This window comes from Sphingopyxis sp. L1A2A (assembly GCF_005502465.1).
Classification (GTDB): Bacteria; Pseudomonadota; Alphaproteobacteria; order Sphingomonadales; family Sphingomonadaceae; genus Sphingopyxis.
Genome location: NZ_SCOT01000003.1, coordinates 172295 through 229410, shown reverse-complemented (window position 1 = coordinate 229410; position 57116 = coordinate 172295). Strand labels below are relative to the sequence as shown.

Here is a 57116-nt window from a genome sequence, read left to right as displayed (position 1 = left end):
CCGCGTCGAGGAAGTCTATCAGTCGGCGAAGATCATCAAGCAGTGCCTGCGCGACATGCCGACCGGCCCGATCGCCAGCCTCGACCGCAAGGTCGTCCCGCCGAAGCGCGGCGAGATGAAGCAGTCGATGGAATCGCTGATCCATCACTTCAAGCTCTATACCGAGGGCTTCCACGTCCCCGCGGGCGAAGTCTATGTCGCGACCGAAAGCCCGAAGGGCGAGTTCGGCGTCTATCTGGTCAGCGACGGCACCAACAAGCCGTACCGCTGCAAGATTCGTCCGACGGCGTTCAGCCACCTTCAGGCGATGGACATGATGTCGAAGGGCCACATGCTCGCCGACACCACTGCAATTATCGGCGCCATTGACGTCGTTTTCGGAGAGTGTGACCGATAATGGCCGACGCACCCCAAATCCCCGACGAAGCCGAAACCCGCGCGCGCTGGGGCGCGTTCGCCTGGAGCGCCGAAAATGCCGAAAAGGCAAAGACCGTCATCGCGCGCTATCCCGCAGGGCGCCAGCGTTCGGCGGTGATGCCGCTGCTCGACCTTGCGCAGCGGCAGGTCGGTGCCGAGACGCAGACGCAGGGCTGGCTGCCCGTGCCGGTGATCGAATATGTCGCGGCGCAGCTCGATATGCCGTTCATGCGCGCCTATGAGGTCGCGTCCTTTTACACCATGTATAATCTGGCGCCGGTCGGCCGCTATCATGTCCAGGTGTGCGGCACGACGCCGTGCCTGCTGCGCGGGTCGGACGATGTCATGGCCGCGTGCAAGAATCGCGGCATGACCAAGGGCAAGACGACCCCCGACGGGCTGTTCACGCTGACCGAGGTCGAGTGCATGGGCACCTGCACCAACGCGCCGATGGTCCAGATCAACGACGATAATTACGAAGACCTTGATTTCGACCGCATGGCCGCGATCCTCGACGCGCTCGCCGCGGGCGAGACGCCGAAGGCGGGGACGCAGATTGCGGGTCGGCATACGAGCGAGCCCGAAGGCGGGCCGACGACGTTGAAAGAGATGGTCAAGGTCAACCATGACTATCGGAAGGAGTGGTGAGCATGCCGCCATTCACCGTCATCGCGAGAAGCGCAGCGACGCGGCGATCTCCAGCTATCGTCTTTGGCGCTGCGTCTGACCTGTGCGCTGGAGATTGCTTCGCTGCGCTCGCAATGACGAAATTGGGGGAAGGCGCATGAGCCTCCACGACAAGGATCGCATCTTCACCAACCTCTACGGCTTCCAGCCGTGGAACCTCAAATCGGCGCAGATGCGCGGGGATTGGGACAATACCAGGGATCTGATGAAGCGCGGCCAGGACGCGATCATCGAAGAGATCAAGGCGTCGGGCCTGCGCGGCCGCGGCGGCGCGGGCTTCCCGACGGGCCTGAAATGGTCGTTCATGCCCAAGGAGCCGCGCGCCGATCGCCCGAGCTTCCTCGTCATCAACGCCGACGAATCCGAACCGGGTTCGTGCAAGGACCGCGAGATCATTCGCCACGATCCGCACAAGCTGATCGAAGGCGCGCTGATCGCGGGCTTCGCGATGCGCGCGCGTGCCGCTTACATCTACATCCGCGGCGAGTTCATCCGCGAGGCGGAGACTTTGTTCGCGGCGGTGCAGGAGGCGTATGACGCCGGCCTGCTCGGTAAGAATGCGGCGAAGTCGGGTTACGACTTCGACGTCTTCGTCCACCGCGGCGCCGGCGCCTATATCTGCGGCGAAGAAACCGCGATGATCGAGAGCCTGGAGGGCAAGAAGGGCCAGCCTCGGCTGAAGCCGCCGTTCCCGGCGGGCGCGGGGCTTTATGGTTGCCCGACGACGGTCAACAATGTCGAAAGCATCGCGGTCGTCCCGACGATCCTGCGCCGCGGCGCGCCCTGGTTCTCCTCCTTCGGGCGCGAGAATAACAAGGGCACCAAGCTTTTCCAGATTTCGGGCCACGTCAACACGCCGTGCGTCGTCGAGGAAGAGATGAGCATCCCCTTCCGCGAACTGATCGACCGGCATTGCGGCGGCATCCGCGGCGGCTGGGACAATTTGCTCGCGGTGATCCCCGGCGGCTCGTCGGTGCCGCTGGTTCCGGCGGCCGAGATCATGGACGCGCCGATGGACTTCGACGGGCTGAAAGCCGTCGGGTCGGGGCTTGGCACCGCGGCTGCGATCGTCATGGATAAATCGACCGACGTCGTTCAGGCGATCAGCCGCATCAGTTACTTCTACAAGCATGAAAGCTGCGGCCAGTGCACCCCGTGCCGCGAAGGCACCGGCTGGATGTGGCGCGTGATGGAACGGCTGCGCACCGGCGACGCCGACATCAGCGAGATCGACACGCTGTACGATGTCACCAAGCAGATCGAAGGCCACACCATCTGCGCGCTCGGCGATGCCGCGGCGTGGCCGATCCAGGGGCTGATCAAGCATTTCCGCCCCGAAATCGAACGCCGCATCCGCGACAATGGCGGCGTGCTGGAGGCGGCGGAGTGATTCTCAGATCAATGATCTTGATTGTGGTCCCGATTGGCGCGCTTGCAACCGTGGCGGCTGCCCACGCGCAAAATACAGGCACCCGTATCGGGCCGTCGCCGGCGCAGATTCCGGATCATGTTGGGATGAGCAAGGACGATCGCAGCCGTCTCGCCATGTATCGGTATGCCGAATGCGTGGTTGATAGATGGCGCGCGCGGGTCGACGCCTATCTCGTTACATTCCCGGGCTCCACGCAAGCTCGCGAGATGGCGAACAAATTATCTGTGGATGAGTGCCTTTCGACCGGCGAGATGCAGTTTAGCGAGTCGTTGTTTCGGGGCGGGATTTACGACGTTTTGTATCGAAAGAGGTTCCAGAAGGTGGGGGCGCTGGATTTTAGCGCGGTCCCGGCGATCGACTATGCGGTGGGGAGTGAGGCTGATGCATATAGCCCCGCAGGGCCGAAGATTACTCTTCGCAAACTGGCGGATTGCACCGTTCGGAAATCGCCAGAAGCCTCCCGCACGCTAGTGCTCAGCATGGTCGCGAGCAATGGCGAAGACGCCGCCTTCGATAAGATCGTGCCATCAATGTCGTCCTGCATCGTGCAAGGGTCCACGGTGACCTTTTCTAAAGCCATATTCCGCGGCGTAATCGGCGAGGCGCTTTATCGTCTGTCGGCCAACGCCAGTCAGCCCGCTGCGGCAGTCGAGGATTGATCATGCCTAAAGTAACCGTAGATGGCGTAGAAATCGACGTTCCGCAGGGCGCGACCGTTCTGCAGGCGTGCGAGCTGGCGGGGAAGGAAATTCCGCGTTTCTGCTATCATGAACGCCTGAGCATCGCCGGCAATTGCCGCATGTGCCTGGTCGAAGTCGCGCCCGGGCCGCCGAAGCCGCAGGCGTCGTGCGCGCTGCCGACCGCCGAGGGGCAGATCATCAAGACCGACAGCCCGATGGTGAAGAAAGCGCGCGAAGGGGTGATGGAGTTCCTGCTCATCAACCACCCGCTCGACTGCCCGATCTGCGATCAGGGCGGCGAGTGCGACTTGCAGGACCAGAGCATCGCCTATGGCCGCGGCGCGACACGCTATGACGAAAACAAGCGCGCGGTGACCGAGAAATATATGGGCCCGATCGTCAAGACCGTGATGACCCGCTGCATCCAATGCACGCGCTGTGTCCGCTTTGCCGAGGAAGTCGCCGGGGTCGAAGATATCGGCGCGATCGGGCGCGGCGAGAATATGCAGATCACCTCGTATCTGGAGCGCGCGGTGGCGAGCGAGCTGTCGGGCAATGTCGTCGACCTCTGCCCCGTCGGGGCGCTGACCAGCAAACCCTATGCGTTCGAAGCGCGGCCGTGGGAGCTGACCAAGACGCTGGGCATCGACATGATGGACGCGGTCGGCACCAATGTCCGGATCGACGCGCGCGGGCGTCAGGTTCTCCGCGTGCTGCCGCGGATCAACGACGATGTGAACGAGGAATGGGCGAGCGACAAGACGCGCCACCATGTCGACGGCCTGACCCGCCGCCGCCTCGACCGGCCTTTTGTGCGCCGCGACGGCCAGCTGGTCGAAGCTAGCTGGGCTGAGGCGTTCGACGCGATCAAGGCCGTGAAGGCGGGCAAGTCGGTCGCGGCGATCGCGGGCGACATGGCCGACTGCGAGACGATGTTTGCTGCCAAGGCACTGGTCAATGCGCTCGGCTCGACTTTGCTTGAGGGACGCCAGACCGGGCTCGACTATGATGTCACCAGCCTGTCGGCGGTCAATTTCAACACGACCATCGCCGAGGCCGAAAATGCCGACGTGATTCTGCTCGTCGGCACGAACCTGCGCTGGGAAGCGCCGCTGATCAACACGCGCATCCGCAAAGCGGTGTGGAAAAAGGGTGCGAAGGTCTTTGCGATCGGTCCCGAGAAGGACCAGACGTACAAGGTGTCATGGCTCGGCGACGACGCCTCGCTCGTCGCCAAGCTACCCGCCGCGGCGCTCGACGCGCTCAAGGGTGCCGAACGCCCGCTGATCATCGTTGGCGGTGGTGGCCTTGCGGTTCCCGGTGTCCATGGTGCGGCGCTGGCGCTCGCCAAATCGGTGAACGCGGTCAAGGATGGCTGGAACGGCTTTTCGGTCGTTCATATGGCGGCGAGCCGCATGGGCGGGCTGATGCTCGGCTATGCACAGCCCGGCGGCATCAAGGACATTGTCGCGGCCAAGCCCAAGCTGGCCTTCTTCCTCGGTGCCGACGAGGTCGACTTCACCGGTTTTTCCAAGACGCTGAAGGTCTATGTCGGCCACCATGGCGACAAGGGGGCACACGCCGCCGACGTCATCCTGCCCGCGGCCGCATGGCCCGAAAAGGACTTCACCACCGTCAACACCGAGGGCCGCGTCCAGCGCAGCGAAAAGGCGGTGTTCGCACCGGGCGACGCGCGCGAGGATTGGAGCATTTTCCGCGCCCTCGCCGATACGCTCGGCGTGTCGCTTGGCTTCGACAGCTTCGCTGCGTGCCGCGCCGCGATGGTCGCGGCGGTGCCCGCGCTTGGGGTCGAAGGTCTTGCCGACTACGGCTGGTCGGCTCCCAAGCTGCCCGCCAAGCCCGAAGCGCGCGCGATCCCGTCGCCGATCAAGGATTTCTACCTCACCAACGCCATCTGCCGCGCGTCGCCGACGATGCAGCGCTGCTCGGACGAAATCCTCCATGGCGGTGACTATGCGGAGGCCGCGGAATGACCCCGGTACATGCAATCGCCAGCGTCATGCTGGCCGGGATGAGCTTTGCGGTGTGGCGCGGCTTTAATCCGCGCAACAAGTCCGAGAAGCCCGGGCCGCACAATGGCTGGCGGAACCAGGACGGGGCAGGGAAATGACCGAGACCTTCATCTCCTGGGGCATGGACCCGACTTGGGCGTGGGGTGTCGCGACGATCGCGGGCATCCTGCTGATCGCGCTGCCGCTGATGCTCAGCGTCGCGATGATCATTTATGCCGACCGCAAGATCTGGGCGGCGATCGCGCTGCGCCGCGGTCCGAACGTCGTCGGCCCCTTCGGCCTGCTGCAGAGTTTTGCCGACGGGCTGAAAGTGTTCCTGCAGGAAACGATCATCCCGACCGGCGCGAACCGCGGGCTGTTCCTGATCGCGCCGATCATCACCTTCACCGTCGCATTGATGGCGTGGGCGGTGATCCCGTTCAATTCGGGCGCGGTGCTCGCCGACATCAATGTCGGATTGCTCTACATCCTCGCGATCTCGTCGCTCGGCGTCTATGGCGTGATCCTGTCGGGCTGGGCGTCGAACTCGAAATATCCCTTCTTTTCGGCGATGCGCGCCTCGGCGCAGATGATCAGCTATGAAGTCTCGATCGGGTTCATCCTGATCGGTGTCGTGCTCTTTGCCGACAGCTTCAACATGAACGAGATCGTCAAGGCGCAGCAGGGCCATGGGCTCGGCTTCGTCAACGCGTTCGGCTTTAACCTGCTGCTCTTTCCGCTCGCGGTGATGTTCCTGATCTCGTCGCTTGCCGAAACCGCGCGCGCGCCGTTCGATCTGACCGAAGCAGAATCGGAGCTCGTCGCGGGGTATCAGACCGAATATTCGTCGATGGCCTTCGCGCTGTTCTGGCTCGGCGAATATGCCAATGTGCTGCTGATGTGCACGCTCAACGCGGTGCTGTTCTGGGGCGGCTGGCTGCCGCCGCTGAATATCGACCTGATCCCGTGGTTCGACATTCCGGGCTGGGTGTGGCTGTTCGGCAAGATCCTGTTCTTCTTCTTCGTGTTCAGCTGGGTCAAGGCGACCGTGCCGCGGTACCGCTATGACCAGCTGATGCGGCTGGGCTGGAAGGTGTTCCTGCCGATCTCGCTGATCTGGATCTTCCTGATCTCCGGCTATCTGATGCTGACGAGGTATTCATGACCACCATCGCCCATCTCATCAAATCCTTCACGCTGTGGGAGTTCGTCAAAGCCCATTGGCTGACGCTCAAATATTTCTTCAAGCCCAAGGCGACGATCAACTATCCGTTCGAGAAGAACCCGCTGTCGCCGCGTTTCCGCGGCGAGCATGCGCTGCGCCGGTATCCGAACGGCGAGGAACGCTGTATCGCGTGCAAGCTGTGCGAGGCGGTGTGCCCGGCGCAGGCGATCACGATCGAGGCCGAGCCGCGCGAGGACGGCTCGCGCCGCACGACGCGTTACGACATCGACATGACCAAGTGCATTTACTGTGGCTTCTGTCAGGAAGCGTGCCCGGTCGATGCGGTGGTCGAGGGGCCGAACTTTGAATATGCGACCGAAACGCGCGAAGAACTATTGTATGACAAGGCCAAGCTGCTCGCCAATGGCGACAAATGGGAACGCGCGATCGCGGCAAATCTTGCCGCCGACGCGCCCTATCGATAAGGGCGCGCGCATATGATCCAACTCACCGCCTTTTACCTGTTCGCGACCGTCGTCATTGCGTCGGCCGCGATGGTGATTTTCGCGCGCAACCCGGTCCACAGCGTCATGTGGCTGATCCTCGCCTTCTTCAACGCGGCGGGGCTGATGCTGCTCGCGGGGGCCGAGTTCATCGCGATGCTGCTCGTCATCGTTTATGTCGGTGCGGTCGCGGTGCTGTTCCTGTTCGTCGTGATGATGCTCAACATCGATTTCGCCGAGCTGCGCGCCGGTTTCGTGCGCTATCTGCCGCTCGGTGCGCTCGTCGCGATTATCCTGGCGGCTGAACTGATCTTCGCGGTCGGTGCGTGGAGCGCGGGCGGGGTCGACTTGGCCGCGCGCGCCGCGCCGGTCGTCAGCGACAAGAGCAATATCCAGCAGATCGGCGAACTGCTCTACACGCGCTACATCTTCCTGTTCGAAGCGGCGGGGATCGTGTTGCTGGTGGCGATGATCGGCGCGATCGTGCTGACACATCGCCAGCGCGGCGGGGTGCGCACCCAGAATATCTCGTTGCAGAACCAGCGCCGGCCGCAGGATGCGACGCGGCTTGTCGATCCGGGCGTCGGGCAGGGGATGGAATTGTGATTTCGCTGCTCACCCCCAACCCGTTCGCATCGAGCGCAGTCGAGATGCCCATCGTTCGGTCAGGCCTTCACGGTGTCTCGACTTCGCTCGACACGAACGGAAATGGAGTTCAGGCATGATTTCGGTCGGCCATTATCTCGCCGTTTCGGCGGTGCTGTTCACGCTCGGTGTGCTCGGCATCTTCATCAACCGCAAGAATATCATCGTCATCCTGATGGCGATCGAGCTGATTTTGCTGGCGGTGAACATCAACCTCGTCGCGTTCAGCGCGGCGCTTGGTGATCTTGTCGGGCAGGTGTTTGCGATGTTCGTGCTGACGGTGGCGGCGGGCGAAGCCGCGATCGGGCTCGCCATTCTTGTGATTTATTTCCGCGGCCGCGGCACCATTGCGGTCGATGACGCCAACCGGATGAAGGGGTAAGCCGGTGATTCAGGCGATCGTTTTCCTGCCGCTGCTCGCGGCGCTTGTCGCAGGGCTGGGCCAGCGGGCCATCGGCCCCTTTGCGGCCAAGCTCATCACCACCGGCGCGCTGTTCACCAGCTGTGCGCTGAGCTGGCCGATCTTTCTGTCGTTCGTGACCGGCAGCGGCGAAGCGGGCGTGACGCCGGTGCTGCATTGGGTGTCGTCGGGGGCGCTCCAGTTCAACTGGGAACTGCGCGTCGATGCGCTGACCGCGGTGATGCTCGTCGTGATTACGACGGTGTCGGCGCTCGTCCACCTCTATAGCTGGGGCTATATGGAGGAAGACCCGGATCAGCCGCGTTTCTTTGCCTATCTCTCGCTCTTCACCTTCGCGATGCTGATGCTCGTGACCGCGAACAATTTGGTCCAGATGTTCTTCGGCTGGGAAGGCGTCGGTCTCGCGTCGTACCTGCTCATCGGCTTCTGGTACAAAAAGCCGAGCGCCAACGCCGCGGCGATCAAGGCGTTCGTCGTCAACCGCGTCGGCGACCTTGGCTTCATGCTCGGCATCTTCGGCACCTTCCTGGTGTTCGGCACCGTCTCGATTCCCGAGATACTCGCCGCCGCACCGGGCATGGCGGGTTCGACGATCAGCTTCATGGGGATGCGTCTCGACACGATGACGATCCTCTGCCTGCTGCTGTTCATCGGCGCGATGGGCAAGTCGGCGCAGCTGGGCCTGCACACTTGGCTTCCCGACGCTATGGAAGGCCCGACCCCGGTGTCGGCGTTGATCCACGCTGCGACGATGGTCACCGCGGGCGTCTTCATGGTGTGCCGCCTGTCGCCGATGTTTGAAACCAGCGACGTCGCGCAGGGCGTCGTGATGTTCGTCGGCGCTGCGACCTGCTTCTTCGCCGCGACCGTCGCGACGACACAGTGGGACATCAAGCGCGTCATCGCTTACTCGACCTGTTCGCAGCTCGGTTACATGTTCTTCGCTGCGGGCGCGGGCGCTTATGGCGCCGCGATGTTCCACCTGTTCACGCACGCTTTCTTCAAGGCGCTGCTGTTCCTCGGCGCCGGCTCGGTCATCCATGCGATGCATCACGAGCAGGACATGCGTTATTATGGCGGCTTAAGGAAACAGATCCCGATCACCTATTGGGCGATGATGCTCGGCACGCTGGCGATCACCGGCGTCGGTATCGCGGGCGTCGCGGGTTTTGCCGGCTTCTATTCAAAGGACGGCATCCTAGAGGCCGCTTTCGCGAGCGGCGGCGGCGGCGTGGTGGCTTTCTGGGTAGGCATTTTTGTCGCCTTCCTCACCAGCTTCTATTCGTGGCGCCTTGTCTTCCTGACCTTCCACGGCAAGGCGCGCTGGGAACAGAGCGAGCATATCCAGCACGCTGTTCATGGCGAGCATGAAGATCCCTCGGACGAGCATTCGGCCGACGATCATGCGCATGTGCACCACCACGACACGCACGGCGATGGCACCGCGGGCTATAAGCCGCACGAAAGCCCGGTCACGATGCTGATCCCGCTGATCCTGCTGTCGGTCGGCGCGGTGTTCGCGGGTATCGCCTTCCACCACCCGTTCATCTACCCCGAAGAGGGGCTGGCGTTCTGGAACGGCAGTATCGCGTTCGACGAACATCTGATGCACGCCGCGCATGAAGTGCCGTTGTGGGTGAAATGGACGCCGTTCACGGTGATGGCGATCGGGCTGTTCCTGGCGTGGAACAGCTATATCCGCAACACGACGCTGCCGGCGCGCTTCGTGGCGCAGTTCAAGCTGCTCCACCAGTTCCTGTTCAACAAATGGTATTTCGACGAGCTGTACAACATCCTCTTCGTCAAACCGGCGTTCGCGATCGGCCGCTTCTTCTGGAAGCGCGGTGATGAGCAGACCATCGACCGTTTCGGTCCCGATGGCATGGCGGCGCTCGTTCAGGGGGGCACGCGGCTCGCGGTGCGGCTGCAATCGGGTTATGTTTATGGATATGCGTTTGTGATGCTGCTCGGGCTTGTCGGCCTCGCCAGCTGGGCCATGGTGAAGTTCCTGTGAGCGGCTTTCCGATCCTTCCGCTGATGCTGGCGGTCCCCGCGGTCGCCGCCATCGCCTGCCTGTTCGTGGGCGACAAGATGGCACGCTGGGTCGCGCTCGGCGCGACGCTGGTCACCTTCGTCCTTGGCTGTGTGATGTGGGCGCAGTTCGACATCGGCGGGCCGCAGTGGCAGTTCACCGAACGCGCCGACCTGTTCGGGCGGTTCAGCTGGGCGCTCGGCATCGACGGCATGGCGCTGATGCTGATCATGCTCAGCGTGTTCCTGATGCCGCTCTGCATCCTGGCCAGCTGGGACGCGATCAAGCAGCGCGTCGGGCTCTACATGGCAATGTTCCTGATCATGGAAACGATCATGATCGGCGTGTTCTGCGCGCAGGATCTGCTGCTGTTCTACATCTTCTTTGAAGCCGGATTGATCCCGATGTACTTCATCATCGGCATCTGGGGCGGCGCGAACCGCAAATATGCGGCGTATAAATTCTTCCTCTACACGCTGCTCGGGTCGGTGCTGATGCTGGTCGCGATGATCGCGATGATCGCCGAAGCGGGGACCACCGACATCCCGACGCTGCTCAACTACGACTTCCCGGTCGAAATGCAGACGTGGCTGTGGCTCGCCTTTTTTGCCAGCCTTGCGGTCAAGATGCCGATGTGGCCGGTCCACACCTGGCTTCCCGACGCGCACGTGCAGGCGCCGACCGCAGGGTCGATGATCCTGGCGGGCGTGCTGCTGAAGCTCGGCGCTTATGGCTTCATCCGCTTCATGATGCCGATGTTCCCCGACGCGTCAGCGCAGCTGATGTGGATCGTGTTCGGCCTGTCGATGATCGCGGTGGTCTACACCAGCCTTGTCGCACTGGCGCAGAGCGACATGAAGAAGCTGATCGCTTACTCGTCAGTCGCGCATATGGCGATCGTCACCGCGGGCCTCTTCGCGTTCAACCAGCAGGGCATCGAGGGCGCGTTGATCATCATGCTCAGCCATGGGGTCGTGTCGGCCGCACTCTTCTTCTGCGTTGGCGTGATCTATGACCGGCTCCACACGCGCGAGATCGACCGCTACGGCGGGCTGGCGGTCAACATGCCGGCCTATGCTTTGTTCTTCATGCTGTTCACTATGGCGTCGATCGGTTTGCCGGGGACCAGCGGTTTCGTCGGCGAATTCCTGAGCCTGGCGGGCATTTATGAAGCGTCGAGCTGGGTTGCTTTCGTGTGCACCACCGGGATCATCCTGGGTGCCGCGTACATGCTCTACCTCTACCGCCGCGTCGTGTTCGGCGAACTGACCAAGGACGATGTAAAGGCGATGCCCGACCTCAACGCGCGCGAATGGACGATCATGGTGCCGCTGGCCGCCGTGGCGTTGTGGATGGGCGTTTATCCCGAAAGTTTCCTTGCCCCGATGCGCGGCGATGTGACGACGGTTGTCGCGCGGCTGGCGCCGGCCAAGCCCGCGGGCGATGCCCATCTCGCCGCCGGCAAACCAAAGGCGGCCAAGGCCCATGGTGAAACCGCCCATGGATCGAGCCATGCGGGAGGCGTCCAATGACCGCCGATCTCGCGCTCATCTGGCCCGAACTGATCCTGACGATCGGTGGGCTCATCACGCTGATGCTCGGCACTTTCATGGGCGACCGGCAAGTCGGCCTTTACCAGCTCAGCGCGCTGCTGACGCTGGCCGCGGCCGCGGCATCCGTCGTCGCGTTGTTCGGTATCGAAACGACGGTTTTTTCCGGCACATTGTCGGTCGATAGTTTCGGCGGCTTTGCCAAGCTGCTGATCTATGCCGCCAGCTTTATCTGCATCATCATCGCGCCGCGCTTTTTCAACGGCGGCATGCGCGCCGAATATCCGGTGCTGATCCTGTTTGCCGCGCTCGGCATGGGCATCATGGCGTCGTCGCGCGATCTGATGACACTGTATGTCGGGCTCGAACTCAACAGCCTGGCAGCCTATGTCCTCGCCAGCTTCATGCGGACCGACGAACGCTCGACCGAAGCGGGGCTCAAATATTTCGTCCTCGGCGCGCTTGCGTCGGGCATGCTGCTTTACGGCATCTCGCTGCTCTACGGCTTTACCGGCACCACCGATTTTGCCGGGATCGCAAAGGTAATGGGCGGCGAGCTCAATATCGGGCTGATTTTCGGCATCGTGTTCGTGCTCGCGGGGCTTGGTTTCAAGATCAGCGCGGTGCCGTTCCACATGTGGACCCCCGACGTTTATGAAGGCGCGCCGACCCCGGTGACGACCTTCTTTGCCAGCGCGCCGAAAGTGGCGGCGATGGCGCTGATGACGCGCGTCGTCATCGACGCGATGGGGCCCGCGGTCGGCGCGTGGCAACAGATCATCATTTTCCTCGCGCTCGCCTCGATCATCCTCGGCGCGGTCGGCGCGATCGGGCAGAAGAATATCAAGCGCCTGCTCGCTTATTCGTCGATCAACAATGTCGGCTTCATGCTCGTCGGCCTTGCAGCGGGAACGCAGCAAGGGGTCGAGGGGGTTTTGACCTATCTGCTCGTCTATGTCGTCACCACGCTCGGCGCCTTCCTGGTGGTGCTGCAATTGCGCGATGCTGATGGCAACCAGATCGAGAGCATCCCGGCGCTTGCGGGGCTGTCGCAGCGCCGCCCGGGCCTAGCCGCGGCGATGGCGGTGTTCCTGTTCAGCCTGGCGGGCATCCCGCCGCTGTTCGGATTCTGGCCGAAATATCTGGTGTTCGAGGCCGCAGTGAACGCCAATTTGGTGCCGCTGGCGGTCGCCGGGATCGTCGCGTCGGTGATCGGGGCTTTCTATTATATCGCGATCATCAAGACGATGTATTTCGACGATAAATCGGACACCGAAATCCCCGCCGGCGGCGGTGCGATTGTCGAGGATGCGGTGATCACGGCCAGCGCGCTGTGGCTGTCGGTCATCGGCTATCTGTTCATTCCGGTGCTGGCGGTGGTTTCGGCCAGCGCCGCCGCGGTGCTGTTCTGATCCCGCCGATCGAGCGGATAGCGCAGACAGGTTCGACCAACGCCGACCTGCTGGCGCGGCTGGCCAGCGGTGAGCATGTCGGTGAAGGCCATTGGCTGATCGCTGACCGCCAGACCGCCGGGCGCGGCCGTCTGGGGCGCGGCTGGAACGACGGGCAGGGCAATTTCATGGGCTCGACCGTCGTTCACCTGACAATTGGCGACCCGTCACCGGCGACGCTGGCGCTGGTCGCCGGGGTGGCGCTGGCCAAGACCGTCGCCGCGCTCGCACCGCACATCGACGCGCAGCTGAAATGGCCGAACGACCTGTTGGTGGGCGGCGCGAAATGCGCGGGCATCTTGATGGAGCGCACCGGCAATTCGGTGGTGATCGGCATCGGCGTCAATCTGGTCGCCGCACCTGATCTGCCCGATCGACCGACCGCAACGCTGATGGACAAAGGTGTCGCGCTCGACCGCGATCATTTCGCCGGGGCGCTGGGCATCGCGATGATCGACGCGCTGTGGACGTGGCGGCAGGAAGGCGTGGCGAGCATCGTGCGCGCCTGGCTGCCGCTGGCGCATCCGCTCGGCACGCCGCTGCATGTGTCCGAACAGGCCATCGACGGGACATTCGATGGCCTGGCCGAGGACGGTGCGCTGCGCTTGCGCCTGGGTGGCGGCGAGACCATGCTGGTACACGCCGGCGATGTCGAATTGCGCCGCCCGGTCGAAGAGGGGAGATAGAAGTGCTGCTCGCGATCGATGTCGGCAACACCAATGCCAAATTCGCGCTGTTCCGCGGCGCCGAACTGCTCGCGCGCTGGCGGATCGCGACCGACGACCGCCGTACCGCCGACGAATATATGGTGTGGCTCGATCAGTTGCTGCGCATCGAGGGGCATGACCGCGCGCAGGTCGATGCCGTGATCATCTCGACCGTGGTGCCGCGCGCGCTCCACAATCTCCAGCTCCTCGCGGTTAAATATTTCGGCGTCGACGCGCTGGTCGCCGGGCGCGAGCCGGTGACGTGGGGCATCGCGCTCAAGGTCGACGAGCCGCGCTCGGTGGGCGCCGACCGCGCGGTCAACGCGATCGCGGCGCAGGCGGTCGAGCCCGGCAAGGACAAGCTGGTCATCAGTTTCGGCACCGCGACGACGCTCGACCATATCGGACCCGACGGCGCCTATCTGGGCGGCATCATCGCGCCCGGGGTGAACCTGTCGCTCGAGGCGCTGGTCGCCGCCGCCGCCAAACTCCCGCGCATCGCAATCGAAGCCCCGGCAACTGGAAGCGTGATCGGGCGGACCACCGAAAGCCAGATGCTGATCGGCGTCTATTGGGGTTATGTATCCATGATGGAGGGCCTAATAGGGCGTATGAAATCCGAAATCGCCAAACCGCTCACCGTCATCGCGACCGGCGGCCTCGCCACGCTGTTCCAGGAACAGGCGCACCTGTTCGATCGGATCGAACCCGATCTGACGCTGAACGGCCTGATGCACCTCTATGCGCAGCGGGGCGCCGCGGCATGACCGTTCCTGGCAAAGAGCTGTTGTTCCTCGCGCTCGGCGGGTCGGGCGAGATCGGCATGAATGCCAATCTCTATGGCTGTGACGGCAAATGGATCATGCTCGACCTGGGGGTGACGTTCGGCACCCATGACTATCCCGGCATCGATATCATCATGCCCGACCTGGAATTTATCGAGGATCGCAAAAAGGATCTGCTCGGCATTGTCCTGACCCATGGGCATGAGGATCATATCGGCGCCTTGCCCTATCTCGCCGCCGACCTGGGCGTACCGCTTTACGCCAACCGCTTCACCGCCGGGCTGATCGCCAACAAGCTGGCGGAAGAAGGGCTGGAGAAAGACGTCAAGATCAAGACTGTCGACATCGACGCGCATTTCCGGCTCGGCCCCTTCGGCATCCGCCTGATGCCGCTCGCGCACTCGATCCTCGAGATGAGCGCGGCGGTGATCGACACGCCTTATGGCCGCGTGTTCCACACCGGTGACTGGAAGCTCGATGCCGATCCGGTGCTCGGTACGCCGTCGAGCGCTGCGGCACTGACCGCGATCGGCGACGAGGGTGTCGATTTCCTTGTCGGCGATTCGACGAATGCGTTCAATCCTGAGGCATCGGGCAGCGAGGGCGATCTGTATGACGGGCTGCTCACCGCGGTCGGCAATGCCAAGGGACGCGTCATCGTCACGACCTTTGCCTCGAACGCGGCGCGCCTCAAGACGTTGGGCCGCGTCGCTACCGCAACCGGGCGCACCCTGTGTGTTGCCGGACGCTCGCTTGACCGCATTTTGGGCGTGGCGCGCTCGGTCGGCTATCTGAAAGACTTTCCACCGACGGTCGATTTCGACGAGGCCATGCGCCTGCCGCGCGACAAGGTGATGGTGATTGCCACCGGCGGGCAAGGCGAACCGCGCGCCGCGCTGGCGCGCATGGCGGCGGACAGTCACCAGATCAAACTCGCGCCCGGTGACACGGTCGTCTTTTCGTCGAAGCAGATCCCGGGCAACGAAGTCGCGATCGGGCGGATCATGAACCAGCTTGCCGCCAAGGACATCCTGACCGTTACAGAAAAGCAGGCGCATATCCATGTCAGCGGCCACCCGGGGCAGCCCGAACTGGCGGCGCTCTATGGCTGGCTGCGTCCCAAGCTGGTGGTGCCGGTGCACGGCGAGATCCGGCACATGCACGAACAGGCGCGCTTTGCGCTGGAAAGGGGTGTCCCCGACGCGCTGATCCAGGAAAATGGCGACCTGGTCCGCCTCGCCCCCGGTCCCGCCAAAATCCTCGAGCGCGTCCGCGCCGGGCGGCTGATTCTCGACGGCGATGTGATCCTGCCTGCCGATGGCGAGACGATCAACGAACGCCGCAAGCTGGCGCTGCACGGGCATATCACCGTCGCGGTCATCTTTACCGGCAAACGTTTTACCGAGGTGGCGGTCAGCTATCGCGGCGTCCCGGTCGAGGATGAGCGCGAGGCGTTTGTCGACGAGATGCGCGAAGCGGCCGAGAAAGCCGCGCTGGTCCCCGCCAAGGAACAAGAAAGAATGCGCGAGGCGATCCGGCTGAGTGTGCGCCGCGTCGCGACCGACTGGACCGGCAAAAAGCCCGTCGTCGATGTCATGCTCGTGCAGCTCTGAACGGACCGACGACAATGAAATGGACTTCGGCGCTCGCCATCTTTTCGCTGTTCCTGGCGCTCAGCGCTTTTTTCGTGCTGCCCTTCCATGGTCGAAAGGCGAGCGACGATGAGGCGCCGCTGGTCAGGGGGCAGGATCGCGGCGCACCCGCGGTGTTTCGGCCTGCGCGCATTCTGTTGCAGATGACGATCGTCGCGACGATCGGGTTCGTCATCTACTACGTCGCTTATGTGAACGGCTGGGTCGATCCGGACGTGCTGAGCGGGCGGGCCTGAACCCGACGGCTCGATTACCGATCTGACTCGCCTGCTTTGGGGTGGATTGCGGCCATTCGCCCTCCTCGTCATTCCCGCGAAAGCGGGAACCCAGCGCGCAACGCTGGCTCGCTGGGTTCCCGCTTTCGCGGGAATGACGAAGGGAAGAGAGAGCGTCTACAATCTTGCGAAAGCCGCCGCGTCGCTACGCTCCTCGCAATAACGAGGGTTAGTTCCGTAGCCGGTCGATCGCCTGTGCCAGCGCGACGTACAGTTTGCCGATATCCGACGACAGCAGCGTAACGCTGATTGCCGACCCGTCGCGGGCGCCGATCAACAACCGCAGCATCGCCTCGAAATCGTGGATGAACTGGTTCACCGACGCATGGAAGCCATCGTCGTTCTGGTAGAGACGCAGGATTTCCTTGGCCTCGCCGCTCTCGATCAGCTTGACCGCGCGGCGCGCGAACACGCCGCGATCGCCCTTCAGATAGGCATCCCAAGCGGTGTCGCTGACTTCGCTCGACAAGATCTTGGTGACGTCGATCGCGGTCGATTTCAGCGCCTCGGTCAGCAAGCCGACCTGCTTCGCGAGCGAATCGCGGCCCGACGCAGCGATGGCCTGCTCCGCCTCGGCGACGCGCTGTTCGACGCTGGCGCTGGTGTCCATGATCGTGATCAACTGACGCATCAGGCGATCGGCGGCGCCATTTGCGGCGGCCACCGCGCGCGCCGATGCCTCTTCGATCGCGGTCAGCTGCGCCATGATTTCGTTCTTGAAGGCGGCGTCGATCGCCTCGGTCGCGGTCGCCTGCATCGCCTCGCGCGCGCCCGATACCAGTTTTTCGAGCGTCTGACGCGCTTCCTCGGCCGCCGAATCGGCGGTGGCGCGCACTTCGCCCAGCGTCGCGATCATTCGCGCCCCGCCTTGTTCGGCAAATTCGTCGGCGCCGTCGCGCAGCTTGGCCAGCGCGGCTTCGGCATCGGCCAGCGATCCATTGATGCGATCAGCCAATTGCTGCTGGCTGGTCGCGTGTCCCGCCATCTGGTCTTCGTTCGCCTTGAGCGTCGCCTGCACCGCATTGACGTGCGACATCGTCGACTGCGCCACCAGTTCGGACGCCTCCAGCATCGGGCGCAGCTGCGCCAGCGCAGTCTGCGTCGTCTTGCCGTGCAATGTCATGCGGTCGAGCGCGTGAGGCAGCGTTTCGTCGAGTTCGCGCGTCACCGCGTCGAGCGCGAGGAGCAGCGATTCGGCGTGGCTGATCAGTTGGTGCGCCGATGCGTTGCCGCTCTGCACTTCCTGCAAGAAGGCGCCGAGCTGCGCCTTGGTGTCATCGATCGCGCGGCCAATCACGCCGCTGCTGGCGCTGACGCTGACGTCGAGCACCTCAAGCTGCTGCGCAACATCCGCAACATGCGCGGTGATCCGGCTCGCCAGCGCATCGCTGGCGTCGGCGTGGGCCGACAGCTGCGCGCCCATTGCCTCGCCAGCGTCACGCGCCGCGGCAAGTTTACTATCCATCTGAGCCGCAGCACTATCGACGCCGTCGCGGAACAGGCGCCAGCTTTCGTCCATCTGACCGGTCACCGCGGTGACGGTCGATGTCATGTCGTCGCGCGCCGCGGCGCCGACACGGACCATCCGCGCGAGTGCGGCATCATGGGCGTCGCTGACCTGGGTCGAAGCCGCAAGCAGCCCCGATTCGGCTTCTTTCACCTGTTCCTGCAACGCCACGATCGCTTCCAGCATGGTCGCGGTCGATGCCTCGCCGGTCTGCGCCGCCTTTGCCGCTTCCTCGCCGAGCGCCGCCAGCTTGGCCTCCAGGCTGGCGCCCTGCTGATGCGCGACAAGCCCGGCCTCGCGGAAATTGACGGCCAGCCGCTGTGCAACATCGTCGATCCGCGGCAGGCCGGCGAGCAGCCCGTCCATCCGCTGCAACGCGACATCGCCCGATCGTGCGAGCTGGTCATGCGCATTGGCGATCACCGACGCGTTGCTGGCGAGCTTGTCGCTGCTTTCGCCCAGCCGCGTTACGGTATCGAGCCCCAGCTGCTGGACGATTTTCGCCTGTTCACCGAGCTGTTTTTGCGCGTCGGCCAGATGCAGCCCGAGCGAGTGCATCGATTGATTGAGCGCAATATTCTCTTCGCGCAGCGCGCTGGCAACGCGCGCGAAACGCGCCTGTTCGGACCGACTCGAGCGCAGCAGCGCCATCCACAAAACGGCAAGCAGGGTCAGCGGCATCGTGATCGTCGCGATGAGCGCGGACCAGTCATTCAGCGCCGGACCGCGCGTCAAACCATCGGTGGCGACCGCAAGCGCGAAGCCCGTCCAGCCGATCCCCAGCAGGATCAGCAGGACCGGGGCGACGCGGTCGCGCCATGCCGACGACGTGACCGAATCATCGGCAATTCCATCGGCGTCCGGGGCGTCGGTCAGCGACGACATGTCGAGCCAGTCCCGTTCGGCAGGTGCCTCCGCTTTGGGCGGGCGCGCGGTCTCGGGCGGCGCGGCGTCTGCCGGCGCGGCGGTGTCCGCTTCCTGAATTGTCGCGGAATCCCGCCACAATCCGACGATTTTCTTGTCCCCCGTCATCCGGCCATCTTAGCATCAAATGACCGTCTTGAAACGGAAACTTAACCACAAGCTGCCAACCCTGTGGAATGTCCTTTGATAGTGGCCCTCTTGACCGTTACCTCAGCGCCGCGATCGGCGACGATCCGGCGATCGCGATGGACCTGCGCGGCGCCTTTACCGGCGGCGCACGCGACTTGGCAGACCTGATGCGCCGTGCCCGCTGCGACGCCAATTGGGAAGTGGCGGCGCTGCGCTTGAAGGGGCTTGCCGCGACCTTCGGGATCATCCCGCTGATCGAGTTGGCCGAGCAGGCGATGGCGGGGGCACCCGGCGATCCGCTCGTGCTGCGCCAGATCAACCAGGCGATCGACGACATCGCCTGACACGGCCAAGCCTGACGCCGCCGGGGTTCAATTTCGGTTCAGCCGCTCCATTCCAAAGAAATATCGATACGGGCCGTCTTGCCTTGGCAACGCGACGGGTTTAGCCGCGTTATGAACGCGCGCCGGAACCCTGTTTGCATTGCCTGTTTTCGTTGGGCGAGCCGGCCGATTCTGAGGAGAGATTTCGATGTTGACCCGTTTCCGCTCGATGCCTGCGACGGCCATGGCCGCTGTGCTGGGCTGCGCGCTGATGACGACCGCCGCGCCCGCTGCCGCCCAGAAAAAGGAAAAGCCGAAAAAGGAAGAGGCCGCCAAGGGCAAGGGGTTGACCGCGAGCAAGGGGTTCGCGCCCGCGCTCAAGAAAATGACCGACGCCACCGCGGCAAAGGACGCCGCGACGCTGCAGGCGGCGGTGACCGAGGGGCAGGCGAGCGCGACGACCCCCGACGACAAATATCTGATCGGCTTTTATCAGCTCCAGCTTGGCATCATGAACAAGGATCAGGCGCTGCAGGGGCAGGGGCTGGACGTCATGATCGAGTCGGGCCTGACCCCGGCCGAGAATGTCGGCGTTTATAATTTCTATTCGGGCAATTTTGCCTATGGCGCCAAAAATTACGCCAAGGCGATCCAGCGTCTGGAGGCTGCGAAGGCCGCGGGTTCGACCGAAGCCGCGCTCGCTCCGATGCTGATGGACAGCTATTTGAACGGCGGCCAGATCGATCAGGGCTGGGCGATCGCCAAGGCCGGGATCGACGCCGCGCGCGCCGCCGGGACCAGGCCGTCGGAGGAACTCTATGTCCGCCCGGCGCAGGCGTTCCAAAAGGCCAGCCGCACCAACGAGATGCTCGACGTGCTGACGATGCGGGTCCAGGATTATCCGACCCCGGCGACCTGGCGCAACACGCTGTATATTCTGTTGCAGCAGGCCGGGGGTGACAAGGAACTCAACCTCGACATCCTGCGCCTGATGCGCGCGACCAATTCGATGACCCAGCGCCCCGAATATCTGGAATATGCGGGCCTCGCGACCGAAGCGGGCTTTCCTGGAGAAGTCGTTGCATTGATCAAACATGGCCAGAACAGCGGCGCGATTCCCAAGACCGACACGCATTTCGGGACGATCCTCGAATCGCAGACGCCGCGCGCAGCCTCCGATGCGGCAGCGGTGGCCGCCGATGCTGCCAAGCCGGCGACGCTGACCAACCCCAAGGCGGCGCGCGCCACCGCCGACGCGCTGGTGGGCAACGGCGAAGCCGCCAAGGCGATCCCGCTGTATCAGGCCGCACTGGCCGCCACCCCGACCGATCCTGTCGTGCAATATCGCCTGGGCGTCGCGCAGGCCCTCGCGGGACAGGGCGATGCGGCGGTCGCCAGTTTCGCCAAGGTGCAGGGCAATCGGCAGCGGCTGGCGCAGCTATGGTCGATCCGGGCCAAGGCTGGCGCGGCGCCGGCAGCGGCTCCCGCTGCGACGCCCGCCACCGGAAGCTGAGCGTTCGATAGCCATCAATAGAAAAAGGCGCCGTTCCGGATGGGAACGGCGCCTTTTTTTGCGATCGTGAAAACGCCGCGATCAGGACTCGACGGGAATCCCGGCCAGCTGCTTGGCGGTGCGAATCGTCAGCGATGTTTTCACGCTGGTGACATTGGGTGCTGACGTCAGATGCGCCGTCAGAAACGACTGGAAACTTTGCAAATCGCGCGCGACGACTTTCAACAAAAAGTCGATCTCGCCGTTGAGCATATAACATTCGCGCACTTCGGCGAGGCCGCCGACATAATCCTCGAACGCCTTCAGGTCGGATTCGGCCTGGCTGCGCAGGCTGACCATCGCAAAAACGGTGATGCCATAGCCCAGCTTCGCTGCGTCGAGATCGGCGTGATAGGATCGGATCACCCCCGATTCCTCCAGCGCCCGCACGCGGCGCAGGCACGGCGGCGCCGTCAATCCGACCATCTGGGCCAGTTCGACATTCGTCATTCGGCCATTTTTCTGTAGTTCGCCCAGTATCTGCAAATCGATCTGATCGAATTTCTGACTCGCCATCGTTGAAACATCCGCTTTCCAAAACTGCGGTGACCATAATATTATTTCAGGCGATTGCAATTGTCCCACAATGTGACGTGACCGGTTAAGGCACTTTCATGACTGCGGGATTCACGCTAGCCGGTAAGCATATGCTAACCAATGATAGAAGGTGTGGGGCTGGCTTCGCGTGACTGCTGACTCGATGATCGCGACCATCTTGCGCCAGGCGCCGGCGGATGACCGCGCCTGCATCGCGGCGTGGCGGCAACTCTCCGATATTCTGGCGCAGCGCGGCAATCAACTGGATGATGACGATATTCGTCGCAGCCTGCATGCGCTTGCGGTTTTGCGGCCGCGCATTCCTGAATCCGTGCGCCGCGATTGCGCGCGGGCGATCGCCCGGCATGGCCGGTTTGCACCGCTCGTCGCGCTTTATGCCAATGATGTGGCGGCGGTTTCGGCGATCATGCTGCGCGACGCGCGGCTGCCCGAAGCCGACTGGCTGGCGATGTTGCCGGCGACGAGCGCGATGGCGCGTTCGGTGCTCGCGGGACGGACCGACCTGCCCAGCGGCGTTTATCGCGCGCTGGCGAGCCTGGGCAGTGCGTCGATGGCGCTGCCGCAACCCGCCGCGATGACGCAGGAGACCGCGCCGGCAGAGGTCGTGCCGCTCTATGCTGCTCCCGACGCGGCGGTGGAGAACGGCACCAGCCAGATCAGCGAGCTTGTCCGGCGGATCGACAAATTCCAGTCGACCCGCGGCCAACCGGCGGCGGCGGCGCGGCTGTCCAACGCGCCGCGGGCGGCCTTTATGTTTGAAACCGGCCCCGATGGCGTGATCCAGTGGGTCGACGGGGTCACCCGCGGGGCGGTGATCGGCCTGTCGATCGCCGAAGCGGCCTTTGGCGGCGAGCCCGGCACCGACGGTGTGGCCGCGGGCGGCTTTCGTCAGCGCGCCGAGATTCTCAACGCGCGCATGATGCTCGAGGGTACGCCCGCCGACGCAGGCGAGTGGCGCTTTTCCGCCCTGCCATGGTTTGATCCGGCAACGGGGCAGTTTCGTGGCTATCGCGGCAGCGCCCGCCGCCCCAATCGCAGCGAAACACCCTATGGCCGCCCGGTCGCCGAGGATTCGGGCGATTCGATCCGCCAGTTGATCCACGAACTGCGCAGCCCGCTCAACGCCATTTCGGGCTTTGCCCAGATCGTCGCGGGACAGATGTTCGGCCCGGTCAGCCAAAGCTATCGCACGATGGCCGACACGATCGTCACCGACGCGGCATCGGTGCAAACGATCATCGACGATCTGGAAACGGCAGCGCGGAGCAACTCTGCCGCCGCCATCGACCCGCCGCCCGGCGAAGTCGTCGACATTGGCGCGGTCGTGACTCAGGTCGAAAACGACCTCGCCGCATTGCTGACCGAACAGCGCGTCGACCTCAGCATTTCGCGGGTTGGCGGCCCGTTCCTGGGCCTGGCCAACGACGCCAATGCCCGCCGCATGGTCGGCCGCCTGCTGACCGCGCTGGTCGATGTATCCGAAGCGGGGGCGATATTGGTCGGCCAGCTCGTCACCGAATCGCAGCATGACGATATGCTCCAGCTTAGGATCGTGCGCCCGGCGACGATCCGCTTTGCGACCGCCGCCGACCTGCTCGACCCCGGCTTCAGCCCCGAAGGCGAAGCGCCGGGCGCCGCGGTGCTCAGCCTGGGCTTTTCGCTGCGGCTGGTCGATAGCCTGGCGCGCACGGTGGGTGGGCGGCTCGACATTGGGCATAACGCCTTGACCTTGCATCTGCGCTCCGCCAACTCGAAGGCCGAGGTCGAGCTGGAAGCTCAGCAAGGCGAATAGGCCGGTCGGCCCGAATCGTCGTCGCGGCAAAGGGGGGGCGTGGTGCAGCCTGCGGGCAATTTCTTTGCGTATCCGGCGGCATCCGACCTGGTGGAACTCGCTACGGGCGAACGGTCGCGCTTCTGGGTTACGATCGATACCGAGGAGGATTTCGACTGGGCGGCGCCCTTTGCCCGCACCGGCTATGGCCTCGCGTCGGTCCCCGCGCTCGCTGATTGCCAGAGCTATTTTGCCCGCGCGAACGTGAAACCGATCTATCTGGTCGACTGGCCGATCGTCGCCGACGACCGCGCGGTCGCGATTCTGGGCGCGGCGCAGGCCAGCGGCGGCTGCGAAATCGGGGCGCAGCTTCACCCGTGGGTCACGCCGCCGCACAACGAGGATGTGAACGCGCGCAACAGCTATACCGGCAATCTGCCCGCGGACCTGCAGCGCGCCAAAATGACGGTGCTACGCGATGCGATCCGTGATCGGTTTGGCGTTTCGCCGACGGTGTACCGTGCCGGGCGCTATGGGCTTGGCGCCGATAGCGCGACGATGCTCGCCGAACTCGGCTTTCGCTGCGATACGTCGGTGCGCGCTGGATTCGATTATCGCGCCGGCCATGGCCCGGACTATCGCGCCGCGCCATTGCATCCCTGGTGGGTTCGCACCGACGCGGGGGCGGTGCTCGAAATGCCGGTCACGACGCTGTTCGGCGGGCTGCTCGGCGGGGCCGGACGCAAGGTTTACCACCGCATTGCCCGCAACGGCACCCACGCCGGTGCCGCGCTCGCACGGCTGGGACTGGTCGAGCGGATCGCGCTGACGCCCGAGGGGATTCCCGCCGCGCGCGCGTGCAAGGCGATCGATCTTGCCGTCGACCTGCGACTGCCGGTGCTCAACTTCTCTTTCCACTCGCCGTCGCTGCAACCCGGCAATACCCCCTATGTCCGCAGCCAGGCCGACCTTGATCGCTTCTATCGCTGGTGGGACGTGGTGCTGGACCATCTGGCGCGGCGCGGGGTCGAGCCAACGACCGCCGACGGGATATGGGCGATGGCGCAACGCCGCGCGGCTGGCTGATCGTTGATGCTTGCCAATGCGGCGCACGCTCCGCTATCGCCCGCGAACCCCGCCGGGTTTTGAACGGGGGGCCTGTAGCTCAATGGTTAGAGCTGGCCGCTCATAACGGCTAGGTTGCGGGTTCGAGTCCTGCCGGGCCCACCATTTCCCCCACCTTTTCCTTGCAAATCGAAACTGATCGCGGTCCATTGCGGTGCGAAGGAGAGGGACATGGGGAAACGGCGGATAATCCTGATGGGCGGGCTGGCGGCCCTTGCGATGGTGGCAGGAACGGTCGCGGTGCGCACCGCGACCTTTGCGCCGGCCGACATTGCCGACGGCAGCGACATTCGCCTGGCGGCGACGCCGCGCTATGATCTGGCGGCGGCGACCGCGCATCTGAGTGCTGCGGCGCAGATCCGCACCATCTCGCATCAGGATCCGACGGACAACGACGTCGCCGAATGGGACCGGCTGCACGCCTGGCTCGCCGCAACCTATCCCGCGACGCACCGCGCGATGGCGCGCACCATTTTGCCCAACCGGACGCTGATCTATCATTGGCCGGGCAGCGACGCGGCGCTGGCGCCGATCATCGTCATGGCGCATCAGGACGTCGTCCCGGTGACCGAAGGCACCGAGGGCGACTGGAAATACCCGCCCTTCGCGGGGACCGTCGCCGAACAGGCGGTGTGGGGCCGCGGTACGGTGGACGACAAGGGATCGCTCGTCGCGTTGTTCGAGGCGATCGAGGCGCTGGCGGGGCAGGGGTTTCAGCCGAAGCGCGGCATCTATCTGGTGTCCGGGCACGACGAAGAGGTCGGCGGATCGGGGGCGCTGGCCGCCGCGGCCAAGTTGAAGGCCGAGGGGGTGAAGGCGATCTTCACGCTGGATGAGGGCAGCATCGTGCTAACCGATACGCCGGTCATCGGCGGCCCCGCGATCATGATCGGGATCGCCGAGAAAGGCTATGCAACGCTGAAGGTCACCGCCAACGCCGCGGGCGGGCATAGTTCGATGCCGCCCGCCGAAACCGGCGTCGGGACGCTGGCGCGTGCGATCACCGCGATCGCCGACCAGCCCTTTGCGATCGACATTCAGGGGCCGGGTGCGGCGATGCTTGCGGCGCTGGCCGCCGAAAAGGGCGGCACGACCAAGATGGCGGTGGCCAACCAATGGCTGTTCGGCCCGATCCTGAAGCGCCAGGTGGCGGCGACACCATCGACCGCCGCGGCGTTTCGCACCACGATCGCGCCGACGATGCTGGAGGGTAGCCCGAAGGAGAATGTGCTGCCGCAGACCGCCAATGCGCTGATCAACTATCGCATCGCGCCGTGGAACCGGTCCGCCGACATCATGGCGCGCGCCAGAGACGCGGTCGGCGACCTGCCGGTCGAACTGGCATGGGTCAAGCCGCCGCGCGAACCGTCGCGCGTGTCGTCGACGAACTCGCAGGTGTGGAAGTGGATCGCCGCGGCGGCGCGCGCCGACGCGCCCGATGCGGTGCTGTCGCCGATCCTTGTCGTCGGCGGCACCGACAGCCGCAGCATGGAGCCGGTGTCACAGGATGTTTACCGGTTCATGCCGATGCATTTCTCGCTGAAGGAATCGGCGATGATCCATGGCACCAACGAACATATGAAGATCGACAGCTTCAAACGCATGATCGACTTTTACGCGCGGCTGATCGCGACTTCTGCCGGGTAATCGAGGGCGGGGCGGAATGGTGTGGGACAGTGGTCGGGGAGACAGGATTCGAACCTGCGACATCCTGCTCCCAAAGCAGGCGCGCTACCGGGCTGCGCTACTCCCCGACTACTGGTGGGCGCCTTAGACAGCGCGAGGCCGCAAGTCTATCCCACCTGAGCGCGTTTGACGAAAAAGACCGGCAAAGAAAAAGGCGGCCTTCGCGAAGGAAGACCGCCCGTTTCTCGTTTCAGTCAACGCCCCGAAGGGCTGTGACTTACTTCTTTTCTTCAGCCATTGCGTCGGCCGGAGCAGCAGCGGCATCAGCCGGAGCAGCAGCGGTCGCAGCAGCGTCGGCCGGAGCAGCAGCTTCGGCACCAGCGGCAGCAGCGTCGGCACCAGCGGCAGCGGCTTCAGCGCCAGCAGCAGCGGCATCGGCGCCTTCTTCAGCAACAGCTTCAGCAGCCGGGGCTTCCGTGGTGGCTTCTTCAGCAGCCTTTTCACCGCAAGCGGCGAGGGCGAACATGCTGGCAGCAACGGCGATAGCAGCAAATTTCTTCATGATGTGTGGGCTCCCTAAAATGCCTATCCGCGTCGGGGAAACTTTCCCGTTCCGCGAGCGGCGGGATTTAGCCGTTCCGCATGAATCGTCAACAAAAATAATTGAGATGGTCGCCCGCCTCGGAAATCTGTCATTTCCGCGCAACAATCACGGTGGTCTATCATCGCCGCCATGGGCGAGAATCGCCAACGCGGCCGCTGGAACCGTAACAGACGAGTCATGGCGAGCGCTGCAGCTTGCACCGCGGCCGCCGCGTCCGGCAAGCGCCGATTGCCCCAATGATTGCCAAGCCCGCGCCCATTCGCTAACCGGCGCCCAACTCAAAACACTCCCGGCCGCGCGCGCGGCTCAGCCCATATCCGGAGCATATTCCATGGCCGCCCAATATAGTTTCGTGATGAAGGGTCTGAACAAGACCTATCCCGGCGCGCAAAAGCCGACGCTCAAGGATTTGAGCCTGCAATTCTATCCCGATGCCAAGATCGGCATCGTCGGCCCGAACGGCACCGGCAAATCGACCCTGATGAAGATCATGGCGGGCATGGACACCGAGTTTACCGGTGAAGCCTGGGCCGGCGAGGGGATTACCGTCGGCTATCTGGCGCAGGAGCCCGAGCTCGACCCGACCAAGACGGTCAAGGAAAATGTCATGGACGGGGTGCGCGGCGTCGCCGACATGATGGACCGCTTCAACGAGATCAGCACCTTGATGGCCGATCCGCCCGCCGACGCCGATTTCGATGCGTTGATGGAGGAAATGGGGACGCTGCAGGAAAAGATCGACGCGGTCGACGGCTGGACGCTCGACAACCAGCTTGAAATCGCAATGGAGGCCTTGCGATGCCCGCCGGGCGACATGGGCGTGCAGAGCCTGTCGGGCGGCGAAAAACGCCGCATCGCGCTGACCCGCTTGCTGCTCGAAAAGCCGTCGATCCTGCTGCTCGACGAACCGACCAACCATTTGGACGCCGAAAGTGTCGCCTGGCTCGAAAAGCATCTGGTCGATTATCCGGGCAACGTCATCCTCGTCACCCACGATCGCTACTTCCTCGACAATGTCGTGAACTGGATCCTCGAACTCGATCGCGGCCGCTATTTTGTCTATGAAGGCAATTATTCGACCTATCTGGAAAAGAAGGGCAAGCGCCTCGAACAGGAATCGCGCGAGGACGCCGGTCGTCAGAAAGCGATCAAGGACGAGCTTGAGTGGATCCGGCAGTCGCCGAAAGCGCGTCAGGCCAAATCGAAAGCTCGTATCAAGAGCTTCGACCAGCTGGTCGAGGCGCAGGAAAAGCGCATCCCCGGCAAGGCGCAGATCGTCATCCAGGTGCCGCAGCGCCTGGGCGGCAAGGTGATCGAGGTCGAAAATATCTCGAAGGCCTATGGCGACAAGCTGCTCTTTGAAGACCTGTCCTTCTCGCTGCCCCCGGGCGGCATCGTCGGGGTGATCGGCCCCAATGGCGCGGGTAAGTCGACGCTGTTCAAACTGATCACCGGTCAGGAAACCCCCGACAGTGGCAAGGTCGTCATCGGCGACACCGTCCATCTGGGCTTCGTCGACCAGAGCCGCGACGATCTGAAGCCCGACAACAATGTCTGGCAGGAAATTTCGGGCGGCGCCGAGATGATGAACATCGGCAAGCACGAGATGCAGACGCGTGCTTACGTGGGCGCCTTCAACTTCAAGGGCGTCGACCAGCAGAAAAAGGTCGGTCAGCTGTCGGGCGGTGAACGCAACCGCGTCCATATGGCCAAGATGCTGAAACAGGGCGGCAATGTGCTGCTGCTCGACGAACCGACCAACGATCTCGACACCGAAACCCTCGCCGCACTCGAAGAAGCGTTGGAGAATTTCGCCGGCTGCGCGGTGGTCATCAGCCATGACCGCTTCTTCCTCGATCGCCTCGCGACGCACATCCTCGCGTTCGAGGGCGACAGCCACGTCGAATGGTTCGAGGGCAATTTCGAATCCTATGAGGAAGACAAGATCCGCCGCCTCGGCGACGATGCGACGCGCCCGCACGCGACGTCGTACAAGAAGCTGACGCGCTGACCGCAATGGGGGAGGGGCAGCCGCCAATCTCGTCGAGCGCGATTCGGCTGGATGCCGACGCGCTCAACGCGTTCATGGCCGAAGCCTTCCCCCAATCGGCGCCGGGTTCGCGGGGCACCGTCGTTTCGGCCGTGCCGGGTCATATTCAAGCCCGGATGGAACCGACCGAATTGGCTTTACGCCCCGGCGGGCTGATCTCCGGCCCGACGCAGATGGGCTTTGCCGACATGGCGGCCTACGCCCTCGTCCTCGCACATATCGGCCCTGTCGCGATGGCGGTGACGAGCGCGCTCAATTACCAGTTCCTGCGCCCCTGCCGCCCGGGGCCGTTGTTCGCAGACGCCTATATGCTGCGCCTCGGCAAGCGGCTTGCGGTTATGGATGTGCGGATATGGACCGACGATCCCGACAAGCCCGTTGGGCAGGCGAATGTAACCTACGCTATTCCTTAGTGTGAGCGTCGCCGACTGCTAACAACCCCATTGCCGTTGACAAGCGCGCTTGCCTGTCTGTCTAATATCTGCAACTTGTCTAATAGATGTGCGCAAGGGTCAAAAATGCATGTATTCTGCAATCTTGAAGATACAGGCGACGACCTACCGCCTTTGTGCGACATGACTTTCAAGATCGTCGAAAGAACTTATGATGAGCGCGCATCTACTTGGCGCTTGAGCTTTCTTGCCGATGCCACGCCATATGAACCCGTCGGCTTCGCTGTCGATATAACAGTGATCGGTTGGAAAGAGCAGATTGATGGTGATGAGGATGATGCCTTCCATAGCTTTTGGGGACCAGTGACATTGCGATCACGAGGTCACGATAGCGACAGGCTGTTGGCACTGCTGGCTGACTATTACGGGATCCCGCCATCACCAAGCAGGCGCAATGGCTGGCTGCCGAAGCCGTTACGATCTCGCGACACTCTCCTGATGAGCGGGTGGACCTTCTCTCAAAGCATCGAGTGTCTTGCAGTGGGTATCGAATCAAACCCCGCACTTATCGCTGACCAAGTAGTGCATATGAAGTTATTTTTCGACGATGGAATGGAGAATGGTCACTACGCGGAAGTTTTCTTCGATATTGATTTGCCACGGGGACTTTGTGCCTTGAATGAAAAAGATGAGGAATATCGCACGGAAGTGATCCATTGGCTGTCCATTCCCGGGCATGTGAAGGCTAATCCGCATGGATGAATGAGATCGCAGTCCGATCAATCGCGGCCGTTTAACTAGCCAAGCCAACGATGACATCACTCGATAACCGCGTGCCTGATCAGCTTGCCGCGGGCGGCACTTCCCACAACACCAACTTAGTGGCGCGAACATCCTCGCGCGCCTTCGCGGCGTCGAGGCGTTCCAGCTTGATGCTGCCTTTCAAGGCGCCCATTTCGATCATCGCGCCGATCACGACGACCCCGCCCGCGCCGACGTCGATGTCAAATTCGGCAGGATGCGCCAGCTTGGCCTTGGCGGTTGCTATATGCAGGCGATGCTGTCCCGGCTCGACGTCGGCCATCAGCATCTGGCCGGACTTGATCTGGCCTTTCGCTGTGCCGTCCAGAGTGACGTTCATGCCTTGGAGCGCGGCGACAAAGCCGCGGCGCGTCACATAGATCCGCGCCTTGCCCGCGGGCGCCTGCATCGTTCGTGCGTCGGCAATCGCCGCGGTGTCGGCTTTGGCGCCGCTCTTGTTGCTCGACAGCGCCCAGAAACAAAAGATCACGATACCGCCGATCAGCAGCACCGACAGGGTGAGCAAGGTTCCCGGTGACAGCACGCTGGCCAGCGATGGCCCCAGAAACGCGCCGACGACAGCCGCCACAAAAATCAGCGTCAGCCACATCGCATTCTTGCTCATATCGCGTCTCCTGTTCAGGCGGCGGGCGCAAACTCCCCCGTCGCTTCGTCCAATAGGTGCAGCACCCCGTCGCTGATCGCGAAAAAGGCGCCGCGCAGCCGCAGCGTGCCGCGGCGTTCCTTTTCCTGAATACAGGGAAAGGTGCGCAGGTTTGCGATGCTGACTTGAACGGCCGCCATTTCCATCGCCCGTCCTGCGTCGCGGGTGTCGATGTCGCGATGATCGCGCCGCACTTGCTCGCTGGCGTCGTCGAGCATCGCGATCCAGTCGGCGATAAAACCGCCGCGCCCTGGCTCAGCGCCCGCCATCGACCGATGCAGTGCGGCGTGGCAGCCGCCGCACAGGCCGTGACCCATCACCAGAATTTCTTCGACTTTCAGGAACTGGACCGCAAATTCGAGCGCCGCCGACACCCCGTGGCGGCCCGGCGTCGTCTCGAACGGCGGCACCAACGCCGCGACATTGCGGACGACAAAGATTTCGCCGGGATTGGTGTCGAAAATCTGCGACGGTTCGACGCGGCTGTCGGAACAGGCGATCACCATCACCTTGGGCGATTGTCCCTCGGCCAATTCGCCCCAGCGCTGCCGCTGTTGCTGCCAGCCGCCGTTACGGAAACGGCGATAGCCGTCGATCATGTCGGTAAAGTGAGTCATGGATGCGCCTTAGCATAGGTAGAGAGGTTGAGAAGAGGCGCGCGCGCGACTATGTGGGCGAAATGAACGCTCCCGCATCGCCCGAAACCACCCCCAGCCAGCGCACGCGCAAGCCCGACTGGATCCGCGTCAAGGCGCCGACCAGCCCCGGCTATGCCGAAACGCGCAAGCTGATGCGCGAGCTGAACCTCAATACGGTGTGCGAGGAAGCGGCGTGCCCGAACATCGGCGAATGCTGGACCAAGAAGCACGCGACGGTGATGATCCTGGGCGACACCTGCACCCGCGCTTGCGCTTTTTGTAACGTCAAGACCGGGATGCCGCGCGCGGTCGACCTGCTTGAGCCTGAACATACCGCGATTGCGGCGGCGAAAATGGGGCTCAGCCATATCGTCATCACCTCGGTCGATCGCGACGATCTGCCCGACGGCGGCGCCAGCCAGTTTGTGAAGGTGATCCAGGCGCTGCGCCGCGAAACCCCGCAGACGACGATCGAAATCCTGACCCCCGATTTCCGCAACAAGCCCGAAAGCGCGATCGCGGCGATCGTCGATGCGCGGCCCGACGTCTATAACCATAATCTCGAAACCGTGCCGCGGCTTTACCCGACGATCCGTCCGGGCGCGCGCTATTATGCGTCGCTGCGCCTGCTCGAAAGCGTCAAGCGCCGCGATCCTTCGATCTTTACCAAATCGGGCGTGATGCTCGGGCTGGGCGAACAGCGGATGGAGGTGCATCAGGTGATGGACGACATGCGCAGCGCCGACATCGATTTCATGACGATGGGCCAGTATCTCCAGCCGACCCCCAAACATGCCAAGGTGATCGACTTCGTGACGCCACAAGCGTTCGACGCCTACGCCCAGATCGCCCGCGCGAAGGGATTTCTGCAGGTTGCCTCGTCGCCGCTGACGCGCTCGAGCTATCACGCCGGTGACGATTTTGAGCGGATGCGCGCGGCACGCGAGGCGCAGCTGGCGCGCGCCGCTGGCTGATACCGACTTGCCCAGGCACCACGAAACCCGCGTCCTGCCGTATAGCGACGAACAGATGTTCGCGCTCGTCACCGACATCGAACGCTACCCCGAATTCCTGCCTTGGGTGATTGCGCTGCGCATCCGCAGCGACAGCGAGCATGAAGCGGTCGCCGACATGATCGTCGGCTTCAAGGGGCTCCGCGAAAGCTTCTCGTGCCGCGTCCACAAGGAGCGGCCGCGCGAGGTGATCGTCAGTTATATCGACGGCCCGATGCGCCATCTGAACAACGAATGGCATTTCACCCCGGTCGAGGGCGGCGGATGCCGCGTCGACTTCATGGTCGATTTCGCGTTCCGCAGCCGCATGTTCGAAGCCTTGGCGGGCCAAATGTTCGACAAGGCGCTGCGCAAGATGATCGCAGCGTTTGAAGCGCGCGCCGACGATCTTTACGGCGCGGGAAGGGCTATGTCCTCCGAGGGACGCAGCGCGTCCCTTTCAGGCTGAAGCAGGTCGAGCGCGAACAGTGTCGCGTGGTGGCGGATCGCGGCGCGATCTCCGCCTTCAAACTGTACCCGCTGGGTGAAATAATCGTCCGGATCCTGGCCGCGCAACGCGCGTGCAAAAACGACCAGTCCGACCGGCTTCTTTTCCGATCCGCCGCCCGGACCAGCGATGCCGGTGATCGCCACCGCAATATCGGCATCGCTGTTCGCCAGCGCGCCGGTCGCCATCGCCCAGGCGGTGGCGAGCGACACTTCGCCAAAGGTTTCGAGGATTTCGCTGCTCACATCGAGCTGGCTTTGCTTGGCATGGCCCGAATAGGTGATGAAGCCAGCCGAGAATACGTCGGAACTGCCCGCAATGTCGGTCAGCGCGGCGCTGACCATGCCGCCGGTGCAGCTTTCGGCGACCGCGATCTTGCGACCCGCGGCGCGGTTGTTGGCAAGCACGCTCGTCGCAAGCTCGTCGCGCACTAAAAGGCGCGATTCATCGTCAGGCAGCACGGCGTCAATTCTCCGGAAGTTGCAGGGTCGCGACGGCTTGGGCAGCGATCCCCTCGCGGCGGCCGGTGAACCCCAGCCGCTCGGTCGTTGTGGCCTTCACACTAACCCGTTCGAGCGGAATCGCAAGGATTTCGGCAATCCGCGCGCGCATAGCGGCACGGTGCGGGCCGATTTTCGGCGCCTCGGCGATAATTGTCAGGTCGACATGGCCGATGTGTCCGCCGCGCGCCGTCACGCGGGTTGCGGCAAAATCCAGAAAACGATGCGACGCCGCCCCGCGCCATTGCGGGTCGCTGGGCGGAAAATGATCGCCGATATCGCCGTCGCCCAGCGCCCCGAGGATCGCATCGGTGAGCGCGTGAAGCCCGACATCAGCATCACTATGGCCTTCAAGTCCATGACTATGCGCGATTTCAATGCCGCCGATCCACAGCGGCTTGTCGGCGACAAGGCGGTGGACGTCATACCCCATGCCGACTGCGGTTCGTGTCATCGCCTCAATCCCCAACAGCCCCGACAGGATCGCCATATCCTCGGCATAAGTCAGTTTGTGGAGCCGCGCTTCGCCTGCTACCGCCGCCACCGCGAGGCCGAGCCGCCGTACCAGCTGCGCGTCGTCGGTCGCTGCCGCCTCGACCGCCGCGGCATGAGCGCGGCGCAAAGTCCCAAGGCGGAACGCCTGCGGGGTCTGGACCCGCGCCAGCGCGCTCCGGTCGATGACATCGCCCGCGCTGCCGCCGGCCTGTTCGACCAGCGTATCGGGAACGGGGAGGGTGGGGATCACCGCTTCGGCCACGCCCAGTGCGGCAAGTAGGCGGTCGATGACCGCGGCGGTCACCCCGGGCCGCGCGGCATCGTGCACCAGCAGCGGAGTCTCGTCCTCGCGGTCAGCCAGCGCGGCGAGCGCATTGGCCACCGACTGTTGGCGTTCTTCCCCGGGATTGGCGGAAATCCAGCCCTCCGGTAACGTGCCGAGCGCCGCCATGACGTCATCATTGGCCACCAGCACGCCGCCGCCAATCGCCGGATGGGCGCAAAAGGCATCGAGGCTCCAGCGCAGCACCGGCTTGCGGCCAAGCGTCGCTAGCTGCTTGGGTACGGCGAAACCGGCCCGGCTGCCCTGACCGCCAGCGAGCAATATGACCATCGCGCGCGGCGTGGTGGAGGGAGCGGACTCGGTCATGATGCGGGCCGGGTAGCGCAGCCGCGGCTTGCGGGAAAGCGGCTTAGCGTGTACGGGCTGCTCAAATTTTAGGCAATCAGACGAAAGTTCTCGCCATGGCGCCGCTGCGGCCCATCCAGATCGGCAACATCACCATCGCGGATCCCGTGATCCTGGCGCCGATGACGGGCGTCACCGATATGCCGTTCCGCACCCTGGTACGCCGCTATGGTTCGGGGCTCAACGTCACCGAGATGATCGCCAGCCAGGCGGCGATCCGCGAAACCCGCCAGTCGATCCAGAAAGCGGCGTGGCACCCGGTCGAGGAGCCGGTGTCGATGCAGCTCGTCGGTTGCACCCCCTATGAAATGGGTGAGGCGGCGAAGCTCAACGAAGATCGCGGCGCCGCGATCATCGACATCAATATGGGCTGCCCGGTGCGCAAGGTGACGAGCGGCGACGCGGGCTCGGCGCTGATGCGCGACTTGAAGCTCGCCGCAGCGCTGATCGAGTCCTGCGTCAAGGCGGTGTCGGTGCCGGTGACGGTCAAGATGCGGATGGGCTGGTGCCACGACAGCCTGAACGCCCCCGAACTGGCGCATATCGCCGAGGATCTGGGCGCTAAGCTGGTGACCGTCCACGGCCGCACGCGAAATCAGATGTACCGCGGTGAGGCCGACTGGAGCTTCATTCGCTCGGTCAAGGATGCGGTCTCAATCCCGGTGATCGCCAATGGCGACATTTGTTCCGCCGACGACGCGCGCACCGCGCTGGCGCAGAGCGGTGCCGATGGCGTCATGATCGGCCGCGGCGCCTATGGTCGCCCGTGGCTGCTGGGGCAGGTGATGGCGGCGCTACGTGGCGAGGCAGAACGCCCCGATCCCGGCATCGACGAACAATATGACGTCATTACATCGCATTATCGGGCAATGATCGACCATTATGGCGAAATCACCGGGGTCAACATGGCGCGCAAGCACCTTGGCTGGTACGTCAAGGGGCTGCATGGATCGGCCGAGTTCCGTAACATGGTCAACCAGATCCCCAGCAGCCGCGACGTGCTCGACGCCCTCGAACGCTTTTACACCCCGTTTCTGACCAGGGCTGCGGCGTGAGCGCGCTCACGTCGAGCATCCCGACCTTTGACCATGACGAGCTGATCCACTCGCACCCCGTCCCGACGCTGTTGATCGACAAGGCCGCGGTGGTGCTGTTCGTCAACGCCGCCGCCGAGCAGATGTGCAATATGAGCCGGTCGGCGATGATCGGGCGCGTCGTCTATGACGTGATCGACATGGATCGCAGCTATCGCCAGCGGATGAGCGACGCCGCGACGGCGGCCTTGTTCGCGCATCGCGCCGAAATTTCGGTCGGCGGCCGCAAGGCGATTTTTGTCGATATGCAGATGGTGCCTTATGGCCAAAACGGCCACCGCATCCTGGCGCTGGTCCCGGCACAGAGCGACGCCGAGCTGATGGGCGGCGCGATCGGGCGATCGGGGCGCGCCGCGGGCGGCGCTGCATCGATGCTGGCGCACGAGATCAAGAACCCGCTCGCGGGGATCAAGGGCGCGGCGCAATTGCTGGCGCGCAAGACCGACGCCAGCGGCGAACGCTTCACGACGCTGATCTGCGCCGAGGTCGACCGGATCGCGACGCTGATCGACCAGATGGAGCATTTCTCCCGCGGCCAGCCGATCGCCTGCGGCCCGATCAACCTGTATCAGCCGATCCATCAGGCGATGGAAACCGCGCGCGCGCGCCAGTTTCCCGGGGTGCGCTTTGCCGAGGATTTCGACCCGTCGCTGCCGCTGGTACACGGCAACCATGACGCCATGGTGCAGATTTTGCTCAACCTCGTCACCAATGGCTGCGAGGCACTGGGCGGCCGCGACGATGGCGTGGTACGGCTCGCCACCGCTTATCGCCACGGCCTGTCGATCGACAATGGCGACGGGTGCGGGCGTATTGCGCTGCCGATTGAGGTCAGCGTCAGCGACAATGGCCCGGGCGTCCCCGCCGACATTCGCGGCGACCTGTTTGATCCGTTCGTGACCACCAAGCGCGAGGGGCGGGGCCTCGGCCTCGCGCTCGTCGCCAAGCTGGCGCGCGACATGGGCGGCACCGTCCAGCATATGCGCGACGGCGAATGGACGCGCTTTCGCGTCCATCTGCCGGTCGCGCAAAAGGGACACGCCGCATGAGCAATCGCAAGACGATCCTGCTGGTCGAGGATGATCCCGCGATCGCGATGATCATCCGCGAGACGCTGGTCGGCGAATGTGGCCATTTCGCATCGGTCGCCAGCATCGCCGAACGCAACGCCTGGCTGGCCGACAACCGCCCCGACCTTGTCATCACCGACGTCGTCCTGCCCGACGGCGACGGCATCGATTCGTTACGCATAGGCGCCGATACGCCGGTGATCGTGCTCTCGGCGCAGAATACGCTCGATACCGCGGTGCGCGCGACGGGGATCGGAAGCTATGACTATCTGCCCAAGCCCTTCGATCTCGACGAACTGACCGCCAGCGTCCGTGCGGCCTTGCAGCGCCGGGCCGAGCCGGCGGCAGGCACGGACCCGGCGCATGCGGACAGCCACGGGCTGGTCGGCCGCGCGCCCGCGATGCAGGCGGTTTACCGCACGATCGCGCGCCTCGCGTCGAACGATCTCGCGGTGCTGATCCTGGGCGAATCGGGGACCGGCAAGGAAGTCGTCGCCCGCGCGATCCACGCCACAGGGCTGCGCCGGGCCGGGCCGTTCGTCGCGATCAACATGGCGGCGATCCCGCGCGAGCTGATCGAAGCCGAGCTGTTCGGGCACGAAAAGGGCGCATTCACCGGCGCCCACAGCCGCAATGCGGGGCGGTTCGAGCAGGCAGCAGGCGGCACCTTGTTCCTCGACGAGATCGGCGACATGCCGCTAGAGGCGCAGACGCGGCTGCTGCGTGTCTTGCAGAGCAACGAATATTCGACCGTCGGCGGCAATCAGGCGCTGCGCGCCGATGTCCGCGTCATTGCTGCGACGCACCGCGACATGCGGACTTTGGTCGCCGATGGCCGGTTCCGCGAGGATCTGTTCTATCGGCTCAACGTGATTCCGGTGACGCTCCCGCCGCTACGCGACCGGCGCAGCGATATCGCCGCGCTCGTTCGCCATTTTGTCGACGCAGGGCGCAGTTCGGGATTGCCCGACCGCCAGTTCGCGCCCGCCGCGATGCAGTGGCTCGAACGCTATGACTGGCCCGGCAACGTCCGCGAGCTGGGCAATGTCGTCCAGCGGCTGGCGGTGCTGTCGCGCGACACCGTCGTCACCGTGCGCGATGTCGAAACCGTGCTGCACGAAAATGGCGAGGGCGGCGGCGCGGCGGCGCCCGCCGATCTGATTGCCCGTGCGGTCGACGATTGGGCGCGCGAGCAGATGGCGAGCGGGGCAGGCGATGGCGACCTGTACAGCCAGGTCGAGGCGATCGTCGAGGCCGCCCTGTTCCGCCGCATCCTGCGCGATGTGCGCGGCAACCAGCTGGAGGCAGCACGGCGGCTCGGGATCAACCGCAACACGCTGCGCAAGCGCTTGGGGCAACTCGACATCGATCCCAGCCAACTGTGAGCTGCACGAACTAGCGCATAATCGCGACATTCGAGCGCCGCGAGCGACGTTTGTGTGTTTTCTATGCAACAGGTTTGTCGTAGCATAGCAACAATGGCGCATGCGGCTCCCCTGACTCACGACATCGATTCCGCCGATCAGGACGCGCGCTCGGGCTTCTGGCGCTTCGCCGCGCCCGAATATTACACGCTGGCGCTGATCATCAGCATCGGCGTCGCCACTTATGTCTTTGTTACCGGTGACGCGCAGAGCGAGCGGCTGCTGACCCCGGCGCTGGTCGCCGCGATCATGGTCGCCAATCTCGTCCCCGCGATGGCGCTGATCGTGCTGGTCGGCAGCCGCGTGGCGCGCGCTCGCGCCGTGCGGTCCATGGAGGGCGGCAATGGGCGGCTCCACGTCCGGCTCGTTGCACTATTCTCGCTGATCGCTGCGGCGCCGACGTTGCTTGTAGTGATCTTTGCGTCGCTGCTGTTCCAATTTGGTGTCGATTTCTGGTTCTCGGACCGATCGCGCGGCATGTTTGAAAATGCGGCCAACCTTGCTGAGGGCTATTACCAGGAAAATCAACGCAATGTCGGCGACAACACTGTGGCGATGGCAACCGATCTTGGCGGTTTCCTTGACCGTGTGTCGATCAACGATCCGGCTTTTTCCAATTATTTTTTTCAACAGGTCGTTGTCCGCAGCTTGAATGAATCAGCGATCATCGAGATTGGCGCTGATGGCGTCGCGCGCACCGCTGCAGCGCTGGATCCCGATGCGCGCTCGGTCGAGAACCGTCTTTCCCCCGCTATGGTTGATCGGCTCGATAAGGGGGAAAAGGTCGTCGTCGTCCGCGAAGCGGACCGTATCGAGGCGGCCACGCGGTTGCCCGGCGCCACGCGAGCCTATGTCTATGCGTCGCGCGACTTCAATGTCCCCGGTTTTCAGCAATCGATCCGTGCCGGTACTGTCTTGGCGGATTACAATGCCCTATTCCAGCGCTCTCAGTTGTTGCAGCTGCAATTCAACGGCGCGCTTTACCTTGGTTCGCTGCTGCTCCTTGCGCTTGCCGTGATCGCCGCAATCGTGGTTGCCGACCGCATCGTCCGTCCGCTCGGCACGCTGATCGGCGCGACGCGCACTGCCGCGGGTGGCGATCTGTCGGTGCGCGTTACGCCGCCGGCGCGCGACGACGAGATTTCGGTGCTGACCCGCGCATTCAACCGGATGACCGAGCAGTTGCAAGGACAGACCGGGGCGCTGGTGAGCGTCAACGAACAGCTCGAAGCGCGGCGCAGCTTTATCGAGGCGGTGCTCAGCGGCGTATCGTCGGCGGTGATCTCGGTCGATGCCGATCACCGCATCCTGCTCGCCAACGCTGCGGCCGAAAGCCTGATCTGCCAGTCGACCGATTGCCTTACCGGACGGCCGTTGGTCGAAGTCGCCCCCGAGCTGGCGCGGTTGCTGACCAGTGACGAGCATGAAGCGATCGTCCAGTTGGCCCGCGCCAATGCAGAACCCGCCACGCTCGCCGCCAAGGCGGTCGCGCAGGGTGAGGGTTTTGTCCTGAGTTTCGAGGATATCACCCAGCAATTGCTCGACCAGCGGCGCGCCGCCTGGTCCGACGTCGCGCGGCGCATCGCGCACGAGATCAAGAATCCGCTGACCCCGATCCAGCTCGCCGCCGAGCGGCTCCAGCGCCGGTTCGGCGACAAGATCGAGGGCGACAGCGCCACCTTTAAAAAGCTGACCGATACGGTGATCCGCCAAGTTCACGACATGCGGCGGATGGTCGACGAGTTTTCCAGCTTTGCCCGCATGCCCAAACCGACTTTCGGGGTCGAAGATGTCCGCGACATTCTGAGGCAGGCGGTGTTCCTGTTCGAGGTTGCCAAACCCGAGATTGTCTTCGCAGTGAAAACCCCGGACGAGATCGAGCCGCTCGTTTGCGATCGCCTTTTGCTGTCACAGGCCATGACGAACATCGTCAAAAATGCCGTGGAAGCCATTGAAGAAAAATCGAAAAATGCGGGAGCGATCCCCGTCGGTCATATCGACGCCGAATTGGTGATGGGGCTGCGCGGCGAGATGGTGATCCGGATTGCGGACGATGGCATCGGACTTCCGCAGGCGCGCGAGGCGATCGCCGAGCCCTACATGACAACGCGGCAGGGCGGCACCGGCCTGGGCCTCGCGATCGTCAAAAAGATCGTCGAGCAGCATTATGGTGAGCTGGAATTTTCGGACAATCCGGCGGGGCAGGGGACGGCCGTCACGCTGACGCTGCACCCCGACCGCCTGCGCGCACTGGCCGGAACGAGCGAAGAAATAAGCATGGGACAAGCGGAATCGGTTCCGGGGCGGATCCGCAACCGACAGGACAGAGAAGAACATGGCGCTTGATATTCTGATCGTCGATGACGAGCGCGACATTTGCGAACTCGTGGCCGGCGTCATGGAAGACGAAGGTTATGAGGCACGCACCGCCTCTGACAGCGATTCGGCGCTCGAGGCGATCCGCCAGCGGCGCCCGTCGCTCGCGCTGATCGACGTCTGGCTCCAGGGCTCGCGGCTCGACGGGCTGGGGCTGGTCGAAGCGATCAAGGCGTTCGACCCGACGCTGCCGATCATCGTCATTTCGGGGCATGGCGGGCTCGACACCGCGGTCGCGGCGATCCGCCGCGGCGCGTTCGATTTCATCGAAAAGCCCTTCGAGGCCTCGCGGTTGCTGCATCTGGTGGCGCGCGCGACCGAGAATGAGCGGCTGAAGTTCGAATATGAGCAACTGCGCGAAAAGGCGGGGCCATCGGATGAACTCACCGGCACCAGTGCCGCGATCAACAATGTGCGCGCCACGCTGAAACGCGTCGCGGGGACAGGAAGCCGCGTCCTGATCACCGGGGCGCCCGGCGTCGGCAAAGAAGTCGCGGCGCGCGTGCTGCACGGGTGGAGCGGGCGGCACAATGCGCCGTTCCGGGTGATCTCGTCGGCGCGCATGGACCCCGAAACGGTCGAGACCGAGTTGTTCGGAGCCGAAACCGACGACGGGTCGATCCGCGTCGGGTTGCTCGAACAGGCGCATGGGGGCACCCTGTTTCTCGATGAGGTCGCCGACATGCCGCTGACGACGCAGGGCAAGATCCTGCGCGTGCTGACCGACCAGAGCTTTACGCGGGTTGGTGGCCGCACGATGATCCGGGTCGATGTGCGGATCATTTCAGGATCGGCGCGCGACCTGATGACCGAAATCGCCGAGAGCCGCTTTCGCGAGGACCTTTATTATCGGCTCAATGTCGTCCCGGTGCATATCCCGCCGCTGCGCGAGCGGCGCGACGACATCGCCAGCCTGTGCGATCATTATATCCGCCGCTATGCCGCCGATCGCCGGGTGCCGCCGCCCGAGATCAGTTCGGAGGCGATGGCGGCGCTGCAGGCACATGAATGGCCGGGCAATGTCCGTGAGTTGCGTAACGTTGTCGAGCGGGTGATGATCTTGGCGCCAAGCGACCGGCTGGCGCGGATCGACGCCGATATGCTACCCGGTGAACTGGTGCGCGGCGGCACCGATATCTTGCCTAATTCGGAATCGATCACCGCGATCCCGCTGAAAGAAGCACGCGAGAATTTCGAACGCGAGTATCTGCGGATCCAGATCAACCGCTTTTCGGGCAATATTTCGCGCACCGCGACTTTTATCGGCATGGAACGCTCGGCCTTGCATCGAAAACTGAAACTTTTGGGGCTTACCGAGAGTTCGGAGGGCGAGGGGTAAAGGCTTTGCGCTAGACCTTGCGTATGCTTTGCCGCATATTGTTGGACAGAAGAAGGTCTTGAAAGCCGGAAAACCGGTGTTGTACCCGCGGTTATACCGCCAAAAACAGGAGGCAAATGTGTCCGATAAAAATCAGAATCTCCAGGATATTTTCCTAAACGCGCTACGCAAAAGTAAAACGCCCGTGACGATGTTTCTCGTCAAGGGTGTGAAGCTTCAGGGCATCATCACCTGGTTCGACAATTTCTCGTTGCTGCTGCGCCGCGATGGACAGTCCCAGCTCGTTTATAAACATGCGATCTCGACGGTGATGCCGTCGCACGACTTCGACCTGTCGCTGCTTGGCGGCAATTTGCGCGATGCGCCGGCCAGCAAGGGCAAGGCTTTGCAGGATGTGTTCCTGAACGCAGTGCGCAAATCCGATGAATCGGTGACGATGTTTCTGGTCAACGGCGTGATGTTACAGGGTGACATCGTCGCGTTCGACCTGTTCTGCATGCTGCTTGAGCGCGAGCGGCAGGTGCAGCTGGTCTATAAGCACGCGATCTCGACGGTGCAGCCGAACGGGCCGATCAACCTGACCGACAGCGAGCCCGACGCAGAAGCGGACAACGCCTGATCGACCCGATAATCGACAATGAAGACGAGGTAACCCGCGGCGCCGCGGCACTCCTTGTCGTGCCCGAATGGCATAGCCAGCGCCTGGCGCGCGACCTGGACGCGCGCGCCGAGGAGGCAAGGGGGCTTGCGCTGGCGATCGGGCTGGATGTGGTCGCGGTGCATACGCTCCGGCTGCGCCAGACGCGCGCAGCCACGCTGCTCGGCGTCGGGCAGATCGAAGCGATTACGCCCGACATCGCGGCGAAGAATGTACAGTTGGTGGTCGTCGATGCCGCGCTGAGTCCGATCCAGCAGCGCAATCTGGAAACCGCATTCGGCACCAAGGTGATCGACCGCACCGGTCTGATCCTCGAAATCTTTGGCGAGCGCGCTGCGACCGCCGAGGGACGGTTACAGGTTGAGCTGGCGCATCTCGATTATCAGGCGGGGCGGCTGGTACGCAGCTGGACCCACCTCGAACGCCAGCGCGGCGGTTTTGGTTTCCTCGGTGGTCCGGGCGAAACGCAGATCGAGGCCGACCGGCGGATGATCCGTAACCGCATGGCGCGCATCCGCCGGTCGCTCGACGATGCGCGGCGCACCCGCCAGCTCCAGCGATCGAAACGCCAGCGCGCGCCATGGCCGGTGGTCGCGCTCGTCGGCTATACCAACGCCGGTAAATCGACGTTTTTCAACCGCTTGACGGGAAGTGACGTCATGGCGGAAGACATGTTGTTCGCGACGCTCGACCCGACAATGCGCGAAATCCGGCTGCCCGGAATCGACAAGGCGATCCTGTCCGACACCGTGGGCTTCGTGTCCGACCTGCCCACCGAATTGGTCGCCGCCTTTCGCGCCACGCTGGAGGAGGTCACGACGGCCGATCTGATCGTCCATGTCCGCGACATCGTCCATCCTGACAGCGACGCGCAATATGACGATGTCCGCGCCATCCTGAGCTCGCTCGGCGTCAATGGGGCGCAAGACGGCGGTGAGGGCGATGCACCGCCCGCGATCCCGCAGATCGAAATCTGGAACAAGATCGACACGGCAGACGCCGACGGTCGCGCCGCGATTGAGGAGATGGCAGCGCGCCGCTCCGACGTCGCAGTCATCTCCGCGGTGACCGGCGAGGGCGTCGAAGCCGCGCGCGTGCTGATGGCGGCGCAACTGACCGCGCTGCACAAGGTCCAGCGGATTTATCTCGGCTATCAGGACGGCGAAGCCGCCGCGTGGCTGCACGCGCGCGGCGAGGTGCTAGCCGACGAGCCCGAGGGTGAGGGGCATGTGCTGACCGTCCGGCTTGATCCCGCCGACAGCGCGCGGTTCGAGCGGCTGTGGCCTAAGAAAGGCGCTCCGACGCCTTGACCGCCAACCAATGGGCTTCCTGCGCGTCGAGCGACAGGCCCGCCAGACTGCCGCCCGCGCGATCTTCCATCGCCGCAAAGCGCCGGGCGAATTTGATATTGGCATCGCGAAGCGCGGTTTCGGCATCGACGCCCAGGTGGCGCGCGTAATTGACGACGGCGAACAGCAAGTCGCCAACCTCTTCGTGGCGCGCCGCGTCATTGTCGGCGACCGCGACCTCGGCCAGTTCCTCGCTGATCTTGTCGCGTGGACCAGTATCGTCAGGCCAGTCGAAACCGACGCGCGCCGCGCGGGACTGGAGCTTTTGGGCGCGCAGCAAGGCGGGCAAGGATAACGCTACACCCGACAGCGCGCCTTTGGGGCCATCGGCCGCACGCTCATCGGCCTTGATCTGTTCCCATTGCTCGCGAACATCGTCCGTCTGGCTGCCGCCAAAAATATGGGGGTGGCGACGCTCCATCTTGTCGCTGATCGCGGTGGCGACATCGTCAAACTTAAACAGGCCTGCATCGGCCGCGATCTGGCTGTGGAACACGACCTGAAGCAACAGGTCGCCAAGTTCGTCGCAGATTGCGGCCGGATCGCCACCAGTAATCGCATCGGCGACCTCATAGGCTTCCTCGATCGTGTAGGGTGCAATGGTCGCGAAGTTTTGTGCGAGATCCCATTCGCACCCGCCGTCGGGATCGCGCAATTTGGCCATCACGGCGAGCATGCGATCGATGGGGGACTGGGAGATCGCGTCGGGCATATATTTATCCGATAATATATATTATGTTAAATTTATAGATAACCGGGCAGAGATTGACCCCCCTGCCATTGATATCTGATGATTTTCTACGCCGCGTCGATTTGGCGCAGCTTCATCAGGTGACCATCTGCCATGTGCGGATCACGAGGAACACCAACCCAAAGATGGCCGCCCACGCCAGCGCCATCTTGACCCAGTCAGCCGCGGGCAGCCGCCTCGCCAACAACGAACTGACCACCAGCGCCAGCGCGCCGAAGAACCAGACCAGTTGCACCCCCGTATCGCCGTTCATAGCTGTACCTCCAGCCCGTCATAGCCCGGCTCGACACCCGGCGGCAATTCGGCCGCCAGATCGTCATAGTCCATCGTATTGTCCATATGAGTGATGATCGCGCGCGGACTGCCGCATTTTTCAAGCGCCGCCAGCGTCATCGCCAGATGCGGATGCGTCGGATGCGGATAGCGGCGGAGCGCGTCGATGACGAACAGATCGACCCCTTGGAAGAAGTCGACCATTTCGTCGGTAAATTTAGAAAAATCTGTGGCATAGCCAATCTTGTGAACACCATCGCTGAAGATCAGGCCGCTGGCCTTGATCGGCCCGTGCGGCATCTCGATTGCCGAAACCTCGATCGGCCCGATCGATTGGTGATCCAGCAAATCGATCGGATCGACCAATGCCGGATAGCCGGCGTTTCCGGCAAAGGCATAGGTGAAGCGCCATTTGAGCGTGTCGAGTACATGGTCGCGGGCATAGGCCGGCACGAGCGAGCCGCGCAGGTGCATGATCTGGCGAAGATCGTCGAGGCCGTGGCAATGGTCGGCATGCTCGTGGGTCCAGATAATACCATCGACGGCGCCGACCTCGGCATCGAGCAATTGCAGCCGCATGTCGGGGCTGGTGTCGACGAGCAGGCGAAAGCCGCCCAGCGAGATCAGGATCGAGGCGCGGCTGCGCAGGTTGCGCGGATTGTCGGGGTCGCATTGCCCCCAGTCGTTGCCGATCCGCGGCACCCCCGACGAGGTGCCGCAGCCGAGGATCCGGACCTTCATACGCGGTGTGACATTATGGCGCGGCCTTGTTGAAAAGCGCATAGAAATTGGCGCTGGTTGCCGCCGCCAACGCCGCTTCGTCCTCGCCCCGCAGGGTTGCCAGAAACGCCAGCGTGTCTGCAACGAACGCCGGTTCGCCGGTCTTGCCGCGGTGCGGGACGGGGGCGAGGAAAGGGGAGTCGGTTTCAATCAGCAGCCGGTCCTGCGGCAGCCATTTCGCGGTCGCCTGAAGATCGGCGGCGTTCTTGAACGTCACGATGCCCGAAATCGAAATGAACAGCCCCAGGTCGAGCGCCCGGCGCGCGAAATCGTCGCTGGCGGTGAAACAATGGATGACGCCGGGAAAGGCCGCCCTGCCCATCTCCTCGCCAAGCAACGACAGTGTGTCGTCTTCAGCGTCGCGCGTATGGACGATGATCGGTAGCCCCGTCTGCTGCGCCGCATGGATATGGCGGCGGAAGCTGTCTTGCTGCCGAACGCGGTCGCTCTTGTCGTAATAATAATCAAGCCCGGTTTCGCCGATGCCGATCACGCGCGGGTGCACAGCGCGCTCGACCAGCTTGGCGGTATCGATGTCGGGATGATGGTCAGCGTCGTGCGGATGGATGCCGACGCTGGCCCACACGTCGGGATTGGCCTCGGCCGCGGCCAGCACATCGTCCCATTCGCTTTCGCGCGTCGCGATGTTGAGCATCGCGGTGACGCCGCGGGCGCGGGCGCGGTCCAGCACCTCGCTCTGCTGCTCGGCAAGCCCCTTGTAATTGAGGTGGCAGTGCGAATCGACGAGCATTAGGCCTCCCCTTCCCCTTCTGGCAGGTCGAGGCGCGGGAAGAGGGGGGTTGGCTGGCCGAGTGAAAAGCCGCTGTCGGCAAGTTTTACGAACCAATCCGCATCGGCCAGCGCCGCAAAATCCCGCTCCTCCGCCGCGATGCCCATTTGATCGAGCAGATTATCAGCCGCTGCCGGAACGACGGGACGTATCGCAATCGCGAGATCGCGGACGACCATAAACAACGTCATCAGCACCGCGGTCATACGATCAGGGTCGGTCTTCTTGAGCGCCCAAGGGGCTTGTTCATCCACATATTGGTTGCAGGCGAACACGGCGCGCATCCACGCTTCGATACCGACCGAGAAATTCAGGTTCTCAAACTCTCGCGGCAATTCGGTTCGCGTCGCTATCGCAACCTTGGCAGCCAGTTCATCATCGGGCGCGGCGGAAGAAAACCTTTCAATTTTGCCATCCAAATTCTTGAAAATCATCGACAAGCTGCGCTGGGCGAGATTGCCGAAGCTGTTCGCCAGATCGGCATTGGCGGTGCGCACGATCGCTTCCGCCGAATAGGTACCGTCCTGCCCGAAACTGACTTCGCGCAGCAGATAATAGCGCAGCGGATCGACCCCGAAGGTATCGGCAAGCGCCATCGGGTCGACGACATTGCCGAGCGACTTCGACATCTTCTCACCGCGGTTGAGCAGGAAACCGTGGCCGAACACCTGCTGCGGCAGCGGCAGACCGGCACTCATCAGGAAGGCCGGCCAGTAAACCGTATGAAAACGCACAATATCCTTGCCGATCATATGGATATTCGCGGGCCAGAATTTGCCGAAATCGCCGTCGAGATCGGGATAGCCCAGCCCCGAGAGATAGGTGGTGAGCGCGTCGACCCACACATACATCACATGCCCCGGCGATCCGGGCACCGGCACGCCCCAGTCGAAACTGGTGCGCGAGACGCTGAGATCCTTGAGCCCGCCTTCGACGAAGCGCATCACTTCGTTGCGGCGGCTTTCGGGGCGAATGAAATCCGGCTGGTCGTTGTACAGCGCAAGCAGCTTGTCCTGATAGTTTGACAGTCGGAAGAACCAGCTTTCCTCGACGGTCCATTCGACCGGGGTGCCCTGCGGTGACAGGCGGCTATCCCCTTCCCCGTCTACGAGTTCGCTTTCGTCGTAATAAGCCTCGTCGCGGACCGAATACCAGCCTTCATAGCGGTCGAGATAGAGGTCGCCATTGGCCTCCATCGCGCGCCAGATCGCCTGCGACGCCGCGTGATGCGCCGCGTCCGACGTGCGCATGAAATTATCATAGCTTATGTTCAGTTTGGCGTACATATCACGGAAATAAGACGACATTTCGTCAGCTAAATCGATGGTTTCGCGGCCTTGGTCGCGCGCCGTCTGAAACATTTTCAGCCCATGTTCGTCGGTGCCGGTGATCAGCCGCACGTCGCGGCCGCGCGCGCGCTGGAACCGCGCCATCACGTCGGTGGCGATCGCTTCATAGGCGTGGCCGATATGCGGGCGCCCATTGGGGTAGCTGATCGCGGTGGTGATGTAGAAAGGGGCGCTGTTTTCGGACATGGGCGCGCCTTAGCCGCTGGCGCGCGCGAGGGAAAGCGTCAGCGTACCGCTTGCGCCGAGCGCGGCGCCAGTTCGGCAAGGCAGTTGCCGATTTCGAACCCTACCATGGTGCCGTCATACGAGCCGCGGATCGCATCGCGCGCGGTCCGCTGGACGCGGTCCCATTGCGCGAGGATCGGCGCAATCTCGGCCACTGAACGCTCGCGCGCCAGCTGCGCGAGCAGTCCGGGCACGATATCGATGACGAGTTCGAGCTTCGTGCGATTGCTGGTGCCGCCGACCTCGCGCGCCAGCGCCTCACGTAGCCGGTTCTCGGGATCGCCGGTCGCGGCAATCGCGAGCAGTTTTTTCTCCATCGCGGCGACATCGCTGTCGATCAACGCGAGCGCCTTGCCCGGCACGCCGCCCGACGCGGCGACGATCGCGCGCACCTCGGCGATCTCGAGCATCGGGCGCAGATTATGCAGCCATGCGGTCATGACGTCACGATCAACTGGTTGAAAACGCAGCGTTCTGCACCGCGACCGGATCGTCGGCAACAAGCGCCCCGGCGAATGGCTGACGAGCAGGAACAGCGTTTTTGCTGGCGGTTCCTCGAGCGTCTTGAGCAAGGCGTTGGCGGCATCGGTCTCCAGATCATCGATCGCGTCGACGATGATGACGCGCCACTCCCCGAGCGATAGCGACAGATGCAGGCGGCGGATCATCGTCCGCACCTGATCGATCGTGATGTTCCGCGCGAGGTCTTTGCTCTTGTCCTTGAGCTGGCGTGTCAGGTGGAGAATTTCGGGGTGGTTGCCCGCCTCGACCAGCCGACCCGCGGCGCTATCGCCCGGATCATCGAGCGCAACAGCCTGCCCATCGCCGCCGCGGCCATGGGTGACGAGGAAGCGCGCGACGCGCGCGGCAAAAGCCCCCTTCCCCATCCCCTGCGGCCCGGCGAGCAACCAGGCGTGGTGCAGCCTGCCCCCCTGCCAGCCCTCGAGAAAGGCAGCCTCGGCGTCCTGATGGCCGATCACAGCCATTCGGCAAGCCCACTCATGATCGCCGCGGTGACCTTTTCGGCGGGCGCGTCGGCGTCGACGATCCGCCAGCGATCGGGCTCAGCCTTGGCCATTTCGACGAAACGCGCGGCCAGCCGCGCTTGATAGTCGGCGGGTTTGCTGCCCATGCGGTCGCTGCCGCCGCGTGCGGTCAGGCGCCGTGCGGCTTCGTTGGGGCTGACGGTGAGCAGGAAGGTACGGTCGGGCAGCAGGCCCTCGGACCCCACGCCGTGCAGCGTCATGATATCGGTGTCGGTGATCCCGCCACCGCCGCCCTGATAGGCGCGGCTCGAATCGACGAAGCGGTCGCACAGCACCCACGCACCGCGCGCCAGTGCCGGGCGAATCGTGCGCGCGACATGGTCGGCGCGCGCGGCGGCGAACAACAACGCCTCGCTGCGCGCATCCCAGCGGTCGTCGCTGCCTTCCATCAACAACGTCCGGATCGCTTCGGCGCCTGTGCTGCCGCCGGGCTCGCGCGTCGCGACGGTTTCAATGCCGCGCGCCGCGAGCGCCGCTGCCAGCCCCCCGATCTGTGTCGATTTGCCGACCCCCTCGCCGCCCTCAAGCGTGATGAAGCGCCCGCGCGTCATGCCGCCAGCCTGAAAAGATGGAGAAAGAAGAAGCGCGCGTGCATCATGCGGCGGTAGCCGCCAGCACGCGCTTTGTCATCACGGCGCTGCGCGGCCACTGCCACTTGCGGTCTTCTTGCCTTTGCTGCCGTCAATCGACGGCATCGGCACCCCAAAACCCCAAGTCATCAGCCGTTCGGCCTCGTCACGGCGCGCCTTGTCGCTCGGCAGGCCGGCAACAACCATGATCAGGCGGCGCCCGTCGCGTTTCGCCGACCCCAGGAAGCAATAGCCGGCCTCGGAGGTGTGCCCGGTTTTCAGGCCGTCGGCGCCGACAAAGCGGCCGAGGATCGGATTGCGGTTCGCCTGAACGATCGGCTTGCCTTCGGGCGACGTGCCGTACTGAAGCCTGGGTAGCGAGAAATAGCGGGAATAGCCGCCGGGATGATCGCGGATCAGCCGATCGGCGAGCGTGATCAGGTCGGCGGCGCTGACTTTCGTCACTCCGCCATCGGGCCAGCCGCTCGGTGTCCCGAAAACACTCGATTTCATCCCTATACTGCCTGCTATCGCATTCATTCTTTTAACGAAAGCGTCTTCGCTGCCGTCGATCCCGACCGCCAGCACGGCCGCTGCATCATTGCCCGACACGGTGATCAGGCCTTTGAGCAGGTCATCGACCGAAACCTTTTCGCCAGGGCTCAGGAACATCGTCGATCCTCCGTTGCCGCCCTTCCACTTCTTCCACGTCGCTTCGCTGACGGTGAATTGCTTGTCGCGCGACAATTCGCCTTTCTTGATCAGGTCGAGCACGACATAGGCGGTCATCACCTTTGCCATCGACGCCGGGGCAAACCGCTTGTCGGCGCCGCGCGAATAGAGGATCTCGCCCGAATCGAGATCCTTGAGCATCACGATCGGCGCTTGGGTGGTGTAAAGCGGACGGGCTGTGGTGGCGCTTTTGGGGCGCGTGTCGTTCACCGCCGACGCAGGCGCCGCAAAGACCAGCGCAAACCCTGCGAAAACCGCGGCGCTTTGTCTTGTAATCCTTGCGATTTCTATCACAGAGTCATCCGTCAGCGGTCGCGCTGAACCACCGCGTCGCGGAAGCCCTTGGCCTTGGCCTTGCCCAGCGCGCCGTGTGCGTCGGCGTCGCTCGCGAAGGGGCCAATCCGCACCCGCCAGAGATTGCCGACCTTGCTGACCGTGCCATCCACCGACTTCGCCGCCGCATCAGCGCGGCTTTCGCTGCTGAACGCGCCGACCTGGACGACATATTTGCCAGCAACCGCCGGAGCGGGCTTGGCCATCGCGGCCGGTTTGGTGGTGGGCTTGGGCTTTTCAACCACCAGGCGGTCGTCGCCGGGCTTGGCCTTCGCCGACGCGATCGGCGCCGCGGGCTGCGCCTCGACCGGCGGCGTCGCGGCCAGCACTTTCGGCACCGGCATGGCCTTCAGCTTCGTGCGCAGGATCGACAGCAGCGAATCGGGGGTCGCGATCCGTTCGGGGACTGCCCGGCCGCTACGCAACTGCACGCGTTCGGCGGCGGGCGGGTTCGTGCGGCGGACGCGCACGGCGGACACGCCGTCGGTCAGGCCCAGTTGCTCGGCGGCGCCGCGCGACAGATCGATCAACCGATCGCCGACCATCGGCCCGCGGTCGTTGACCCGCACCAGGATCGTGCGCCCGGTATCGAGCGCGGTCACTTCGACATAGCTGGGCAGCGGCAGCGTCTTGTGCGCGGCGCTGATCCCGGCGGGATCGAATGTCTCGCCATTGGCGGTCGGTCTTCCGGCAAGTTCCTCGCCGTACCAGCTCGCATAGCCGACATCGTCATAATCGGCGATGTCCGACGGGGTGTAGGTCGTGCCGCCGATCGTATAAGGATCGCCGATCTTGACCGGCGTATCGCTGACACCGCCCGCCGATTGGGCCGGCGTCGGGCTGGCGGTCGGCCCGCCTTCGCGCTCGCCGCCAAAACTGCCGCAGCCGGCGAGCAGCAGCACCGCCCCGGCCATCAGCCCCGTTTTTCTACCGATCGATTTCATCCGCCAGCAACCCCACAGACAGTGCGTAAAAGTTGGAACAATTATAGTCCAATATCGCACGATAGTTACCGGTCAGCAAATATGCGGTCCGTCCAGGGCCGTCGGGTTCGAGCAACACCGCCTGAACCTGCCCGTCGGGCCAGCGCCCGCCGATCGGCTGGATGCCGTCGGCGCGCCATTCGGCCATCGTGCGCCAGCGGCTATGACGAGCGAAAACGCGGGCGCAGCGGGTGGGCGCGAGGCGGCTGGCAAAACGATTGCGGTCAAAGCTGCTCGGCACGGTCACGGCCACGCCCCATGGCTGCCCCGCACGCCAGCCGGCGCGGCGCAGGTAAGCGCCGATCGATTCAATCGCGTCGGCTTCGCTCGACCAGATGTTGGCGCGCCCGTCGCCGTCGCCGTCCTCGGCAACCGCTAGATACACCGACGGCAGAAACTGCGGATAACCAAAGGCGCCGGCCCAGCTGCCCTTCAATACTTCGCGCGGCACCCCGCGCTGGACCATCTCCAGCGTCGCAATGAATTCGGGTTCGAACAGGCTGCGGCGGCGTCCTTCATAGGCCAGCGTCGCCAACGCTTCGGGCAGGTCGAAACTTCCGGTGACCTGACCATAAGCGGTCTCATGGCCATAGATCGCGATCATGATGCTCGTCGGCACCCCGGTGCGCGCCTCGATACGCGACAGCAAGGGCAGCAGGCGGTCATGAACGCGGCGTCCGCCGCCGATCCGCGCCGCATCGACATGCTTGGCCCTATACGGCGCAAAATTCGGGATCGGGGTGTCGCTGGTTGGCGGGCTGCCCAGATTGTCGCGGTCGAGCGCGATCACCCGCGGATTATAGCGCAGCCCTGCGGTGACGCGATCAAACACCTGCCGCGACACGCCGCGCGCCTGCGCCTTGGGCCACAGCGACTGGACATAGGCGTCAAAGCCGCTGTCGCTGCTCTGCGCATGGAGCGGGGCCGATGCGGTGAGCAGCCATGCCGACAGAAGGGCAGCGGTGAGAGCGAAAAGGCGTCCGATTTTTAAACTGATAGCGTGCATGATGTTCCCACCCATAAGGCGTGTCTCGCACAGATGCGAGCGGCTTGGCTAGGCGATGGCGGGACGAGCCGAGTCATTCGCACGGCGGGCCGAGCCGGCAAGGTTTTTCTTGCCGCAAAGCCGCATCGCGCTATGGCGGCGACCGTGCGGACAGGTGGCCGAGTGGTTTAAGGCAGCGGTCTTGAAAACCGCCGTGGGTGCAAGCTCACCGTGGGTTCGAATCCCACCCTGTCCGCCAAACTCTAATCCCACATTTTCCCGAACCGTTTCTGGCCCGTTTGCGTTGCTGCGGGTTCGAGAAGCGATTCGGATCCCTGAGTGTCCCACAATATCCAGTCCGACATTTTTGCCAAAGTGGGAAAGAAATTTCACATTGTTATGACGTGCTCTGCGCGACAGCCACCAGCATCATAAAACATGTGAAAGGCAGAAGATGCAATTCCGGATAACAATGATGCTGTCATGCGCGCTTGGTTTGCTTGTCGCGGCACCCGCCAACGCCACACCCGAAGCCAACAATCGCGTCCTGCTCGTCGTCAGCGGTCATGGATTGGATGAAGGCAAGGCGCGCCCTGGATTCGAAATGGACGAGCTGTCACAGGCCTATGTTGTGTTCGCGGACAATGGCCTTCAGGTCGATATTGCAAGTCCATCCGGCGGGGCGGTCGTGGCCGACCGATTCAATCCCAACAAGCCCTATAATAGTCGTTTCCTGGCCGACCCCGAGGCCGCAGCGAAACTGACCAGCACCCGCGCGATCGCAAGCGTAGGCAATGAGAAATATGCAGCGATCTTCATCATTGGCGGCAAAGGCGCGATGTTTGATTTGCCGGTGAACGCCAATCTGAAAACGATGCTGGCCGAAACATATCAGGCCGGTGGTGTCGTCGGTGCCGTCTGCCATGGCCCGGCCGTGTTCATGAATGTGCCACTTAAAGGTGGCGCATCGCTGTTGGAAGGGCGGTCCGTAACCGGCTTTTCCAACGAGGAAGAGGCCCTGTTCGGCAAGGGCTGGGCCCCGTCATTTCCCGTGCTTCTGGAAAGCGGATTGCGCGGCTCGGGTGCAAAATTCAGCGAGGCGCCGATGATGTTGAGTCATGTGGTGACCGATGGCCGGCTGGTGACGGGACAAAATCCCTCTTCCACTGCGGCTGCGGCAGAAGCCGTGATCAAGGCGATGGGACGCCCGCTTGCGCCGCGCCAGCCATGGGCCGATGAACGGAGCATGGCGCTGCTTTCCCAGATGCTAGGCGACGACAACGCGAAAGCGCGGGCGTCGTTTAACGCCGACCCTTCGCAATATGATGTCCCGCTGATTGCCATGTGGGGTTTTTTCCGGGCGCAATCGGCGGGGTCGGATCGCGACGCGCTGACGCATGCGGTCGAAGTGATGGAATTGACCTCGCCGCATTTCAAACGGCCGGAACTGACCACGGCCATCGCCGAAGCCCGCGGCAAGCTCGCAAAAATGCAATGATCGACGATCGGCAGGCGCGTTGTTCCAATGCGTCTGCCGCCTCAAACGGGCACCAGATTGCGTTTTCGCAGGCGGTGATTGCCGCAACCGATCGACAGGAGCAGATTATGCGGGATTCGATCGAACTAAACAGCATCAGCCACCATTTTGATACGGCCAGCGAACGGATCGAGCTGTTCCATAGCCTTTCATACACGATCCGTGCGGACAAAACGCTGGCCATCATCGGCCCTTCGGGCGCGGGAAAGTCCAGCCTGCTGTCGATCGCCGCGGGGCTGGAGATGCCGGCGGGGGGCGATGTTTGCTTCACCATCGACGGTGTTCCGGTGGACGCACTGACGATGCGCGCCAATTCCGGTTTCATTTTCCAGCAATTCCATCTGATGCCGGAGCTCTATGCCATCGGCAATTTGGCGTTGCCGCTTCGCCTGAAGGGCTATCGGGACGCGTTCGACATCGCCGCCCTCTGGCTTGAAAAGGTGGGGCTGAAAGATCGTGCCCGGCACCGCCCCCACCAATTGAGTGGCGGCGAGCAACAGCGCATTGCGGTGGCGCGGGCCTTTGTTACCGCCCCGCGGTTTATCTTCGCCGACGAGCCCACCGGCAATCTGGACATGCACACATCCGAAGCTGTGGCCGGGCTGATGTTCGATTGCGCCCGCGAGACGGGGTGCGGCCTCGTGATCGTGACCCACAGCCGACAGTTGGCCATGCGTGCCGACGCAAGCCTGCTTCTGGAGAGCGGACAGCTGAAGGCAACGGCATGAACAGAGTCAAACTGATCCTCGAGAATGGCTTGCGTGATCTCAAGGGCGGCGACGGGCGCATCAGCCTGGCCACGCAAACCGCCCTGCTGTTTTTCCTCATGACGCTGACGCTCACCAGCGCGTCGATCCAAAGCTATCTGGCCGACAATCTCGACCAGATGCTGGGCTCCGACCTGGTGATTGAAAGCCATTCTCCCCTGACAAAGGGTGAGGAAGCCGCATTCAAATCCCTAGCGGCGGGGCTGTCGGTGACGCAGTTGGCCGACATCACCCTTACCCACAAGGATGAATGGGCGCGCGTTCAGCTGAAGCTGGTCGATGACGCCTATCCGTTGCAGGGCAATCTCCAGATTGGCAACACCCCGGCCGCCACGCAGCGCGCCGTCAGCCGAGGTCCGGGGGTCGGCGAGATCTGGATCGATTCGCGGCTCGCCATCAAGCTGGGGACGCGGGTGGGTGACATCCTCACCATCGGCGGCACAGACTTACGCCTCAGTGCCATCCTGTTTCATGAACCCGACCGCATCATGGAAGGCCATAGCACGGCCCTGCGCGCCATGGTGCACAGCGAGAGCTTCAAGGGCGCATCAATCAAGAGCAGTAAGGACCGCACGCGCTATCTGGTCGCTGCGGATGAAAACCAGCAGCAGGCGATTGAAACATGGTCGCGCAAGACCCTGCCTGGCGCCAGCGTGATCAAGAAATTCGGTGGCCAGCACCCGCTGGCCAGTTTCTGGCAACGGACCGAAAATTTTCTCGGCCTGGCATCGGTGATCCTGTTTTTCATGGGCGCCGTGGCCCTTGATATGACCAATCGCCGCTGGCTTGCAAAAATGCGCTATCGGCTTGCGATTTACGCGAGCTTTGGCACGCGCACCCGCACCGCCATGCTGATGGCGCTGGGCGAATGGCTGGCCGGTTTCATTCTGTCCATCGCCATCGCCAGCACGCTGACCATATTTGCATACGGGCTGATCGTCGCCGAACTGCAAGGATATTTCCCCGGGCTTAGCGCCGCATGGCATGTGGCACCGGCCGTGAAGACCATCGGCCTTTTCTTCCTGCTGCTGCTCGCGCTTCAGGTTCCCAGCTTCATCCAGCTGTCCCGCGCGTCGCTGCTTTCGCTCATCCGCAATCCGGCCGAAAGCAGTTATGTGTGGCAGCGGCTGTTCTGGAGCATCGCATCGATAACGTTGCTCGCCGCCGCCTATTCCGACAATATACTGCTGACCGGCATGACGCTGGCGGCCATCGCCGCAGCGCTCGCGCTGATGGTGGTGCTGACGTGGTCCGTCATCCGGCTGGGCGATCACTGGGGCCGCCGCCGCGCGGGCCTGCTGCCCTTCGCCTTTTTCATGATGCGGCAGCGGCTGTTTGCCAAATCGGCGCAGGTGATGGGACTGGGATTGTGCGGGTTTCTCCTGCTGTTTTCGCTGATGCTGATGCGGGACCTGGGCACAACCATGGAAGGCTATGGCCGTAGCCATGATGGCAATCTGATGATCGCCGAAGCCCAGACAGACCAGATTGACGCGATCCATCGCTGGGCCGGGGAGACGGGCAGCAGCGTGCGATCCCTGCGCCCATTTGTGTCTGCACAGCTGGTTGCCGTGAACGGCAAAGCCCTTGCAGACATCCAGAAACCCAGCGACACCTTGGCCACGCTCAAAGATCCGATCCGGCTGAGCTGGACCGACACCATCCCTAAGAACAACCGTCTCGTCGGCGGTGACTGGTGGCCGGCAGGCACGGACAACTGGCGGCAGATTTCCGCCGAACCCGAAGTCATGACCGACATGGGGTTCGACTATGGCGACACGCTCAGCTACCAGATCGGTGGCAAAGCCTATGACTTTACCCTGGTGGCAAGCCACGCCTACCAACCGGGCGCTGGATCGATCACCTTCTGGTTCCAGGTTCCATTGTCGGCGAGGGCGCATATTGATGCCCCGACCCGCTATATGGGCAGCATGGAATTGCCGGAACCGGCATGGGGTGCGTTGGCGGGCCTGTGGCAACAATATCCCACCCTCTCGCTGGTCCCGCTTCAGGAACTGACCGAACGGTTCGACCAGACGCTTGGCATCGTCACGAAAGTAACGAGCGGCTATGCCGCCATGGTGCTTTTGCTGGCGCTCTTCGTGCTCGCGGCATCGGTGAGCGGCTTCAGCGCCGATGATCGCCAGAAAAATGGCCTGCTGATAAGCATGGGGCTTAGGGATACGGATTGCCTGAGGCTGAATTTCTATGATTGGGGCGTTACCGCCCTGATCGCCGCCGCTGGGGCTATCGCGGGCACCTGGAGCGCGGGACTATTGATCTATCAGGCCCAGTTCAATCTGACCTACAACCCCAACATTCTTTGGGTGGCAGCAATGGTTTTTGCCATGGTGGCGACCGTATGCCTGGTGGGTTACCTGGCCTGCCGTCAGAGCCTCAAAGTCTCGGTCCGGACCCTGATGGC

At 63.5% G+C, this 57116-nt stretch carries 54 protein-coding genes and 3 tRNA genes (2 of these 57 running past the window's edge); 39 read left to right on the top strand and 18 right to left on the bottom strand.

Features of this window, described 5'->3' with window-relative positions; all coding sequences use genetic code 11:
- From FFS68_RS03715 to FFS68_RS03635, 17 genes are all read left to right on the top strand, one after another.
- Positions 1 to 397 carry the 3' end of an NADH-quinone oxidoreductase subunit D gene (locus FFS68_RS03715; protein WP_171003738.1) on the top strand. It extends 821 nt beyond the left edge of the window, so only the last 397 of its 1218 coding nucleotides appear in the window; the start codon falls outside the window, past its left edge; its stop codon occupies positions 395 to 397.
- Positions 397 to 1065 (top strand): NAD(P)H-dependent oxidoreductase subunit E, encoded by a 669-nt coding sequence (locus FFS68_RS03710; protein ID WP_137751954.1) that lies wholly within the window; start codon positions 397 to 399, stop codon positions 1063 to 1065. Before FFS68_RS03715 ends, FFS68_RS03710 begins: the two co-directional genes overlap by 1 nt.
- A gap of 136 nt (positions 1066 to 1201) precedes the next feature.
- Entirely contained in the window at positions 1202 to 2494 is a 1293-nt protein-coding gene (nuoF, locus tag FFS68_RS03705) for an NADH-quinone oxidoreductase subunit NuoF (protein WP_137751953.1), read from the top strand.
- Positions 2495 to 2505: 11 nt separating this feature from the next.
- Positions 2506 to 3195 carry a hypothetical protein gene (locus FFS68_RS03700; RefSeq protein WP_137751952.1) on the top strand — a complete coding sequence of 230 codons (690 nt, stop codon included), beginning with the start codon at positions 2506 to 2508 and terminating at the stop codon, positions 3193 to 3195.
- Between the two features lie 2 nt (positions 3196 to 3197).
- Positions 3198 to 5210, top strand: a complete 2013-nt coding sequence (nuoG, locus tag FFS68_RS03695; RefSeq protein ID WP_137751951.1) for an NADH-quinone oxidoreductase subunit NuoG — start codon at positions 3198 to 3200, stop codon at positions 5208 to 5210.
- A complete protein-coding gene (locus FFS68_RS17795) occupies positions 5207 to 5347 on the top strand; it encodes a hypothetical protein (protein WP_171003735.1) in 141 nt (46 codons plus the stop codon). The genes nuoG and FFS68_RS17795 overlap by 4 nt, the downstream gene beginning before the upstream one ends.
- Complete coding sequence (nuoH, locus tag FFS68_RS03690; protein WP_137751950.1) at positions 5344 to 6393, top strand: NADH-quinone oxidoreductase subunit NuoH; 1050 nt, start codon at positions 5344 to 5346, stop codon at positions 6391 to 6393. The genes FFS68_RS17795 and nuoH overlap by 4 nt, the downstream gene beginning before the upstream one ends.
- A complete protein-coding gene (nuoI, locus tag FFS68_RS03685; RefSeq protein ID WP_137751949.1) occupies positions 6390 to 6878 on the top strand; it encodes an NADH-quinone oxidoreductase subunit NuoI in 489 nt (162 codons plus the stop codon). The genes nuoH and nuoI overlap by 4 nt, the downstream gene beginning before the upstream one ends.
- 12 nt (positions 6879 to 6890) lie before the next feature.
- Positions 6891 to 7502, top strand: a complete 612-nt coding sequence (locus tag FFS68_RS03680; RefSeq protein WP_137751948.1) for an NADH-quinone oxidoreductase subunit J — start codon at positions 6891 to 6893, stop codon at positions 7500 to 7502.
- Positions 7503 to 7617: 115 nt separating this feature from the next.
- Complete coding sequence (nuoK, locus tag FFS68_RS03670; protein WP_053554267.1) at positions 7618 to 7923, top strand: NADH-quinone oxidoreductase subunit NuoK; 306 nt, start codon at positions 7618 to 7620, stop codon at positions 7921 to 7923.
- A gap of 4 nt (positions 7924 to 7927) precedes the next feature.
- On the top strand, positions 7928 to 9976 hold the full coding sequence (nuoL, locus tag FFS68_RS03665; RefSeq protein WP_137751947.1) for an NADH-quinone oxidoreductase subunit L: 2049 nt from the start codon (positions 7928 to 7930) through the stop codon (positions 9974 to 9976).
- The gene (locus FFS68_RS03660) at positions 9973 to 11526 is read left to right on the top strand and encodes an NADH-quinone oxidoreductase subunit M (protein WP_137751946.1); all 1554 of its coding nucleotides are present in this window, start codon (positions 9973 to 9975) and stop codon (positions 11524 to 11526) included. The genes nuoL and FFS68_RS03660 overlap by 4 nt, the downstream gene beginning before the upstream one ends.
- Complete coding sequence (gene nuoN, locus FFS68_RS03655; RefSeq protein ID WP_137751945.1) at positions 11523 to 12956, top strand: NADH-quinone oxidoreductase subunit NuoN; 1434 nt, start codon at positions 11523 to 11525, stop codon at positions 12954 to 12956. Before FFS68_RS03660 ends, nuoN begins: the two co-directional genes overlap by 4 nt.
- Complete coding sequence (locus FFS68_RS03650) at positions 12878 to 13681, top strand: biotin--[acetyl-CoA-carboxylase] ligase (protein WP_137751944.1); 804 nt, start codon at positions 12878 to 12880, stop codon at positions 13679 to 13681. Before nuoN ends, FFS68_RS03650 begins: the two co-directional genes overlap by 79 nt.
- A gap of 2 nt (positions 13682 to 13683) precedes the next feature.
- Positions 13684 to 14469, top strand: coding sequence for a type III pantothenate kinase (locus FFS68_RS03645; RefSeq protein WP_137751943.1), 786 nt, complete (start codon positions 13684 to 13686; stop codon positions 14467 to 14469).
- Positions 14466 to 16100 (top strand): ribonuclease J, encoded by a 1635-nt coding sequence (locus FFS68_RS03640; RefSeq protein WP_137751942.1) that lies wholly within the window; start codon positions 14466 to 14468, stop codon positions 16098 to 16100. Before FFS68_RS03645 ends, FFS68_RS03640 begins: the two co-directional genes overlap by 4 nt.
- A gap of 14 nt (positions 16101 to 16114) precedes the next feature.
- On the top strand, positions 16115 to 16375 hold the full coding sequence (locus FFS68_RS03635) for a DUF1467 family protein (RefSeq protein WP_137751941.1): 261 nt from the start codon (positions 16115 to 16117) through the stop codon (positions 16373 to 16375).
- A gap of 208 nt (positions 16376 to 16583) precedes the next feature.
- On the opposite strand, the gene FFS68_RS03630 is transcribed toward FFS68_RS03635, so the two are convergent.
- Positions 16584 to 18953: a hypothetical protein gene (locus FFS68_RS03630; RefSeq protein WP_137751940.1), complete on the bottom strand. Its 2370-nt coding sequence runs from the start codon at positions 18951 to 18953 to the stop codon at positions 16584 to 16586.
- A 68-nt stretch (positions 18954 to 19021) separates the two neighbouring features.
- Here FFS68_RS03630 and FFS68_RS03625 point away from each other — a divergent pair, with 68 nt between their 5' ends.
- Entirely contained in the window at positions 19022 to 19318 is a 297-nt protein-coding gene (locus FFS68_RS03625; protein ID WP_137751939.1) for an Hpt domain-containing protein, read from the top strand.
- 187 nt (positions 19319 to 19505) lie between these two features.
- Complete coding sequence (locus tag FFS68_RS03620; RefSeq protein WP_137751938.1) at positions 19506 to 20810, top strand: tetratricopeptide repeat protein; 1305 nt, start codon at positions 19506 to 19508, stop codon at positions 20808 to 20810.
- Positions 20811 to 20891: 81 nt separating this feature from the next.
- Here the strand turns inward: FFS68_RS03620 and FFS68_RS03615 are convergent, their stop codons facing one another.
- Positions 20892 to 21365, bottom strand: coding sequence for an Lrp/AsnC family transcriptional regulator (locus FFS68_RS03615; RefSeq protein WP_037558177.1), 474 nt, complete (start codon positions 21363 to 21365; stop codon positions 20892 to 20894).
- A 184-nt stretch (positions 21366 to 21549) separates the two neighbouring features.
- Between FFS68_RS03615 and FFS68_RS03610 the strand changes: the two genes are divergently transcribed.
- The 4 genes from FFS68_RS03610 (at position 21550) to FFS68_RS03595 (ending at position 25950) form a co-directional block, all read left to right on the top strand.
- Complete coding sequence (locus tag FFS68_RS03610) at positions 21550 to 23199, top strand: histidine kinase dimerization/phospho-acceptor domain-containing protein (protein WP_137751977.1); 1650 nt, start codon at positions 21550 to 21552, stop codon at positions 23197 to 23199.
- Between the two features lie 39 nt (positions 23200 to 23238).
- Positions 23239 to 24264 (top strand): polysaccharide deacetylase family protein, encoded by a 1026-nt coding sequence (locus tag FFS68_RS03605; RefSeq protein WP_249340005.1) that lies wholly within the window; start codon positions 23239 to 23241, stop codon positions 24262 to 24264.
- Positions 24265 to 24332: 68 nt separating this feature from the next.
- Positions 24333 to 24408: transfer RNA gene (locus FFS68_RS03600), tRNA-Ile, on the top strand.
- Positions 24409 to 24474: 66 nt separating this feature from the next.
- Positions 24475 to 25950 (top strand): M20 family peptidase, encoded by a 1476-nt coding sequence (locus FFS68_RS03595; RefSeq protein WP_137751937.1) that lies wholly within the window; start codon positions 24475 to 24477, stop codon positions 25948 to 25950.
- A 30-nt stretch (positions 25951 to 25980) separates the two neighbouring features.
- Here the strand turns inward: FFS68_RS03595 and FFS68_RS03590 are convergent.
- A tRNA-Pro gene (locus FFS68_RS03590) sits at positions 25981 to 26057 on the bottom strand.
- Positions 26058 to 26206: 149 nt separating this feature from the next.
- Positions 26207 to 26491 carry a hypothetical protein gene (locus FFS68_RS03585; protein ID WP_137751936.1) on the bottom strand — a complete coding sequence of 95 codons (285 nt, stop codon included), beginning with the start codon at positions 26489 to 26491 and terminating at the stop codon, positions 26207 to 26209.
- A 373-nt stretch (positions 26492 to 26864) separates the two neighbouring features.
- On the opposite strand from FFS68_RS03585, the gene ettA reads away from it, so the two are divergent.
- The 3 genes from ettA to FFS68_RS03570 all read left to right on the top strand — a co-directional run bounded on the left by ettA (position 26865) and on the right by FFS68_RS03570 (position 29737).
- Entirely contained in the window at positions 26865 to 28544 is a 1680-nt protein-coding gene (gene ettA / locus FFS68_RS03580; protein WP_137751935.1) for an energy-dependent translational throttle protein EttA, read from the top strand.
- Between the two features lie 5 nt (positions 28545 to 28549).
- A complete protein-coding gene (locus tag FFS68_RS03575) occupies positions 28550 to 28996 on the top strand; it encodes a PaaI family thioesterase (protein WP_137751934.1) in 447 nt (148 codons plus the stop codon).
- 105 nt (positions 28997 to 29101) lie between these two features.
- A complete protein-coding gene (locus FFS68_RS03570) occupies positions 29102 to 29737 on the top strand; it encodes a hypothetical protein (RefSeq protein WP_137751933.1) in 636 nt (211 codons plus the stop codon).
- A 79-nt stretch (positions 29738 to 29816) separates the two neighbouring features.
- On the opposite strand, the gene FFS68_RS03565 is transcribed toward FFS68_RS03570, so the two are convergent.
- Complete coding sequence (locus FFS68_RS03565; RefSeq protein ID WP_137751932.1) at positions 29817 to 30401, bottom strand: DUF2846 domain-containing protein; 585 nt, start codon at positions 30399 to 30401, stop codon at positions 29817 to 29819.
- Between the two features lie 14 nt (positions 30402 to 30415).
- Complete coding sequence (locus FFS68_RS03560) at positions 30416 to 31057, bottom strand: carbonic anhydrase (protein WP_137751931.1); 642 nt, start codon at positions 31055 to 31057, stop codon at positions 30416 to 30418.
- 62 nt (positions 31058 to 31119) lie between these two features.
- Between FFS68_RS03560 and lipA the strand changes: the two genes are divergently transcribed.
- The gene (gene lipA / locus FFS68_RS03555; RefSeq protein WP_249340004.1) at positions 31120 to 32052 is read left to right on the top strand and encodes a lipoyl synthase; all 933 of its coding nucleotides are present in this window, start codon (positions 31120 to 31122) and stop codon (positions 32050 to 32052) included.
- Between the two features lie 7 nt (positions 32053 to 32059).
- Positions 32060 to 32539 carry a type II toxin-antitoxin system RatA family toxin gene (locus FFS68_RS03550; RefSeq protein WP_137751929.1) on the top strand — a complete coding sequence of 160 codons (480 nt, stop codon included), beginning with the start codon at positions 32060 to 32062 and terminating at the stop codon, positions 32537 to 32539.
- On the opposite strand, the gene FFS68_RS03545 is transcribed toward FFS68_RS03550, so the two are convergent.
- Together FFS68_RS03545 and FFS68_RS03540 are read right to left on the bottom strand one after the other, a co-directional pair.
- A complete protein-coding gene (locus tag FFS68_RS03545) occupies positions 32482 to 33009 on the bottom strand; it encodes a CinA family protein (protein ID WP_249340003.1) in 528 nt (175 codons plus the stop codon). The genes FFS68_RS03550 and FFS68_RS03545 overlap by 58 nt on opposite strands.
- A 34-nt stretch (positions 33010 to 33043) precedes the next feature.
- Positions 33044 to 34222 carry a bifunctional 2-C-methyl-D-erythritol 4-phosphate cytidylyltransferase/2-C-methyl-D-erythritol 2,4-cyclodiphosphate synthase gene (locus FFS68_RS03540; RefSeq protein WP_137751927.1) on the bottom strand — a complete coding sequence of 393 codons (1179 nt, stop codon included), beginning with the start codon at positions 34220 to 34222 and terminating at the stop codon, positions 33044 to 33046.
- A gap of 95 nt (positions 34223 to 34317) precedes the next feature.
- Here FFS68_RS03540 and dusB point away from each other — a divergent pair, with 95 nt between their 5' ends.
- The 7 genes from dusB (at position 34318) to hflX (ending at position 43532) form a co-directional block, all read left to right on the top strand.
- A complete protein-coding gene (gene dusB / locus FFS68_RS03535) occupies positions 34318 to 35316 on the top strand; it encodes a tRNA dihydrouridine synthase DusB (protein ID WP_137751926.1) in 999 nt (332 codons plus the stop codon).
- Complete coding sequence (locus FFS68_RS03530; protein WP_137751925.1) at positions 35313 to 36404, top strand: ATP-binding protein; 1092 nt, start codon at positions 35313 to 35315, stop codon at positions 36402 to 36404. The genes dusB and FFS68_RS03530 overlap by 4 nt, the downstream gene beginning before the upstream one ends.
- Positions 36401 to 37810 carry a sigma-54 dependent transcriptional regulator gene (locus FFS68_RS03525; protein ID WP_137751924.1) on the top strand — a complete coding sequence of 470 codons (1410 nt, stop codon included), beginning with the start codon at positions 36401 to 36403 and terminating at the stop codon, positions 37808 to 37810. Before FFS68_RS03530 ends, FFS68_RS03525 begins: the two co-directional genes overlap by 4 nt.
- A gap of 93 nt (positions 37811 to 37903) precedes the next feature.
- Positions 37904 to 40195 carry an ATP-binding protein gene (locus tag FFS68_RS03520; RefSeq protein WP_249340002.1) on the top strand — a complete coding sequence of 764 codons (2292 nt, stop codon included), beginning with the start codon at positions 37904 to 37906 and terminating at the stop codon, positions 40193 to 40195.
- The gene (locus FFS68_RS03515; RefSeq protein WP_137751922.1) at positions 40185 to 41564 is read left to right on the top strand and encodes a sigma-54 dependent transcriptional regulator; all 1380 of its coding nucleotides are present in this window, start codon (positions 40185 to 40187) and stop codon (positions 41562 to 41564) included. The genes FFS68_RS03520 and FFS68_RS03515 overlap by 11 nt, the downstream gene beginning before the upstream one ends.
- Positions 41565 to 41643: 79 nt before the next feature.
- The gene (hfq, locus tag FFS68_RS03510) at positions 41644 to 42183 is read left to right on the top strand and encodes an RNA chaperone Hfq (protein ID WP_137751975.1); all 540 of its coding nucleotides are present in this window, start codon (positions 41644 to 41646) and stop codon (positions 42181 to 42183) included.
- Between the two features lie 8 nt (positions 42184 to 42191).
- Complete coding sequence (hflX, locus tag FFS68_RS03505) at positions 42192 to 43532, top strand: GTPase HflX (RefSeq protein WP_137751921.1); 1341 nt, start codon at positions 42192 to 42194, stop codon at positions 43530 to 43532.
- Here the strand turns inward: hflX and mazG are convergent.
- The 10 genes from mazG to FFS68_RS03460 form a co-directional block, all read right to left on the bottom strand.
- Positions 43507 to 44283: a nucleoside triphosphate pyrophosphohydrolase gene (mazG, locus tag FFS68_RS03500; protein WP_137751920.1), complete on the bottom strand. Its 777-nt coding sequence runs from the start codon at positions 44281 to 44283 to the stop codon at positions 43507 to 43509. The genes hflX and mazG overlap by 26 nt on opposite strands.
- 115 nt (positions 44284 to 44398) lie before the next feature.
- Positions 44399 to 44575, bottom strand: a complete 177-nt coding sequence (locus FFS68_RS17790; RefSeq protein ID WP_171003734.1) for a hypothetical protein — start codon at positions 44573 to 44575, stop codon at positions 44399 to 44401.
- On the bottom strand, positions 44572 to 45336 hold the full coding sequence (locus FFS68_RS03495; RefSeq protein WP_137751919.1) for an MBL fold metallo-hydrolase: 765 nt from the start codon (positions 45334 to 45336) through the stop codon (positions 44572 to 44574). The genes FFS68_RS17790 and FFS68_RS03495 overlap by 4 nt, the downstream gene beginning before the upstream one ends.
- A gap of 13 nt (positions 45337 to 45349) precedes the next feature.
- Positions 45350 to 46126, bottom strand: a complete 777-nt coding sequence (locus FFS68_RS03490) for a TatD family hydrolase (RefSeq protein WP_137751918.1) — start codon at positions 46124 to 46126, stop codon at positions 45350 to 45352.
- Positions 46126 to 47700 carry a methionine--tRNA ligase gene (gene metG / locus FFS68_RS03485; protein WP_137751917.1) on the bottom strand — a complete coding sequence of 525 codons (1575 nt, stop codon included), beginning with the start codon at positions 47698 to 47700 and terminating at the stop codon, positions 46126 to 46128. The genes FFS68_RS03490 and metG overlap by 1 nt, the downstream gene beginning before the upstream one ends.
- 38 nt (positions 47701 to 47738) lie before the next feature.
- Positions 47739 to 48725, bottom strand: a complete 987-nt coding sequence (locus tag FFS68_RS03480) for a DNA polymerase III subunit delta' (protein ID WP_249340001.1) — start codon at positions 48723 to 48725, stop codon at positions 47739 to 47741.
- Positions 48716 to 49336, bottom strand: coding sequence for a dTMP kinase (tmk, locus tag FFS68_RS03475; RefSeq protein WP_137751916.1), 621 nt, complete (start codon positions 49334 to 49336; stop codon positions 48716 to 48718). The genes FFS68_RS03480 and tmk overlap by 10 nt, the downstream gene beginning before the upstream one ends.
- A gap of 78 nt (positions 49337 to 49414) precedes the next feature.
- Positions 49415 to 50380: a D-alanyl-D-alanine carboxypeptidase family protein gene (locus FFS68_RS03470; protein ID WP_137751915.1), complete on the bottom strand. Its 966-nt coding sequence runs from the start codon at positions 50378 to 50380 to the stop codon at positions 49415 to 49417.
- Between the two features lie 11 nt (positions 50381 to 50391).
- Positions 50392 to 51363, bottom strand: a complete 972-nt coding sequence (locus FFS68_RS03465) for a septal ring lytic transglycosylase RlpA family protein (protein WP_171003733.1) — start codon at positions 51361 to 51363, stop codon at positions 50392 to 50394.
- Complete coding sequence (locus FFS68_RS03460; RefSeq protein ID WP_137751914.1) at positions 51347 to 52423, bottom strand: lytic murein transglycosylase; 1077 nt, start codon at positions 52421 to 52423, stop codon at positions 51347 to 51349. Before FFS68_RS03460 ends, FFS68_RS03465 begins: the two co-directional genes overlap by 17 nt.
- Positions 52424 to 52556: 133 nt before the next feature.
- Here FFS68_RS03460 and FFS68_RS03455 point away from each other — a divergent pair.
- The 4 genes from FFS68_RS03455 to FFS68_RS03440 form a co-directional block, all read left to right on the top strand.
- Positions 52557 to 52646: transfer RNA gene (locus FFS68_RS03455), tRNA-Ser, on the top strand.
- A 213-nt stretch (positions 52647 to 52859) separates the two neighbouring features.
- Positions 52860 to 53885: a type 1 glutamine amidotransferase domain-containing protein gene (locus tag FFS68_RS03450; protein ID WP_171003732.1), complete on the top strand. Its 1026-nt coding sequence runs from the start codon at positions 52860 to 52862 to the stop codon at positions 53883 to 53885.
- Positions 53882 to 54652 (top strand): ABC transporter ATP-binding protein, encoded by a 771-nt coding sequence (locus FFS68_RS03445; protein WP_212742314.1) that lies wholly within the window; start codon positions 53882 to 53884, stop codon positions 54650 to 54652. The genes FFS68_RS03450 and FFS68_RS03445 overlap by 4 nt, the downstream gene beginning before the upstream one ends.
- Positions 54649 to 57116 carry the 5' portion of an FtsX-like permease family protein gene (locus FFS68_RS03440; protein WP_137751912.1) on the top strand. 7 nt of this gene lie beyond the right edge of the window, so the window shows 2468 of its 2475 coding nt (coding positions 1-2468); the start codon lies at positions 54649 to 54651; its stop codon lies beyond the right edge, outside the window. Before FFS68_RS03445 ends, FFS68_RS03440 begins: the two co-directional genes overlap by 4 nt.

Excerpts from the sequence above, each read along its gene's own strand:
- FFS68_RS03445 (WP_212742314.1), top strand. The coding sequence starts at position 53,882 with ATGATCGACGATCGGCAGGCGCGTTGTTCCAATGCGTCTGCCGCCTCA.
- FFS68_RS17795 (WP_171003735.1), top strand. The coding sequence starts at position 5,207 with ATGACCCCGGTACATGCAATCGCCAGCGTCATGCTGGCCGGGATGAGC.
- nuoF (WP_137751953.1), top strand. The coding sequence starts at position 1,202 with ATGAGCCTCCACGACAAGGATCGCATCTTCACCAACCTCTACGGCTTC.
- FFS68_RS03570 (WP_137751933.1), top strand. The coding sequence starts at position 29,102 with ATGCATGTATTCTGCAATCTTGAAGATACAGGCGACGACCTACCGCCT.
- FFS68_RS03520 (WP_249340002.1), top strand. The coding sequence starts at position 37,904 with ATGGCGCATGCGGCTCCCCTGACTCACGACATCGATTCCGCCGATCAG.
- mazG (WP_137751920.1), bottom strand. The coding sequence starts at position 44,283 with ATGCCCGACGCGATCTCCCAGTCCCCCATCGATCGCATGCTCGCCGTG.
- FFS68_RS03635 (WP_137751941.1), top strand. The coding sequence starts at position 16,115 with ATGAAATGGACTTCGGCGCTCGCCATCTTTTCGCTGTTCCTGGCGCTC.
- nuoH (WP_137751950.1), top strand. The coding sequence starts at position 5,344 with ATGACCGAGACCTTCATCTCCTGGGGCATGGACCCGACTTGGGCGTGG.
- FFS68_RS03525 (WP_137751924.1), top strand. The coding sequence starts at position 36,401 with ATGAGCAATCGCAAGACGATCCTGCTGGTCGAGGATGATCCCGCGATC.
- FFS68_RS03460 (WP_137751914.1), bottom strand. The coding sequence starts at position 52,423 with ATGGGTGGGAACATCATGCACGCTATCAGTTTAAAAATCGGACGCCTT.
- FFS68_RS17790 (WP_171003734.1), bottom strand. The coding sequence starts at position 44,575 with ATGAACGGCGATACGGGGGTGCAACTGGTCTGGTTCTTCGGCGCGCTG.
- FFS68_RS03680 (WP_137751948.1), top strand. The coding sequence starts at position 6,891 with ATGATCCAACTCACCGCCTTTTACCTGTTCGCGACCGTCGTCATTGCG.
- FFS68_RS03585 (WP_137751936.1), bottom strand. The coding sequence starts at position 26,491 with ATGAAGAAATTTGCTGCTATCGCCGTTGCTGCCAGCATGTTCGCCCTC.
- FFS68_RS03710 (WP_137751954.1), top strand. The coding sequence starts at position 397 with ATGGCCGACGCACCCCAAATCCCCGACGAAGCCGAAACCCGCGCGCGC.
- nuoN (WP_137751945.1), top strand. The coding sequence starts at position 11,523 with ATGACCGCCGATCTCGCGCTCATCTGGCCCGAACTGATCCTGACGATC.
- FFS68_RS03575 (WP_137751934.1), top strand. The coding sequence starts at position 28,550 with ATGGGGGAGGGGCAGCCGCCAATCTCGTCGAGCGCGATTCGGCTGGAT.
- FFS68_RS03565 (WP_137751932.1), bottom strand. The coding sequence starts at position 30,401 with ATGAGCAAGAATGCGATGTGGCTGACGCTGATTTTTGTGGCGGCTGTC.
- FFS68_RS03625 (WP_137751939.1), top strand. The coding sequence starts at position 19,022 with ATGTCCTTTGATAGTGGCCCTCTTGACCGTTACCTCAGCGCCGCGATC.
- ettA (WP_137751935.1), top strand. The coding sequence starts at position 26,865 with ATGGCCGCCCAATATAGTTTCGTGATGAAGGGTCTGAACAAGACCTAT.
- FFS68_RS03610 (WP_137751977.1), top strand. The coding sequence starts at position 21,550 with ATGATCGCGACCATCTTGCGCCAGGCGCCGGCGGATGACCGCGCCTGC.
- FFS68_RS03595 (WP_137751937.1), top strand. The coding sequence starts at position 24,475 with ATGGGGAAACGGCGGATAATCCTGATGGGCGGGCTGGCGGCCCTTGCG.
- FFS68_RS03495 (WP_137751919.1), bottom strand. The coding sequence starts at position 45,336 with ATGAAGGTCCGGATCCTCGGCTGCGGCACCTCGTCGGGGGTGCCGCGG.
- lipA (WP_249340004.1), top strand. The coding sequence starts at position 31,120 with ATGAACGCTCCCGCATCGCCCGAAACCACCCCCAGCCAGCGCACGCGC.
- FFS68_RS03515 (WP_137751922.1), top strand. The coding sequence starts at position 40,185 with ATGGCGCTTGATATTCTGATCGTCGATGACGAGCGCGACATTTGCGAA.
- tmk (WP_137751916.1), bottom strand. The coding sequence starts at position 49,336 with ATGACGCGCGGGCGCTTCATCACGCTTGAGGGCGGCGAGGGGGTCGGC.
- FFS68_RS03630 (WP_137751940.1), bottom strand. The coding sequence starts at position 18,953 with ATGACGGGGGACAAGAAAATCGTCGGATTGTGGCGGGATTCCGCGACA.
- FFS68_RS03560 (WP_137751931.1), bottom strand. The coding sequence starts at position 31,057 with ATGACTCACTTTACCGACATGATCGACGGCTATCGCCGTTTCCGTAAC.
- FFS68_RS03450 (WP_171003732.1), top strand. The coding sequence starts at position 52,860 with ATGATGCTGTCATGCGCGCTTGGTTTGCTTGTCGCGGCACCCGCCAAC.
- nuoG (WP_137751951.1), top strand. The coding sequence starts at position 3,198 with ATGCCTAAAGTAACCGTAGATGGCGTAGAAATCGACGTTCCGCAGGGC.
- FFS68_RS03640 (WP_137751942.1), top strand. The coding sequence starts at position 14,466 with ATGACCGTTCCTGGCAAAGAGCTGTTGTTCCTCGCGCTCGGCGGGTCG.
- FFS68_RS03480 (WP_249340001.1), bottom strand. The coding sequence starts at position 48,725 with ATGGCTGTGATCGGCCATCAGGACGCCGAGGCTGCCTTTCTCGAGGGC.
- FFS68_RS03620 (WP_137751938.1), top strand. The coding sequence starts at position 19,506 with ATGTTGACCCGTTTCCGCTCGATGCCTGCGACGGCCATGGCCGCTGTG.
- metG (WP_137751917.1), bottom strand. The coding sequence starts at position 47,700 with ATGTCCGAAAACAGCGCCCCTTTCTACATCACCACCGCGATCAGCTAC.
- FFS68_RS03490 (WP_137751918.1), bottom strand. The coding sequence starts at position 46,126 with ATGCTCGTCGATTCGCACTGCCACCTCAATTACAAGGGGCTTGCCGAG.
- dusB (WP_137751926.1), top strand. The coding sequence starts at position 34,318 with ATGGCGCCGCTGCGGCCCATCCAGATCGGCAACATCACCATCGCGGAT.
- FFS68_RS03615 (WP_037558177.1), bottom strand. The coding sequence starts at position 21,365 with ATGGCGAGTCAGAAATTCGATCAGATCGATTTGCAGATACTGGGCGAA.
- FFS68_RS03465 (WP_171003733.1), bottom strand. The coding sequence starts at position 51,363 with ATGAAATCGATCGGTAGAAAAACGGGGCTGATGGCCGGGGCGGTGCTG.
- FFS68_RS03700 (WP_137751952.1), top strand. The coding sequence starts at position 2,506 with ATGATCTTGATTGTGGTCCCGATTGGCGCGCTTGCAACCGTGGCGGCT.
- nuoK (WP_053554267.1), top strand. The coding sequence starts at position 7,618 with ATGATTTCGGTCGGCCATTATCTCGCCGTTTCGGCGGTGCTGTTCACG.
- FFS68_RS03540 (WP_137751927.1), bottom strand. The coding sequence starts at position 34,222 with ATGACCGAGTCCGCTCCCTCCACCACGCCGCGCGCGATGGTCATATTG.
- nuoI (WP_137751949.1), top strand. The coding sequence starts at position 6,390 with ATGACCACCATCGCCCATCTCATCAAATCCTTCACGCTGTGGGAGTTC.